General features: G+C 66.5%; 40 protein-coding genes and 3 riboswitches (2 of these 43 cut by a window edge). Of the genes, 16 read left to right on the top strand and 24 right to left on the bottom strand.

What is annotated here, in order from left to right:
* On the top strand, positions 1-511 hold the 3' portion of the coding sequence (locus AC1RUR_RS06330; RefSeq protein ID WP_492842231.1) for a GntR family transcriptional regulator. The gene continues 197 nt to the left of window position 1, outside the view; only the last 511 of its 708 coding nucleotides appear in the window; its start codon lies beyond the left edge, outside the window; the stop codon is at positions 509-511.
* A 2-nt stretch (positions 512-513) separates the two neighbouring features.
* Entirely contained in the window at positions 514-1,263 is a 750-nt protein-coding gene (locus AC1RUR_RS06325) for an aspartate/glutamate racemase family protein (protein ID WP_492842401.1), read from the top strand.
* Here the strand turns inward: AC1RUR_RS06325 and AC1RUR_RS06320 are convergent, their stop codons facing one another.
* A complete protein-coding gene (locus AC1RUR_RS06320) occupies positions 1,264-2,643 on the bottom strand; it encodes an amidase (RefSeq protein WP_492842230.1) in 1,380 nt (459 codons plus the stop codon). It lies immediately after the preceding gene.
* A gap of 325 nt (positions 2,644-2,968) precedes the next feature.
* Here AC1RUR_RS06320 and AC1RUR_RS06315 point away from each other — a divergent pair, with 325 nt between their 5' ends.
* The 4 genes from AC1RUR_RS06315 (at position 2,969) to AC1RUR_RS06300 (ending at position 7,050) form a co-directional block, all read left to right on the top strand.
* Positions 2,969-4,063, top strand: a complete 1,095-nt coding sequence (locus tag AC1RUR_RS06315) for an ABC transporter ATP-binding protein (RefSeq protein WP_492842229.1) — start codon at positions 2,969-2,971, stop codon at positions 4,061-4,063.
* Positions 4,064-4,087: 24 nt separating this feature from the next.
* Complete coding sequence (locus AC1RUR_RS06310) at positions 4,088-5,134, top strand: ABC transporter substrate-binding protein (RefSeq protein WP_007608710.1); 1,047 nt, start codon at positions 4,088-4,090, stop codon at positions 5,132-5,134.
* Between the two features lie 237 nt (positions 5,135-5,371).
* A complete protein-coding gene (locus tag AC1RUR_RS06305; RefSeq protein ID WP_492842228.1) occupies positions 5,372-6,235 on the top strand; it encodes an ABC transporter permease in 864 nt (287 codons plus the stop codon).
* Complete coding sequence (locus AC1RUR_RS06300) at positions 6,235-7,050, top strand: ABC transporter permease (protein ID WP_492842227.1); 816 nt, start codon at positions 6,235-6,237, stop codon at positions 7,048-7,050. Before AC1RUR_RS06305 ends, AC1RUR_RS06300 begins: the two co-directional genes overlap by 1 nt.
* Positions 7,051-7,314: 264 nt before the next feature.
* On the opposite strand, the gene AC1RUR_RS06295 is transcribed toward AC1RUR_RS06300, so the two are convergent.
* Positions 7,315-7,650: a hydroxyisourate hydrolase gene (locus tag AC1RUR_RS06295; RefSeq protein WP_492842226.1), complete on the bottom strand. Its 336-nt coding sequence runs from the start codon at positions 7,648-7,650 to the stop codon at positions 7,315-7,317.
* 29 nt (positions 7,651-7,679) lie between these two features.
* Between AC1RUR_RS06295 and AC1RUR_RS06290 the strand changes: the two genes are divergently transcribed.
* Both AC1RUR_RS06290 and AC1RUR_RS06285 read left to right on the top strand, forming a co-directional pair.
* Entirely contained in the window at positions 7,680-8,876 is a 1,197-nt protein-coding gene (locus AC1RUR_RS06290; RefSeq protein ID WP_492842225.1) for an MFS transporter, read from the top strand.
* Positions 8,857-10,224 (top strand): amidase, encoded by a 1,368-nt coding sequence (locus AC1RUR_RS06285; RefSeq protein ID WP_492842224.1) that lies wholly within the window; start codon positions 8,857-8,859, stop codon positions 10,222-10,224. Before AC1RUR_RS06290 ends, AC1RUR_RS06285 begins: the two co-directional genes overlap by 20 nt.
* A gap of 134 nt (positions 10,225-10,358) precedes the next feature.
* Here the strand turns inward: AC1RUR_RS06285 and AC1RUR_RS06280 are convergent, their stop codons facing one another.
* Together AC1RUR_RS06280 and AC1RUR_RS06275 are read right to left on the bottom strand one after the other, a co-directional pair.
* A complete protein-coding gene (locus AC1RUR_RS06280) occupies positions 10,359-11,789 on the bottom strand; it encodes a PepSY domain-containing protein (RefSeq protein ID WP_492842223.1) in 1,431 nt (476 codons plus the stop codon).
* Positions 11,790-11,801: 12 nt separating this feature from the next.
* Positions 11,802-14,150: a TonB-dependent receptor gene (locus AC1RUR_RS06275; protein WP_492842222.1), complete on the bottom strand. Its 2,349-nt coding sequence runs from the start codon at positions 14,148-14,150 to the stop codon at positions 11,802-11,804.
* 113 nt (positions 14,151-14,263) lie between these two features.
* Positions 14,264-14,465, bottom strand: a riboswitch (cobalamin riboswitch).
* Positions 14,466-14,537: 72 nt separating this feature from the next.
* Between AC1RUR_RS06275 and AC1RUR_RS06270 the strand changes: the two genes are divergently transcribed.
* The gene (locus AC1RUR_RS06270; RefSeq protein WP_492842221.1) at positions 14,538-15,110 is read left to right on the top strand and encodes a histidine phosphatase family protein; all 573 of its coding nucleotides are present in this window, start codon (positions 14,538-14,540) and stop codon (positions 15,108-15,110) included.
* A 6-nt stretch (positions 15,111-15,116) separates the two neighbouring features.
* Here the strand turns inward: AC1RUR_RS06270 and cobT are convergent, their stop codons facing one another.
* The 8 genes from cobT to cbiE form a co-directional block, all read right to left on the bottom strand.
* Positions 15,117-16,169 carry a nicotinate-nucleotide--dimethylbenzimidazole phosphoribosyltransferase gene (gene cobT, locus AC1RUR_RS06265; protein ID WP_492842220.1) on the bottom strand — a complete coding sequence of 351 codons (1,053 nt, stop codon included), beginning with the start codon at positions 16,167-16,169 and terminating at the stop codon, positions 15,117-15,119.
* Positions 16,170-16,179: 10 nt separating this feature from the next.
* Positions 16,180-16,929 (bottom strand): precorrin-6A synthase (deacetylating), encoded by a 750-nt coding sequence (gene cobF, locus AC1RUR_RS06260; RefSeq protein WP_492842219.1) that lies wholly within the window; start codon positions 16,927-16,929, stop codon positions 16,180-16,182.
* Between the two features lie 46 nt (positions 16,930-16,975).
* Entirely contained in the window at positions 16,976-17,653 is a 678-nt protein-coding gene (locus AC1RUR_RS06255) for an energy-coupling factor ABC transporter permease (protein ID WP_492842218.1), read from the bottom strand.
* A 37-nt stretch (positions 17,654-17,690) separates the two neighbouring features.
* Positions 17,691-17,910: riboswitch (cobalamin riboswitch) on the bottom strand.
* Positions 17,911-17,955: 45 nt separating this feature from the next.
* The gene (gene cobA, locus AC1RUR_RS06250) at positions 17,956-18,687 is read right to left on the bottom strand and encodes a uroporphyrinogen-III C-methyltransferase (RefSeq protein ID WP_492842217.1); all 732 of its coding nucleotides are present in this window, start codon (positions 18,685-18,687) and stop codon (positions 17,956-17,958) included.
* Entirely contained in the window at positions 18,684-19,994 is a 1,311-nt protein-coding gene (locus tag AC1RUR_RS06245; protein ID WP_492842216.1) for a cobyrinic acid a,c-diamide synthase CobB, read from the bottom strand. Before AC1RUR_RS06245 ends, cobA begins: the two co-directional genes overlap by 4 nt.
* On the bottom strand, positions 19,994-20,776 hold the full coding sequence (gene cobM / locus AC1RUR_RS06240) for a precorrin-4 C(11)-methyltransferase (protein ID WP_492842215.1): 783 nt from the start codon (positions 20,774-20,776) through the stop codon (positions 19,994-19,996). Before cobM ends, AC1RUR_RS06245 begins: the two co-directional genes overlap by 1 nt.
* Positions 20,773-21,141 (bottom strand): cobalamin biosynthesis protein, encoded by a 369-nt coding sequence (locus tag AC1RUR_RS06235; protein ID WP_492842214.1) that lies wholly within the window; start codon positions 21,139-21,141, stop codon positions 20,773-20,775. Before AC1RUR_RS06235 ends, cobM begins: the two co-directional genes overlap by 4 nt.
* On the bottom strand, positions 21,138-22,319 hold the full coding sequence (gene cbiE, locus AC1RUR_RS06230; RefSeq protein WP_492842213.1) for a precorrin-6y C5,15-methyltransferase (decarboxylating) subunit CbiE: 1,182 nt from the start codon (positions 22,317-22,319) through the stop codon (positions 21,138-21,140). Before cbiE ends, AC1RUR_RS06235 begins: the two co-directional genes overlap by 4 nt.
* Here cbiE and AC1RUR_RS06225 point away from each other — a divergent pair.
* Positions 22,318-23,064, top strand: a complete 747-nt coding sequence (locus tag AC1RUR_RS06225; RefSeq protein ID WP_492842212.1) for a cobalt-precorrin-6A reductase — start codon at positions 22,318-22,320, stop codon at positions 23,062-23,064. The genes cbiE and AC1RUR_RS06225 overlap by 2 nt on opposite strands.
* On the opposite strand, the gene cobJ is transcribed toward AC1RUR_RS06225, so the two are convergent.
* The 7 genes from cobJ to AC1RUR_RS06190 are packed head-to-tail and all read right to left on the bottom strand — an operon-like array spanning position 23,040 to position 30,947.
* Complete coding sequence (gene cobJ, locus AC1RUR_RS06220; RefSeq protein WP_492842211.1) at positions 23,040-23,774, bottom strand: precorrin-3B C(17)-methyltransferase; 735 nt, start codon at positions 23,772-23,774, stop codon at positions 23,040-23,042. The genes AC1RUR_RS06225 and cobJ overlap by 25 nt on opposite strands.
* Positions 23,771-24,502, bottom strand: coding sequence for a precorrin-2 C(20)-methyltransferase (locus AC1RUR_RS06215; RefSeq protein ID WP_492842210.1), 732 nt, complete (start codon positions 24,500-24,502; stop codon positions 23,771-23,773). The genes cobJ and AC1RUR_RS06215 overlap by 4 nt, the downstream gene beginning before the upstream one ends.
* 2 nt (positions 24,503-24,504) lie before the next feature.
* Positions 24,505-25,134, bottom strand: a complete 630-nt coding sequence (locus AC1RUR_RS06210) for a precorrin-8X methylmutase (protein ID WP_492842209.1) — start codon at positions 25,132-25,134, stop codon at positions 24,505-24,507.
* Complete coding sequence (gene cobG / locus AC1RUR_RS06205; RefSeq protein ID WP_492842208.1) at positions 25,134-26,297, bottom strand: precorrin-3B synthase; 1,164 nt, start codon at positions 26,295-26,297, stop codon at positions 25,134-25,136. Before cobG ends, AC1RUR_RS06210 begins: the two co-directional genes overlap by 1 nt.
* Positions 26,294-29,542, bottom strand: coding sequence for a cobaltochelatase subunit CobN (cobN, locus tag AC1RUR_RS06200; RefSeq protein ID WP_492842207.1), 3,249 nt, complete (start codon positions 29,540-29,542; stop codon positions 26,294-26,296). The genes cobG and cobN overlap by 4 nt, the downstream gene beginning before the upstream one ends.
* Positions 29,542-30,576: a cobalamin biosynthesis protein CobW gene (gene cobW, locus AC1RUR_RS06195; protein WP_492842206.1), complete on the bottom strand. Its 1,035-nt coding sequence runs from the start codon at positions 30,574-30,576 to the stop codon at positions 29,542-29,544. The genes cobN and cobW overlap by 1 nt, the downstream gene beginning before the upstream one ends.
* Complete coding sequence (locus tag AC1RUR_RS06190) at positions 30,573-30,947, bottom strand: DUF1636 family protein (RefSeq protein ID WP_492842205.1); 375 nt, start codon at positions 30,945-30,947, stop codon at positions 30,573-30,575. The genes cobW and AC1RUR_RS06190 overlap by 4 nt, the downstream gene beginning before the upstream one ends.
* A gap of 95 nt (positions 30,948-31,042) precedes the next feature.
* Positions 31,043-31,263: riboswitch (cobalamin riboswitch) on the bottom strand.
* 40 nt (positions 31,264-31,303) lie between these two features.
* Here AC1RUR_RS06190 and cobO point away from each other — a divergent pair.
* Together cobO and AC1RUR_RS06180 are read left to right on the top strand one after the other, a co-directional pair.
* Positions 31,304-31,939 carry a cob(I)yrinic acid a,c-diamide adenosyltransferase gene (gene cobO / locus AC1RUR_RS06185; RefSeq protein WP_492842204.1) on the top strand — a complete coding sequence of 212 codons (636 nt, stop codon included), beginning with the start codon at positions 31,304-31,306 and terminating at the stop codon, positions 31,937-31,939.
* Between the two features lie 11 nt (positions 31,940-31,950).
* Entirely contained in the window at positions 31,951-33,399 is a 1,449-nt protein-coding gene (locus tag AC1RUR_RS06180; protein WP_492842203.1) for a cobyric acid synthase, read from the top strand.
* Here the strand turns inward: AC1RUR_RS06180 and cobD are convergent.
* Both cobD and cbiB read right to left on the bottom strand, forming a co-directional pair.
* The gene (gene cobD / locus AC1RUR_RS06175) at positions 33,388-34,353 is read right to left on the bottom strand and encodes a threonine-phosphate decarboxylase CobD (protein WP_492842202.1); all 966 of its coding nucleotides are present in this window, start codon (positions 34,351-34,353) and stop codon (positions 33,388-33,390) included. The genes AC1RUR_RS06180 and cobD overlap by 12 nt on opposite strands.
* Positions 34,354-34,364: 11 nt before the next feature.
* Positions 34,365-35,306 carry an adenosylcobinamide-phosphate synthase CbiB gene (gene cbiB, locus AC1RUR_RS06170; protein ID WP_492842201.1) on the bottom strand — a complete coding sequence of 314 codons (942 nt, stop codon included), beginning with the start codon at positions 35,304-35,306 and terminating at the stop codon, positions 34,365-34,367.
* Positions 35,307-35,433: 127 nt separating this feature from the next.
* On the opposite strand from cbiB, the gene cobU reads away from it, so the two are divergent.
* The 3 genes from cobU to bluB are packed head-to-tail and all read left to right on the top strand — an operon-like array spanning position 35,434 to position 37,353.
* Positions 35,434-35,937 (top strand): bifunctional adenosylcobinamide kinase/adenosylcobinamide-phosphate guanylyltransferase, encoded by a 504-nt coding sequence (gene cobU / locus AC1RUR_RS06165; protein ID WP_492842200.1) that lies wholly within the window; start codon positions 35,434-35,436, stop codon positions 35,935-35,937.
* Positions 35,934-36,716 carry an adenosylcobinamide-GDP ribazoletransferase gene (gene cobS, locus AC1RUR_RS06160; RefSeq protein ID WP_492842199.1) on the top strand — a complete coding sequence of 261 codons (783 nt, stop codon included), beginning with the start codon at positions 35,934-35,936 and terminating at the stop codon, positions 36,714-36,716. Before cobU ends, cobS begins: the two co-directional genes overlap by 4 nt.
* A gap of 4 nt (positions 36,717-36,720) precedes the next feature.
* Positions 36,721-37,353 carry a 5,6-dimethylbenzimidazole synthase gene (gene bluB / locus AC1RUR_RS06155; RefSeq protein ID WP_492842198.1) on the top strand — a complete coding sequence of 211 codons (633 nt, stop codon included), beginning with the start codon at positions 36,721-36,723 and terminating at the stop codon, positions 37,351-37,353.
* A gap of 18 nt (positions 37,354-37,371) precedes the next feature.
* Here bluB and AC1RUR_RS06150 read toward each other — a convergent pair whose 3' ends face one another.
* The 3 genes from AC1RUR_RS06150 to AC1RUR_RS06140 form a co-directional block, all read right to left on the bottom strand.
* Positions 37,372-39,060 (bottom strand): ShlB/FhaC/HecB family hemolysin secretion/activation protein, encoded by a 1,689-nt coding sequence (locus tag AC1RUR_RS06150; RefSeq protein ID WP_492842197.1) that lies wholly within the window; start codon positions 39,058-39,060, stop codon positions 37,372-37,374.
* A gap of 4 nt (positions 39,061-39,064) precedes the next feature.
* Positions 39,065-55,744 (bottom strand): leukotoxin LktA family filamentous adhesin, encoded by a 16,680-nt coding sequence (locus AC1RUR_RS06145; RefSeq protein ID WP_492842196.1) that lies wholly within the window; start codon positions 55,742-55,744, stop codon positions 39,065-39,067.
* Between the two features lie 71 nt (positions 55,745-55,815).
* Complete coding sequence (locus AC1RUR_RS06140) at positions 55,816-56,565, bottom strand: hypothetical protein (protein ID WP_492842195.1); 750 nt, start codon at positions 56,563-56,565, stop codon at positions 55,816-55,818.
* Positions 56,566-56,858: 293 nt separating this feature from the next.
* Here AC1RUR_RS06140 and AC1RUR_RS06135 point away from each other — a divergent pair, with 293 nt between their 5' ends.
* A protein-coding gene (locus tag AC1RUR_RS06135) for an ABC transporter substrate-binding protein (RefSeq protein WP_492842194.1) crosses the window boundary here: on the top strand, positions 56,859-57,671 show its 5' portion. Its footprint extends 219 nt past the window's final position; the window shows 813 of its 1,032 coding nt (coding positions 1-813); the start codon lies at positions 56,859-56,861; its stop codon lies off the right edge, out of view.

Below are 57,671 nucleotides of genomic sequence, written 5' to 3'. Positions count from 1 at the left end.
GCTCGCCGCGGAAGGATTGATCGAGCTCCGCCCGAACCGCAGCCCGCGCATCGCGGGCCTCGCGGTCGACGGCATCTCGGAATTGTTCGAGGCGCTCGCCGGCATCGAGCGGCTGGCCGCAGAGCTTGCCGCGGAGCGTGCCACCGAGCGCGATCTTGCCCGCTTGCGCACGCTTCAGACCCGCATGGAAGGTCACCACCGCAACGGTAAGCTCGACGATTACTTCGCCATCAATGGCGAGATCCACAACACCATTGTCCGCATGGCCCGCAACACGCCGCTGCGGGAGGCGCACGAGACGCTGATCTCCCGCGCCGAACGCGCGCGCTACCTCGCGCTCGGTGCCGACCGGCGCTGGAGCAATTCCGTCGACGAGCACGCCGGCATCCTCGCCGCCCTCGAGGCGCGTGACAGTGAAGCCGCCGGACGCCTGCTCGGCGCCCATGTCCGCCAGACCGGCACGGCGCTGCTCGAAACCCTCGCCCCCAAACCCAAGCTGACGGCGGCGTGACCATGAAGCTGCTGCTGCTCAACCCCAACACCAGCACCGCAGTCACCCAGTTGATGACGGATGTCGGGCAGCGCGCGGCCTCATCAGGCACCGAGATCATCCCCTGCACCGCGACCAGCGGGGTGCCCTATATCTCGACCCGCACCGAGGCACAGATCGGCGGCGCCATTGCGCTGGAGATGCTGGCCGAGCAGCACCGGAACGTCGACGCCGCAATCATTGCCGCCTTCGGCGATCCCGGCCTGTTCGCCGCGCGCGAAACCTTCGACATTCCCGTGGTCGGCATGGCGGAAGCCGCGATGCTGACGGCCTGCATGGCCGGGCGCCGCTTTGCCATCGTCACCTTCGCCCAGGCGCTTGGGCCCTGGTATGAAGAATGCGTTCGCGACCACGGGCTGCGGGAGCGCTGCGCCGGCATCCGCATGCTCGATACGCCGTTTCAGGCCATCTCCGAGGTCGGCACCGAGAAGGAGGATGTGCTGGTCGAGCTCGCCCAGCGTGCGATCATCGAGGATGACGCCGACGTGCTGATTTTTGCGGGCGCGCCGCTTTCGGGCCTGGCCGAACGCGTCGCCGACCGGATCCCCGTCCCCGTCGTCGACCAGGTTGTCGCCGCGGTGAAGCAGGCCGAGGCGCTGGTGGCACTGCGTCTGCGCAAGGCGACCGCGGGCACGTTCCGCCGGCCCGCCGCCAAGCCCACCCTTGGTCTTGCCGGCGCGCTCGCCGCCCGGCTCGAGCATCGCGACAGCTGATCAGAGAGGCGGCCGGCGATGCGAAAAACCCAATTCATTCTCGATGGTACGGCCGAAGGCGAACAGGCGGGATTCGCAGCCCGGCGGCGCGACGATCTGGATGCCGAACGGCAGCTCGTTCGCGCCTCGCCGTGCCGGCAGGGTCAGGACCGGAAACCCGACCAGCGACACGATGAAGGTGACGGCGAGATAGTCGATCGGCGTTTCCAGCGCCGTGCCGTCGATCGCGGTGACATCGCTGATCTCGTTCGGCCAGGGGAAGACCGACGCCGCCGGCGCAACCAGGAAATCGGCGCGCGTGAACAGTTCGCGGAAGCTGCGGTAGATCGCGGTGCGGCGGCGCTCGGCATTGAGATAATCTTCCGCAGTGAGCTTTGCGCCCGCCTCGATGTTCCAGATCACGGTGTTCGTGAGCTCGGCGCGGCGTGTCCTCAAGAGGTCACCATAGCCGTTCGCGATGTGCGCGGCGCGCAGCGTACGGAAGGTTTCGATCGCACCACTACAATCGGGCGAGGATGGCGCGACGTCGGCAACGCGCGCGAGCGCCTCGCAGGCAGTGGCAAAACGCGCACGCACCTCGCGGGCAACCGGCGCAACACCGAAATCGGGCGTCACGGCGATCCGGGGACGTCCCACGACCGGCCGATCGTCATTGATGACGCCGGTCGAGAGCGGGTCCTGCACATCGCCTCCCCCACAGACCGACAGCACGAGTTCGAGATCGTCTACGCCGCGAGCGAGGAAGCCGTGCGTGGCCAGCATGTCCCAGCCGAGCGGACGGCGCGGCGACGGGATGCGGCCGGGCGTCGGCCGGATCGAGGCGACGTCGCAGAAGCTTGCAGGCGTGCGCACCGAGCCGCCGAAATCGGTGCCGTGCGCCAGCGGTACCATGCCCGCCGCAACCGCGACGGCGGAGCCGCCGGACGATCCGCCCGAGGTCAGCGCGGGATCGAAGGGATTGCGCGTCGGCCCGCACAACCGGTTGCTGCAGACCGCACCGAAACCGAATTCTGGCGTGTTGGTCTTTCCCAGAATGACCGCCCCGGCGCGCCGCAGCCGCGCGACCACGAGATCGTCCGCGACCGGAACGTGATCGCGGAACAGAGCCGATCCGTGGGTGGTCGTAAGTCCTGCAGTGTCGGTGAGGTCCTTGATCCCGACGGGCACGCCATGCAGCACGCCGATCGGCGCAGACGCGGCATCGCAGATGTCAGCTGCGCGGCGGGCGCCCTCCGCATCGACCGTCACGAACGCCGCCAATTGCACGTCACTGTGCGCAATCCGCATCAGATGCGCCTCGACGGCCTCACGCGAGGACAGCTCGCCGCGGGCAATAGCGCGCGCAAGGGTTGTGGCGGAGAGATCGCAAATCGATGTCATCGCCCCACAATGCCAAACCTCGCATCGAAAGGCGAGCGCGGCGGGCACGAGACTTGCTTTGTGTCCCGGCAAAGGGAGAGAGCTATCGCATTTGAGTCGGTTTCTCCGTGGCGCATCCTTCGAGACGCCCGCCTTTGGCGGGCCCTCAGGATGAGGGCAGAGTACGTTGCTGCAGTTTCAACGGGCGCCGAGGTAGCTGAGCCTCATCCTGAGGAGACCGCGAAGCGGTCGTCTCGAAGGACGAGGCGCTTGCTCGATCGTCGGTTGCGCGGTCGTTGCCAGCAATCAACTGAGATAGGCCTGCGGCAAACGAGGAGGCAACACCATGGCTGAAGCGCAAGGCGGCCGATCGCTCGTCGTCGACGCGGTCACCCACCGCTATCCGAGCGGCGCACTCGCGGTCGAGAACATCAATCTCGACATCAAGGGCGGCGAGATCATCGCGCTGCTTGGCCCCTCCGGCTGCGGCAAGACCACCCTGCTGCGGATCATCGCCGGCTTCATCGCGCAGACGCAGGGGCGGATCATCATCGGCGACGACATCGTCGATGCGCTGCCGCCGAACCGCCGCGCGGTCGGCATCGTGTTCCAGAACTATGCGCTGTTCCCGCACCTGTCGATCAGCGAGAACGTCGGCTACGGCCTCGCCGCCCGCGGCATCGACAAGGCGACGCGGCAGCGCGAGGCGCAGCGGCTGCTGGAGCTGGTTCAACTGCCGACCATGAGCGAGCGGCTGCCGCGGCAGCTCTCCGGCGGCCAGCAGCAGCGCGTGGCGCTGGCGCGCGCGCTGGCGATCAAGCCGTCGATCCTGCTGCTCGACGAGCCGTTTGCCGCGCTGGACAAGAATCTGCGGCTCGACATGCAGATCGAGGTCAAGCGGCTGCAACGCGTCTCCGGCATCACCACGCTGATCGTGACGCACGACCAGGAAGAAGCACTGTCGATGGCCGACCGCGTCGCGGTGCTCAGCCATGGCAAGCTCGAGCAGTTCGGATCGCCGTCCGACGTCTACGATCGTCCGCAGACGCTGTTCGTCAACACCTTCGTCGGCTCCAGCAACCGCATGCCCGGCGTCGTCGTCTCGGCGGATCGCACCGCCGCGAAAGTCCGCCTCGATGCCGGCGCGGAGATCATTGCGCGGCCCGCGGGCGGCGCGCTCAGCGAGGGCGGCCGCGTCACCGTCTGCATCCGGCCCGAGCATCTGCAATTCGTCGGCGACGAGACCGGCTTTGCCGGCGTGGTCGGCATGTCGCTGCCGCTGGGGGCCACCGTCGTCCACGAGGTCACGACCGCCGACGGCTCCGGCGTCAAGATCTCCCAGGCGCGTATCGGCGAGACCCGCGCGCTGGAGAGCGGCGCTGCGGTGCGGCTCGCTCCGCTCGCCCCGTCGCTCGCCAACGCCTTTCCTGCAACGCTATAGATCCAGTCCAGAGGGAGTTCGAATATGATCATGAATCGCCGAAGCCTGATGACGACCGCACTCACACTCGGCGCCATGAAGGCGTTTCCAGGCCTGAGCTACGCCCAGGCCCGCCCGCTGGTATTTGCGACCTTCACCGGAAGCTGGGAGGAAGCGCACAAGGCCGTGCTGGTGCCGGCGTTCCGCAAGGCCAACGCGGACGCCGCGATGGTGCTCGACCCCATGCTCTCGGTCGACCAGATCGCGAAGGTGAACGCCGCCAAAGCCAATCCGCCGATCGACGTCATGCTGCACGATCCCGGCCCCGCCCTCGTCGCGATCGGCCAGGACCTGGTCGAGCCCTATCCGGTCGAGAAGAGCGCCTACTACAAGGACCTGATCGCCGAAGCGCAGGAGCCGATGGGCCCTGCCCCGTTCTTCCAGGTCGTCGGCCTCACCTACAATCCCGAAGCCGTCAAGACGCCGCCGACCTCCTGGGCCGATCTGTGGAAGCCCGAGTTCAAGGGCCGCGTCGGCATCACCAACCTTAACTCGACGCTCGGCACCGGCTGGCTGGTCGAGATCGCCAAGATGCGCGGCGGCTCGGAGGCCAATGTCGATCCCGGCTTCAAGGCGATCGAGGAGCTCAAGCCCAATCTCGCGGCGGTCGCCGCCAATCCCGGCGCGCTCGCCACCCTGTTCCAGCAGGGCCAGATCGACATCTCGCCCGGCAATTTCAACGCCATCCAGATCCTGAAAGCCCGCGGCGTACCGGTCGAGTTCGTGGCGCCGAAGGAAGGCGCCATCGCCTTCAAGACCACGATCCACATCGTCAAGAACTCGCCGAACCGCGAACTCGCCTTCAAGCTGATCGAAGCGTCGTTGACTCCGGAGGTGCAGACCACGCTGATGAACCCGCCCTATCTGATCGTGCCGACCAATTCCAAGGTAGCGATGGGCGGCGAGATCGCGCGCGTGCTCGCCAAGGACACCGCCGAGCTGAAGCAGAAGTTCGTGTTCCAGGACTGGAAGAAGATCAACGAGCAGCGCTCGGCCTGGATCGAGCGCTTCAACCGCGAGATCAAGATCTAGAGCGGAAAGGCATTCGGATGAATCGGAAGAGCAGCCACGGGCTCGCCCAACCTCTCCCGCTTGCGGGGGAGGTCGGCGCGAAGCGCCGGGTGGGGGCTCTCTCCACACTGGGGCTGTCGCCCAGCGGAAATACCCCCACCCCAGCCCTCCCCCGCAAGCGGGAGAGGGAGCACATCTCCCTCGCGGCAGCCATCAAGCCTAATCCCATCATTCTCTAGGACCTCGAAGGCTCAAGCCATGGGCACAGCACCAGCATCACGGGACGTCACGTCGTACGGGATGGGATTGGCAGCGCCGCTGGCGCTGTTCTTCCTGGTCTTCTTCGTGGCGCCGCTGCTGCAACTGCTCTGGCTCTCGCTGCACAACGACACGGCCGCGCTCCATTGGGGGCTCGGCCAGTACCTGCACTTCCTCACCGACCCCTTCAGCCTCAGCGTGCTCGGCTCCACCCTGCTGCTGGGGGCCGAGGTGACGGCCGTCTGCCTCGTGCTCGGCTTTCCCATCGCCTGGCTCTATCAGCGGGTCGGACCAAAGCTCCAGACCATCATCATCCTGATCGTGCTGCTGCCGCTCCTGACCAGCGTCGTGGTGCGCACCTTCGCCTGGATCGTCATCCTGGGCCGCCAGGGTATCATCAACGCGACGCTGCAATCCCTGGGCATCATCAATACGCCCTTGAAGCTGCTCTACACCCAGTTCGGCGTCGTGATTGCGCTGGCGCAGGTGCAAATGCCGCTGATGACATTGCCGCTGATCACGGCGCTCGGCCGTATCGATCCCAATCTCGACGATGCCTCCTGCTCGCTCGGCGCCGGAAGCTGGCGCACCTTCTTCAGGGTCGTGCTGCCGCTGTCGCTCCCCGGCGTGATCGCCGGCTGCACGCTGACCTATGCCGCCGCCATCACCGCCTTCATCACGCAGTCGCTGATCGGCGGCGGGCAGATGTTGTTCATGCCGATGTATCTCTATCAGCAGGCCTCCACACTGCAAAACTGGCCGTTCGCCTCGGCGATCTCGATCATCTTCCTGCTCGCCGTGCTCGCGGTCGTCTCCGTCTTCACCACGCTCGGCCGCCTGTCGCGCGGCTATGGAGGCGCGTGATGAGCGGGCGCAAGCGCACCCTGGAGGCCATCAGCTTCGAGCTCGTGATGACCGTGATCGCGGTCATCGCGCTGGTCATCATCATCGCGCCCTCGCTGGTGGTTCTGATCGTCTCCTTCACCAGCGGCTTCTCGCTGCGCTTCCCTCCGCCGGGCTATTCGCTGCGCTGGTACGCCGAGCTGTGGGACGCCTGGCAGCTGCACTTCGCGGCCAAGAACAGCCTTATCGTCGCGCTGTGGGCGACGGGCCTGTCCGTCGTGCTCGGCGTCGCGGCGGCCCTTGCGATCTCGCGCTCGCCGACGCTGTCGGCTCGGCTGCTCGATTCCCTCTTCATGTCGCCGCTGGTCCTGCCGGCGCTGGCCTTTGGTTTGGCTGCGCTGATGCTGTTCTCGCTGGTCGGCCTGCCGGTGTCGCCGCTGACGCTGGTGATCGGCCACACCGTGGTCTGCGTGCCCTATGTCGTGCGCAACACGGTTGCGGCGCTCGCCCAGCTCGAGCCGACCCTGCTCGAAAGCTCGGCCGTGCTCGGCGCCAGCCGCCTCTATACGTTTCGCCGCATCGTGCTGCCGCTGATCCGGCCGGGCATCATCGCCGGCGCCTTCATCGCCTTCATGTCGTCCTTCGACAACGTGCCGGTCTCGCTGTTCCTGCGCGATGCCGCCACCGACATGCTGCCGATCCGGATGTGGCAGGACCTCGAGGGCAAGCTCGACGTCACCATCGCAGCGCTATCGGGCGTGCTGATCATTGCGACCGTCGCACTGGTCGCGGTGATGGAGCGCGTCACGGGCCTGTCGCGGCGGCTGACCAACTGAGGTTGATGGGATGAGCCTCGCCTGGCTCCGCAATGAAGCTGCGTTCCGTCTCCCTTTGCGGGGCAGGGCTATCGCATACGAGTGGGTAAGGCCTGAGCAAGCGCCTCGTCCTTCGAGACGACCGCTGCGCGGTCTCCTCAGGATGAGGCTGAGCGGCAGTCTTGCCTGCCGAATCACCGGCGCTTGCTCCGTCCTCATCCTGAGGGCCCGCCGGAGGCGGGCGTCTCGAAGGATGGCCCCACGCAAGCTTCCCGTCACGTTGTCCTAGGCGCCGCGGAACAGCGAAAAGCCCCAGCGCGTGAATTTCAGCGGCAGATGAAAATGCTCGTTGACATCCTTGATGCGAAAGCGGAACGGCGTCACCGTGAGAAAACCGTCGCGCTCGCCAAAGAACTCGCCGAGATGAAACAGGACCTCGTACTCGCCTGCCGTCACGCCAGCGCCCTGGGCAATGGGATGATCGAGCACGCCATTGGCACCAAGTCGTCCGTCTGCGATACGCGAAGAATCCGGATCGATCCGCCAGATCTCGACGCGCAGCCCCTGCGCGGGTCGTCCGCTTGCCACATCGACCGCGTGAATGGAAATGCCGCCTGCCACCTTGCTGTCCCTCCCCTAAGCGCGCCGCCATGTTAGACGGAAACACGGCCATTCGGCCAGCGCCCGCGCTGCTGCCGGCCCTGGCGGCGATGACCTCGCTTCAGGCCATCGTCGCCCTGGCTATGTTCGCGCCCGGCGTGGTGGCGCCGCGTGCCCATATCGAGGTTTGGCAGCTCTCGATGTTCTCCTGTGCGATATTCGCGGTCGGCATCCCCGCCTCGTTCTGGGGCGGCGGCTTCATCGCCCGGCTCGGCTCGCTGCGGATCGCAACCCTGTGCGCAGCCGCCATCGTCGCCAGCATGGCACTGGCCTCGCTCGGATCGAGCGCCGCGCTGCTGGCAGCGGGCCTCTGCCTTGGTCTTGCCATGGGGCCGGAGACGCCGGCGAGTGCGGCGCTGCTGGCGCGGCTCGTGACCGCCGAGCGGCGCGCCTTCGTGTTCTCGGTGCGCCAGACCGGCAATCAGATCGGCGCGGTCTGCGGCTCGCTGGCCCTGCCCGCCATCGCAATCTGGCTCGGGCCGGCCTGGTGCTATGCGGCGGTCGGTGCCTGCGCGCTGCTCGCGATCGTACTGTTCGAACGGCTGCGGCCGGCCTATGCCATCAAGATCGTGCCGTCGCCGAAACTCGATCTGCGTGCGCGGCTGGCGCTGGTAACCGCCGACCGGCGGATCGCGATGCTGGCGCTCGCCTCGATGCCGTTCAGTGCGATGCAGGTGTCGCTCAACACCGTCTTCGTCACGCTCGGCACCCGCGAACTGGGGCTCAGCCACATCGAGGCCGGCCTGGCGCTGGCCTGCGCACAAGCCGGCGGCCTGGTCGGCCGTCTCGGCTGGGGCTATCTCGCCATGCGCCTCGACGCCTCCCGCGCCGTGCTCGTCGTCATCGGCCTCGGCATGGCCTTCTGCGCCGCGCTGCTCGGCCTCGATGGCGCATCGCTCGGTCGCACCGGGCAATTCGTCGTTGCCGCATTGTTCGGCTTGACGGCCTCGGGTTGGAACGGCGTCTTCGTCGCCGAGATCGCCCGCCTCGCCCCGCAGGACCGGATCGGCGAGACCACGGGCGCGGTGCTGACGGCGTCCTATATGGGCCTGCTGGCCGCGCCGGCGCTGGTGTCGATCCTCGATGGCGCAGCCAGCCTCGGCGCGGCGTTCTTTACCCTGGCCTGCCTCGCGCTCGCAGGCACAATAGCGCTGGTGTGGGGAGGCCATGACAAAGCGAAAAAATAGCGCACGCGAGATCGCGGCCGACGTCACGGCCGGGCGAACGAGCGCCGTCGAGACGGCGAAGGCCGCCCTCGACCGCATAGCCGTCGCCAGGTCTTTGAACGCAGTGGTTACGGTCGATCCCGCACGCACGCTCGCCGATGCCGCCGCGGTCGACGATCGCCTGCGCTCCGGTGAGATACTTCCGCTCGCCGGCGTCCCCGTCATCGTCAAGGACAACGTCTGGGTTGGCGGCTGGCGCATCACGCAAGGCTCGCGATTGTTCAGTGATTTCGTCGCACCGCGCGATGCGATCGCGATCGAGCGCCTGCGCAACGCCGGCGCGGTCGTCGTCGGCATTGGTGCAACATCCGAATTCGCCAGCAAGGGCGTCACCACCTCTCAGCTGTATGGGCCCACGCGGCATCCGCTCGATCCCGCGCTGACCCCGGGCGGCTCATCCGGCGGCCCCGCCGCCGCAGTTGCAGCCGGCCTCGTGCCGCTCGCGATCGGCACCGATGCGGGCGGCTCCAGCCGCAGGCCGCCGGCCCATGTCGGCGTCGCCGGCTTCAAGCCGTCCTACGGCGCAATCCCCTATGGGCCCGGCTTTGCCGAGCCGTTCTTCGGCCTCTCCGTCATCGCGCCGATCGCGACCGATGTTGCCGATATCGCGCTGGCATTCGAGACGATGGCCGGCATCGATCCACGCGATCCGGATTCGGCCAGCATTGCGCAAGAGGCCCAGGACATCGCGGACTTGCGCATCGCCTTCTCGCCGCGGCTCGGCCTCGACGTTGCGGTCGATGATGTCGTCGCCAATGGACTGGTTTCCGCCATCGCGCGGCTCGCCGCCGCAGGCTTGCCTATTTCGCAACGCGATCCCGTCTGGCCGCCCGGCGCGACGGAAGATGCCATCATGCCGCTTCAGCACGCCGGCCTTGCCGCTCTCCATGGCGAGAGCTTTCGCAAGGATCCGGCCGTTTTCGACCCTGACATCGCCAGGCAGATCGAGCGCGGGCTGTCCTGGTCGGGCACCGACGTCGCCGGTGCTTTGATCGCGAGCAGCGCGATCGCCAACGCGTTCGCCGCCTTCTTCACCGGAGTCGACCTGCTGCTGGCGCCGACAGTGCCCTGCGTTGCCTGGCCATTCACCCAGCTCGGACCCGACATGATCGGCGGCCGTCCCGCCAGCCCGCGCGGGCATGCCGTGTTCACGCCGTTCGTCAATCACGCCCGGTTGCCGGCGATCTCGATTCCGTGCGGGGTGGACGCAAGCGGACTTCCCTTCGGCCTTCAGCTGATCGCCCGGCGCGGCCAGGACCGCACGCTGCTGCGCGCCGCGCGGCGGATCGAGGCGCAGTTGCAGGCCTAGCGACGACTTCGGAATAGTCGCAATATACCCCTGTTTTGCCCGACGGGTCAACTCGCGGCAAAGCCCCGCGTAAGCCCTTGATTCCACTATCCCCGGCTACTGTGCATGGGGTTGTTTTCGAACTTTGTGTTTGATCAGGCGTCCTGGCCGGCGAAAGACAGACGCAGCCGCCGCCAGCCGATGACGATGCCGGTGATGGAAAACACCAGCCCGAACGCACAGAGGCCCACGATCAGGACATCGCGCAGCCGCGGATGCGCCATGAGCATTGGAAAGTCGAGCGTGTGGAGTGCGCCGTAGACCCAGCGATAGGCCCGCCGCGAGGCATCGAGCCTCTGCACCACGCTGCCATCGGCACTGTCGATATCGAACCAGAGGTCGCCGCATCGGGAACGGTAGACGGGCGCACCCGCGACGATGGATTGCGCGGGATAGTCGTCGTTACCCGCGAGGATGGACGGCGCGTCGCAACCCGTCGCAAGGCGCCTCACCAAGCTCTCGACCTCTTGCGCGCTGAGCGCGCCTGCTTCTCGGCCATCCGGCCGAACCAGGACCTGCTTGTCGAGACCAATCCGCTCGCGCCGATAGACCGCGCCGTTGAAGGCAAACCATTCGACTTCGCGAGCCGAGGACGATATCGGCTTCCGATCGAGCGCGGCGGCTGTCGTCCAGTCCGGCAAGGCGTTCGTCACGCCGGCCTCAGCGGCGGTCAACTGCCCGCGCGAGAACAGCCGGCCATGGTCCATCGAGAGCCAGCCGCTGAAGATCCAGGTCAGCACGAACGTTGTCGCGATGAGACCGATGATATGATGCAGGGCGTGCCAGCCACGATAGGGTGAGGAGATCTGGCCTCCCCGCATCTTGACCCGCACGATCCCAAGCACCGCACCCAGCACCGCCGCGATCAAGGCCAGCAGCGATAGCGTCCAGACCACACCGTCCCACAGCGCCCAGTTGCTCCGCAGAACCGTCGGGTAGATCCAGTGCAGCACGCTGCCGACGAGGTTCCAGCCGCGCTCGCGCCGCGTCGTATCCAGCACGACCTCGCCGGTCAGCGCCGAGACGTAAGCCTCCGTTCCCGCGGCATCGCCAAGTGCGATACGGAACAACGGCCGGTGGCGATCAAAGCCGTTCGGCACGCTCCATTGGTCGTAATCCGCATGTGCAACGACAGCCGCGCGTGCCGCATCGAGCCCGCGCCGGCGCGCATGCGCCTGCGCGATGGCGAGCGCGACCTCCGCCGACGACACCGACGCGTCCTGCCCGTCGGTCGCGCCGACCGCGCGCGAACGCGAGGGCCCCGACACGACGTAGACCGGTCCGTCGCTCCGCTCGATCAGGCGTACGCGCGTGGCGTCCGCGATCCCGCTCGCAGCCACGGCATCGGCAACCGCCATGGTCATCTGGGCGCGCTCGACCGGAACAAGGCCGGCAAAACGTTCCGCTTCCGTCAGCGACGGAAACGGAACGAAATGCATCACCATCCCGGTCGCGAACCACATCGCGAACAGCAGGCAGAACGCGATCCCCAGCCAGCGATGCGAGAGGACGATCGCGCCCATCATGCGCTCAGTGCCCTACCATTTGAACGCCGCCGAGAGCTCATAGGTGCGGGGCGCGCCGAGCAGGATCTGGTCGGGATAGAACGGATCGCCCCAGATCGCATAGCGCTTGTCGGCGATGTTGCGCACACGGAAGGTCAGGCGAGCCTGGTCGACTGCGTTGAACACCGTCTTGGGGATATCGACGAAGGCGTAGACGTCGGCCACCGTGTAGGCCTTCAGCGTCACCGTGTTGGCGTCGGTGTTGTAGCGATCACCGACATGGCGGCCGGTGACGCCGACTTCCACGGGCCACGGCGTGAAGAACCGATACGACGCACCGGCATTGGCCACGATGCGCGGCACGTTCGGCGGCGTGTTGCCGGAGAACGAGCCACCGGCGAAATTGTAGTCGGCGTAGCGCGCATCGACATAGGCGATGTTGCCCCAGACGCGTAGCGGCTCGATCGGCCGCACCGAAGTGGCGAGCTCGACGCCCTTCGACTCCTGCCGTCCGGCAATGTTGAGCGCCTGCCCGCCGGCTGCCGCGTAGACGTTCTTGCGCAGGATGTCGTAGGCCGAGAATGACCACTCCGCCCGGTTGTCCCAGAACACGTGCTTGACGCCGGTCTCATAGGTGCGCGCGGTCGTCAGGTCGAGCGGCTGGGTCGGCAGGAGCAGGAAGATGTTATTGGCCGAGACGTCGGCGCCGGTCGCGTACTGGCTGAAGAAGGTCAGGCCCGGTACGGCCTCCCAGGTGTAGCCGATGCGGCCCGTCACCGGCGCCCAGTCCTTGGTGTACGGAAAGCCCGCCTTCTCCAATCCGTTCTTGTCGGTCGAGTTGCGGTCGAGCCCGATATGCTCGACGCGCAAGCCGCCGATCAGCGCGAAGGTGCGCGTCAGCTTCAACCGGTCCTCGAACGACAGCGCCTCGTTGTCGATGCGCGCGGTCTGCTGCTGGGTCGTCAGCAGGCCGTAATAGCCGCGGTCGGGATTGACCAGCGAAACGGAGTCACCGGGGAAATTTGCGGCGCCCGGCCGGACAAAATCGAGATAGCTCGAGGACAGCGTCGTGACCAGGCGGTTGTCAAAGCCCGCGATATTCGCGTCCCAGGTCAGGTCGGTGATGTTGCCGACAAGGCGCTGGCTGTGCGCCACATAGAAGCGCTCGCGGTCCACCATGTTCGTGGTGGAATTGAACGCCTCGACCTCGTTGTTGAACCAGGTCCGCTCCGCACCATAGCCATAGACCTGGCTCTTCAGCGTCAGATCGGGCGCGAGCTTCAACTCGAAGCCGCCGCGCAGCCAGACTTCTTGCGCGACATTGCGATTGTCGAGAACGTTGTAGTTGGTGTTGAACGTGCGGTCGTCGATGGTGATCGCGCCGAGATTGGTTCCGTTGTAGTTCGAGACGTAATTCCCGGAAACGATGCCGCTCGTCGCATGCGAGCCGCTGAAGGCAATCGGCACCAGCGGCGCGCCCCAATAGGCTTTCGCGCGGTCTTCCCGATACTCGATCGCACCCCAGACCTTGAGGCTGTCGGAGATGCGGTAGTTGAGCTGGCCGGAGACGTCGAGCGTCTTGGTGTTGGTGTCATCGGCAAAGCCGTTGAGCGAGGAGCGGCTGATGTCGAAGCGGTAGTCCAGCCCCTGGACGTTGGTGCTGCCGCCGGAGCCGTAATGGGCGCGGAAGGAGTTCCGAGAGTCATACGAGAAGTCTGCCTCGTTGCGGATCGGGCCGGTGTGCGGCTGCTTCGTCACGAAGTTGATCGCGCCGCCGGCGGCGCCCTCACCTGACATCAGTGACGCCGGACCTTTCAGGAATTCCACGGCCTCCAGATTGGCCGTGTCCATGATCCGCGAGGTCATGTTCTGCGGGCCGATCTTGATGCCGTTGTAGAGCGTGTTGATCTGGCTGTTGGTGAAGCCGCGCATCGAGAAGGCCGATGGCTCGGCCGGATTGTCGCCGGAGGTGACGCCAACGGCTCCCTGCGCGACGTCGGACACGGTGCGATAGCCCTGCTCGCGCATGGTCTCGGCCGAGATCACCTCGACGGTCGCGGGCGTCTCGCGCACGGTCAGGCCGAGACGCGAAGCACTTTCGGCGACCGCGTTGCTGTTGAGCGGCGTTGGCGCCGCTGCGGCGGGCTTGGGCGCTGCCGATGCGGTCACCGGCCTGCGCGCTACTGCGCGGCGCGCGCTCTGCGTGTCCCTGGCCGCCGGCCTGGCCGGCTTGCGGGATTGAGGCGGTGATACCTCGACCGGCGGTAACGGTTCGCGGGCCTGCTGCGCGAACGCGGCGGGCAGATCAAGAACCGCAAAGGATGTCAGTGCTGCGGAAGCGAGCAGGAAACGGCGCGATCGTACAATACGGATAGAAGACACGGCGGGACCTCGGTATGACGTCAGTGGCACGTCACAGCGAACGAGGTCTCACCTTGGGCTTGTCAGCCGTCCGATGAAGCCGAATGTCTGTACTCCCCGACCGACATCTTCGCGTGTGACCACGGCTGACGGCAGGTCTCCTGGCTCGCGGGTCGTCACCACCTCGTCGCCTTCCCGGGACCGAGGACCCAGTGGCATCTGACGAAGGATTATCCGCTTACAGTTGCGGGGGCAGCCGCGGCATTGGGGAAACATCCCCGCACCGCATTCCCTTTTCATCCCCTCTCGGGGGAAACCGTCGCAAGCATCTAGGATTACGATCAAGACAGAGTCAATGTGCAAGCTGCGGCGTTATTGCCACAGCGACCAACTTCCTTGGAGATGAGCATGGAAGGCGAGACCTTCCTCTGGCTGATACGGCATGCGCCCGTCGACGGCGTCAAAGGGACGATTCACGCCGCCGACGCGCCCGCGGATCTGACCGACCGCGCACAACTGGAAGCGCTGCTGCGGCATTTGCCGCGGGATTGCGCGAGCTATGCCAGCCCGTCGCGTCGCACGGTCGAGACGGCCCGCGCGCTCGAGCTCGATCCGGTGTTGGTCACCGAGTTCGGTGAGCAGGATTTCGGTGGCTGGACCGGCCGCAGGCATGACGAGCTTGCCGCAACGGGTGGCGACGCCTACGCGCAATTCTGGAGCGAGCCGGCTCATACACGACCACCGGGCGGCGAAAGTTTTGAGGATCAGGTCGCGCGCGTCCGGCTGGGACTCTCGAAGATCGAAGCTGGGCCGGCAACGCTGGTCGTGCATTCCGGCACGATCCGCGCTGCGCTGTGCATCGCACTGGACCTCGCGCCGCAAGCGGCCCTGCGCTTCGTGATCGATCCGCTGTCACTCACCAGGATCGACCGGCTGGCGACCGGCTGGCGCATCGTGTCGGTCAATCAGCGCGTGGCGTGAGCCGGATCAGGCCGGGCGATCCGGCACATTGGCCTGCGCGAAGGTCGCCATGCCGTTGTGAAGCGCGCAAGCCGATCGCACCAGCGGCAGCGCGATGGCGGCGCCCGATCCCTCGCCGAGCCTGAGATCGAGGCTGATCAGCGGCTGCACGTTCAGGGCGCGAAGCACCAGCCGATGCCCCTGCTCCGCCGATTGATGCGAGGCGAGCTGGAACGGCTGGCACGACGGATTGAGGCGCGCGGCTGCCAGCGCTGCAACCGAGACGATGAAGCCGTCAATCAGCACGGGGATGCGGGCTTGCGCAGCCGCAATGATGGCGCCGCAAATCGCCGCAATTTCGAGGCCGCCGACGGCGCACAGGATCTTTTCGGGCGACGCACCCGCAACGCCGTGACGCGCAATCGCGGCATCGATCACGCGCGCCTTGTGCGCACGGCCGGCGGCATCGACGCCGGTGCCGCTGCCCGCGATTTCCTCGGCGCTCACACCGAGCAGACTCGCCGCGATCGCTGCCGACGTCGTGGTGTTGCCGATGCCCATCTCGCCGAAGATCAGAAGATCGGGCTGGCTAGCCGCCGCGCGCGCGACCGCGCGCTGGCCAGCTTCGAAAGCAAACGCCAGCTCCGCGGGCGTAAGCGCAGCCTCGACGCTGAAATCGCGGGTGCCATTGCGCGGCTTGTCGGTGATGATGCCCGGCATCGCCTCCTGTGCCAGCGTGCCGGCATCGACGACTTCGAGCCTGGAGCCGAGCTCACGCGCCAACACCGAGATCGCGGCACCGCCGGAGGCAAAATTCGCCATCATCGCGATGGTCACTTCCTGCGGATAGGCCGATACGCCCTGCGCGACAATGCCGTGATCGCCGGCGAAGATGATGATCGGCACGCGCGCCGCGCGGGGCTGCTCGGTCGCTTGCAGGCCGGCGAGCTCGATCGCGAGCTGCTCGAGCCGGCCGAGTGCGCCAGTCGGCTTTGTCAGTTGCGCCTGCCGCACGATCGCCGCCTCGCGATGGACGACGGATATCTCGGCGCACTTTGTGGTGACCCATTCGGGGAGCATGCTGCCTCGCTTACGGCCTGCGCTTGAGAATGTAGCTGTCCATGATCCAGCCATTCCGCTCGCGCGCCTCCTGCCGGAGGGCGACAATGTGCGGGCCAACTTCAGTAAGGACGCCGGACATGATGATCTGATCGGGCATGCCGAGATAGGCGCCCCACCAGATATGAAGCCCGGCGGGATCGAGCGACTGGAATGCGGTGCCGCCGTCGAGCATCACCACCACGGTATCGACACCCTGCGGCCACCCGCCTTCCCGCAAGCGGCGGCCTGTCGTAACCAGAAAGGGCTCGCCGATGTCGTTGAGCGGCAGCGCATGCGCCGCGCACAGCGTCTGGATCGAGGTGATGCCGGGCACGACCTCGATATCAGGCAAGGGATCGAGCCGCCGCGCGATGCGCAGCGAGGAATCGTAGAGCGAGGGATCGCCCCAGATCAGCAGCGCGACCCTGCCGTCACCTTCGAGATGGCTTGCGATCGTCTGCGACCAGGTCGCGGCGACCGCATCATGCCAATCGTCCACACCCTTGCGGTAGTCCGCCTCGCCCGCGTCGCGCACGGGAAGATCGAACTCGGCGATGCGCGTGGTGTCGCTGGTCAGCACATCCGCGCAGATCGTCCGTCGCAAATCTGCCAGATCGGACTTCGTCGTCCCCTTGCGAGGGATCAGGACGAGATCAGCCGCATTGATTGCGCTAATCGCGGCGCGCGTGAGCTGCTCGGGATCGCCGCAACCGATGCCTATCAGGGAGAGCGTGAGCATCGTGAGCGCGAAGGGCGGCCATCACGGCCGCCCGTTCGCTTGTCTCTCAGGCCGCGTTATGCAAACGCGGGGTGACGAGGCCGGGCGCGGTGACGCCGCGCAGCGACTTCGCCAGCGCCAGCACGCCGAGGTCGGCCAGCGGCTCGATCACGATGACGAGCGCATAAGAGGCCGCGAAGGTCGCGATGTTGACGAGGTTGGTCGCACCGAAGCCGGAGCCATAGAGCGCCCAGAACGCAACCCAGGCGATGACGCCGGCCTGGTAGGTCGTCGACAGCGCCAGCGCCTGGCGATAGCTCAGATCGACATAGGCGGTGTTGCGGGCAATGATCCGCGTGGCAATCGCCTGGATCCCGAACAGCGGCACCAGCAGCGTCGTGACGTTCATGCCGAATTGCGGCAGATCGGGCGGCTCGAAGAAGATGCCCTGGAACAGCAGTCCGAATGCAAGGCCGAAGGCCGTGGGCGCAGCGCCGAACAGCAGGAACAAGGTCGAGCCGAGGATGAAGTGCACCTCGGAGACGCCGACCGGGAAGTGCGGCAGGATCTCGAAGAAGACGAACACGAGGCCCGTGGTGGCGAGCGTCCGCGCCGCGAACGACGTGATGCCCTGCTCGCGCACGGTCTCGACCGCGAGCTTCAACGCAACGCCGCCGACGGCGATGCCGGTTGCGTAACTCAATACGAGCTTGGCGCCCGATACGACGCCGGGTTCGATATGCATGGTTCAGTTCCTTCCTGCCGTCACACCCGACGGCCTTGGCCTCAAAACACGCACGGCCGGTCTCCTGGCTCGCGGTTCACTGGGGATCTCCGGCCTTCCCGGACCTTGCGGCCCAGTGGCTGATTGGAGCCCCTCACCGCTTACAGTCGCGGGGGCGGCTGGGGTTTTGGGCGCCACAACTGGGTCCGCCCATCCCCATTCCCGATTATGCTCCGGCGCTTTGCGCCACCTCGAGCACCATGCCCGTCCTGTGTGCCCCTTTCGCCAGCCGGGCGTCAAGGGCCGAACGGCGGAGGTGGCCGTCATGACGGATAGTCCCCCGCCAGTGCGCCAAACAGGATCACGGCGGCCGTCGAGGCCGCCCCGCCCCGCGCAAGCTGCTCGGCAAGCTCGACAATGGTGGTGCGGACCAGCCGCTCGTCGGGCCGGCCGAGGGATTCGGCGAACAGCGCCGGGGTCGTAGGCGCGAGGCCGTGCGCAATCAATTTTGCGGCAAGCGCCGGAAAGGTACGCCGGCCCATATAGACCACGGTCGTCGCCTCCGGATCGGCCAGCGCCGCCCAGTTCAGGTTCTGCGGCAGCTCGCCGGTGACGTCGGCCCCGGTCACGAACTGCACCCGGCGCGAGGTGTGGCGCCGGGTCAGGGGGATGCCGGCTTGCGCAGCGGCCACGCAGGCCGAGGTGACGCCGGGCACGATTTCGTAGCCGATGCCGGCTTCGCGCAGCGTCGCGAGCTCCTCCTCGAGCCGGCCGAAGATGCCGGCATCGCCCGACTTCAGCCGCACCACGCGCGCGCCAGTCGCGGCATAGTCGACCAGCAGGCGGTTGACGTGATGCTGCTTGGTCGAGGGCCGCCCGGCCCGCTTCCCGACCGCTACGAGATTGGCGCCGGGCCGGGCGAGGTCGAGGATCGCGCCGGAGGCGAGGTCGTCATAGAGCACGACGTCGGCCTCGCGCAGCCGCGCGGCGCCCTTCACCGTGAGGAGCTCGGGATCGCCGGGACCGGCGGAGATGAAGGAGACAAAACCGCTCACCGGTCCTCCGCGATCAGATGGAAGAACGTGCCGGTGGCATTGCCCCGGCGCGAACCGGTCTCGGCGATGACCGTACCGGTCGCGTCGTGCACGACCGCGAGCGGCGTATCGGGCTGGGCCAGAATGGTCGAATAGTGGAACTCATGGCCGCGCAGGCGCGCGCCGGGGTGATGTCCCGGCATTGGCTCTGCGAGCGCGGCCAGACGATAGCCCAGGTGCATGCGGCGTTTGGCGAAGCTCGTCTCCAGGCCGAGCAGGCCAGCCATTTCGTGACGAACGCCATCAGCGTCGGTGAGGCCTGCGCCCAGCACCATATACCCTCCGCATTCGCCATGCACCGGTCGCGCCTCGGCGAAGGCACGCAAGCCGCTGCAAAAGTGCGCATTCGCCGCGATCTTGCCCGCGTGAAGTTCGGGATACCCGCCCGGCAGCCAGCAGACATCGGCGCGCGCGTCGGGCGCTTCATCGGCGAGCGGCGAGAACGAAACGATCTCGGCGCCCGCCGCGCGCCAGGCTTCCAGCATATGCGGATAGACGAAGGAGAACGCGGCATCACGGGCAAGCGCAATACGCTGGCCCGGCGGCGTCACATTAAGACTGTTCGCGGCAGGTTGCGGCGACCAGCTGGCAGCCGATCGCAGCACCGCGTCGAGATCGACATGCTCGGCGACGAAGCGCGCGGCCTCGTCGATCAGCTTGCCGATCTCGGCCTGCTCCTCGGCCTGTACCAGGCCAAGATGCCGCTTCGGCAGGTTGATCTCGGCATGACGCGGCAGCGCGCCGAACACGGCGATGCCGGCATCAACAAGCGCGCGCCGCACGAGATCTTCATGGCGCGGGCTGGCGACGCGGTTGAGCACGACACCAGCGAGGCGCACGCCGGGGCGATAGTCGCGAAGACCCGCCGCGATTGCCGCCGCCGTCTGCGCCTGTCCGGAGGGATCGATCACCAAAACCACCGGCCAGCCCAGCGTCTCCGCGATATCGGCGGTGGCACCGGTGCCCGAGACACCGCGCGCGGCGACGCCGTCGAACAGGCCCATCGAGCCCTCGGCGAGCACGACATCGGCATCCGCACCGCGGCTGACGAGATGCGCGATTCCACCGCGATCCATCGCCCAACTATCGACGTTCACGGAAGCGCGGCCCGTCGCTGCGGCATGGAATGCAGGATCGATATAGTCGGGCCCGCTCTTGAAGCACTGCACATTCAAGCCGCGATTGCGCCAGGCGCGGGCGAGCGCCAGCGTCAGCGTCGTCTTGCCGACGCCGGAGGCCGGCGCAGAGATGACGAGGCTTGCGGGCATCACGCCCCCTCCGGAAAGCGCGGCTCGGCGCCAACAGGCCGATAGCGGCGGTCGTAATCGGCAGCATAGAGGCGGCTCTCGTCAAAATGAGCCGAACCCAGCGTCTTGCCGATCAGAATGAGCGCGGCGCGCTCCATCTCGGTGCCGACAGCCGCATCGAGCGTTGCCAGCGTGGCGCGGACGATACGCTGGTCCGGCCAGCTCGCGCGCCAGACGATCGCGACTGGGCAGTCCGCGCCGTAGTGCGGCATCAGCTCGGCGATGACCTTGTCGAGCAGATGGATCGACAGATGGATCGCGAGCACTGCGCCAGTCGCAGCGAAGGCGGCGAGCTTCTCGCCCTCGGGCATCGCGCTGGCGCGGCCCGGCGTGCGCGTCAGCACCACGGTCTGGGCCAGACCGGGCAGCGTTAGCTCCGCCTCCAGCGCGGCCGCAGCAGCGGCGAAAGACGGCACGCCCGGCGTCACCGCATAGGGAATGCCGAGCGCGCGGAGACGACGGAGCTGCTCGCCCATCGCCGACCAGATCGAGAGGTCACCGGAATGCAGCCGCGCAACGTCCTTGCCATCCGCATGCGCAGCGGCGATCTCCGCGATGATCTCATCAAGTGACAACGGCGCGGTGTTGACGATGCGCGCGCCCGGCGGGCAATGCGCCAGCACGCCCTCGGGCACCAACGAACCTGCATAGAGGCAGACCGGGCAGGCCGCGATCAGGTCGCGCCCGCGCAACGTCAGCAGATCGGGGGCGCCAGGCCCGGCGCCGATGAAATGCACCGTCATGCGCCGTCTCCTTCCGCGATTGCCGCGGTCGCGGTACGATCCTGCGAGACCGCCCGAGTCGCAATCAACCGCGCATGCGGCCCCGCCGCTGCGAGTGCGGCCGCTTCGGCGACCGATCCCGTGCCGAACTTCTCCGTAACTAGCTTCGACTGCGTCGGCGTATCGATGCTAGACAGCACGTCGGCCGGAACAGCCTTGATCGGCACACCACATTCGCGCGCGAGCTGTTGTAGCGCTTCCGCGTCGGCCTTGTCGCTGATAGTCGCCACCGCGCCGAGGCCTGCGGGACCGCCGGCCGCCACGAGCGCCTCACGCAGCGAAGCCAGCGTGACATCCTTCTTGAATCCGAGCCCGGCGACCTTCATCGGACCGCACTCCACTGCACCACGGGCCGCGCCGCCTCCCAGGATCGATAGCGGCCGAGCGGGCCGGCATGGGCGATCTCGACCCGCATCAATTCGCCACCATGACGCTGGTGCAGCTCGCCGAGCAGCGCTTCCGTTTCCAGCGTGACTGAATGAGCAACCAGCCGCGCACCCCGCGGAAGCAGCGACCAGATGGCATCGAACATCGCGCCATCGAGACCACCGCCGATGAAGACGGCGTCCGGCGACTCCAGCCCCGCAAGAGCTTCGGGTGCCCTCGCTGTGACAGCAGTAATCCGATGCGTCAGCCCGAACGCCGCTGCATTGCGGCGCACGTTATCCGCGCGATCCTCGCGCGCCTCGATTGCGGTCGCGGTCCCGCCGCACAGCGCCCACTCGATCGAGATCGAGCCAGAGCCGGCTCCGATGTCCCACAGCCGCTCACCCGGGCGCGGCGCCAGCGCCGAGAGCGCGAGCGCGCGCACCGGCCGCTTGGTGATCTGGCCATCGTGGACAAAGAGATCGTCTGAAAGTCCCGAGCTGCGGTGAATGCCCTGAGCTCCCCTCGCCTGCAATGCCACCGCAATCAGCTTTTCAGTGAGATCATTGACAAAGTGGTCGGCGCGATGCTGGTCGATGCTCTCGCGCGGACCGCCAAGCGCAGCGAGAGTCCACAAGAGTGAAGGCCCCCATCCGCGGTCGGTCAGCCATTTCGCGAGATCACTGACCGCCGTTGCGTCACGCACCAGACAGATGATGCGCGCGTTTTTCGCCAGATGCGGCACCAACCGTTCGAATGGTGCGGCATGAAGTCCAAGGCACGCGACCGATTCGAGACGCCAGCCAAGCCGCGCAGCAACGAGCGAGAATGTCGAGGGAGCCGGATACGCAATCCATTCGTCACCATAGAGCCTCTCGGCCAAGCTTGCGCCAGCGCCATGCCAGAACGGATCGCCGGAGGCCAGCACCACGGTCGGCCGGCCGCGGCAACTCATCACGATGTCTACGTCAAACGGCACCGGCCACGGGCGGCCGCGACCATCCACTTCGGCAAGCGCAAGATGACGCTCGCCGCCGAAGACAGTTTCTGCCTTGGCGAGCGCCTTTCGGCTTGCCTCCGACAGCCCGGCAAGGCCATCTTCGCCGATACCGATGATGGTCAGCCAGGGATCAACCATGAATCGCGCCCTCATTCTGGGCGGAACAGCCGATGCGAGCTTGCTCGCAGCGGCGATCGCGCGTGCAGGGCTTGAGGCCGTCTATTCCTATGGCGGTCGCACCCGCGCGCCCGCCGATCAGCCGCTGCCGACCCGCATCGGCGGCTTCGGCGGCGCGAGCGGGCTTGCGGACTATATCCGCCAAGAAGGCATCACGCACGTGATCGACGCGACGCATCCCTTCGCCGCCGAGATGAGCCGCAATGCGGTTGAAGCGTGCGTGCAGACCGCCACGCCTTTGATCGCGCTGGAACGCGCGCCCTGGACGAGGACGCCCGTCGACCAATGGATCGAAGTTGCCGACGTCAACGCTGCGGCGACCGCGCTTCCGGAAAGCCCGGCAAACGTATTCCTCGCCATCGGCCGCCAGCATATCGCACCGTTTGCGGCCGAACCGCAGCACGCCTACACATTGCGCTTCGTCGATCCGCCCGAAGCGCCGCTGCCCTTCCCTGCTGACGTCATCGTGTCGCGCGGACCGTTCACGATCGACGGCGAGCTTGAGATGCTCCGCACGCGCGGCATCACATGGATCGTCGCCCGCAATTCCGGCGGCGATGGCGCACGCGCCAAGATCGACGCGGCCCGCATGCTGGGCCTTCCCGTGATCATGATCGCGCGGCCGGAGTTGCCCGGGCGCCAGCGGGTCGAGAGCGTGGCCGAGATCATGCGGTGGCTCGGTCATCGCACCTGCCTCGGCGCATAGACCCAGCGGCCGACGCGGCGCGTCTGCGAATTGCCGACGATCACCAGCGTGCGCATGTCGGCCATCTCGGGTGTCGCCTTGTTCAGCGCCACGGTCTCGATCATCTCGTCGGATGCGCTGATCGCGCGCGCAAAGATCACGAGCCGATCGCCACAACCGGCCTCCGTCAGCACCGCGAGCGCGCGGCCAAATCCTTCCGGCCGGCTCGCCGAACGCGGATTGTACAGCGCGATGGCAAAATCAGCGTCCGCCGCCAGTCGCAAGCGCTTCTCGATCAGCGCCCACGGCTTGAGATTGTCGGAAAGGTTGATCGCGCAGAAATCATGCCCGAGGGGTGCGCCGGCGCGCGCGGCCGCCGCCAGCATCGCGGTGATGCCGGGCAGCACGCGGATCGGCAGCGCCTGATATTGCGGCGCCTGTTCGAGCGCCTCGAACACGGCCGATGCCATGGCAAAGACGCCTGGATCGCCGGAGGAGACGATGACGACCTGACCGCCTTCAGCCGCAAGCCGCAGGGCCTCGCGCGCGCGTTGCAGTTCCTCGCGGTTATCCGATGAATGCAGCGTGAGTCCCGGTCGCGGCAGCACGCGCGCGACATAGGGCGCATAGCCCAGGATGTCGGTTGCGGAAGCCAGCGCGGCGGAGACCTCTGGCGTCACCAGCGCGTCGCTGCCCGGGCCGAGGCCCGCGATCGTCAGCGTGCCCGTCATTCGGCGGCGTCCGGATGCCGGCCCTTGCCGTGCACGAGCACGATCGCGAAATAGGGGCAGTCAGCGACATCGATCTCGGCGAGCCGCGCGATGCGCTCGCCCGGCATGGTGCCGCGCTCGACCAGCCAGGCATCGCCCAGCCGGCCGGCGGACGCGAGTGCGCGGCGTACCTTCGCCAGATTACGGCCGGTCTTCATGATGACCAGCGCATCGGAGTCTCGCATGCGGCGTTCCAGCTCGTCTTCGGCAAGCGTGCCCATCAGCACCGTCGTCACGTCGTCGCCGAGCGCGATCGGCTGGCCGACGCCGTTCCAGCAGCCGACCATGCCGGGGATGCCCGCGATCACCTCGATCTCGACGCGGCCCTGCAAGCGCGTGTGCAGATGCATGAAGGAGCCGTAAAAATAGGGATCGCCCTCACAGAGCACGACCACGTCGACCGCGCGTGAGAGCCGCGCCAGGCGCTCGGCCCATTCGTCGTAGAAGCCGGCGAGCAGCTGGACATATTCCGCACTGTCGAAAGCGATCTCGGTCGTCACAGGATATTCCATGGGATATTCGATGACGTCGGCAGCGAGCATTCCTTCGACGATGCGCCGCGCCTGGCCCGGCCTGCCCTTCTTGCGGAAATAGGCGACATGCTGCGCGCTGCGCACGGTGCGATCGGCGCGCACGCTCATCATGTCAGGATCACCGGGGCCGAGACCGCAGCAGATGATGCGTCCCATCGTCATTCGCTCCGGCTCGCCAGCGCGTTCACGGCGGCAACGGTGATCGCGGAACCACCGAGGCGGCCTTCGACCGTCAGCGCCGGCACCGGTAGATCGGCCATCAGCGCCGCCTTGGATTCGGCAGCACCAACGAAGCCGACGGGGCAACCGATGATCGCCGCGGGCCGCGGGCAATCACGGTCCTCGAGCATGTTGAGGAGATGAAACAGCGCGGTCGGCGCGTTGCCGATCGCGACGATCGCGCCATCCAGATGCGGCCGCCACAGCTCGAGCGCCGCAGCCGAGCGCGTGTTGCGCATGGACTGCGCCAGCGCCGGAACGGCGGCGTCGCCGAGGGTGCAGATGACGGCATTGGCAGCGGGAAGCCGCGCGCGCGTAATTCCCTCGGAGACCATGCGCGCATCGCACAGGATCGGCGCGCCCTTCTGCAACGCCCCGCGCGCGGCACTCGCCATGCCCGATGTGAAGCGGATATGCGCTTCCAGGCCCACCATGCCGGCGGCATGGATCATCCGCACCACGACCTGCTCCTCATCGGGCGTGAAGCGGGCAAGATCGGCTTCGGCTCGGATGGTCGCAAAGGATTGCCGGTAGATCGCCGCGCCGTCGGTTTCGTAAGTGTGCGGCATCAGTGCCCTCCCATCAGGATGGAGGGATTGCCGACGATGTCGTCGCGATCCAGGCCGCGCAGGATGGGCTCGTCGCGCGTCGAACCGCCGCGGACGAGATCGAAGCCCGCGCCGGTCGCGACCAGCGTGATCGCAGCCGCGCCGGAATGAGCGCAGCCCTTGGCACAGCCGGAGACGTGAAGCCGCGCGGCCGCGCCGATGTTCGGCGCAAGGGCCGCCGCCAGCGCGCGGGTGTCGGCATGCGCTTCACGGCAGCGCGGCGCGCCGCTACAGGCGATGACGCGCAGCGCCGGATCGTAAGCCTCGGTGATGAGACCGGCCGTAGATGGCATCGTCCGCTTGTCTTCGCTTAAGACCATCCGCCACGGCGTCATGCGCAGCGCATGTCCGCAGCCGGCGAACTGTTTGAGCGTCGCATGCGGCATCTGCCCGAATGCGACGCCGACCATCGCGCCTTGCGGATAGAGGCCAGGGCGCGCCGCAGCCATGATCGGCACCGGCTCGGCCTCGCCGCGTAGCGCGTCGGGCAGGGCTGCGCCAGCGGCAAGATGCGCGGCCATCCGCCCTCGCCCGTCCCTGGCACCGCCTGACGTCACGAACCAATTTGCGAGCGTGAGCGCGGCGGTCACAGCCTCGCCGCGTTGGACGGAACGGCCGAGGCTGGCGCCATTGGCCCGCACCAGCAGTCCACCGGCGCGATCGCGCTCGATCCGCACATCCGCGGAATCGCCGGCGAGCACGCGCGAAGTGCCGTCATCGATGGCAAAGCCGAATTTCGTCGGAAGCGCGAGCACACTGTTCTCCAGCGCCTCCTCGAGCTCGGCGGCGAGCGCCTGCGTCTCGTCGCCCGCGCGCCAGAACGGCGTCACCAGGATGTTGCGCCGGGACTCGGTGTTGGCATCGGGATCGAGCAGCGCCAGCTGCGAAAGACCGTCGAGCAGCAGCCGGTGGCTGCTTTCGCTGACACCTCTGATCTGGAGATTGGCGCGGCTGGTGACGTCGATCAGGCCGTTGCCGTGGCGTTCGGCCAGACGCGCCAGTCCGGAGATCTGCGCCGCGTCGAGTCGGCCGCCGAACGGGCGCACGCGCACCACGAGCCCGTCGCCCGATTGCATCGGGCGCAGCGCGCCGGGACACCAGCCCTTGACCCTGGCCGCACTCATGACGCCTCCTTGAGCGCCGCCGCGATCGAATTGCGACGCGTTCGCCAGAGTGAAGCCTCATGCAGACGGGTGAAGCACGTCTCCATCGCGGCGAGCGCCGCAGGATTTTCGCGGGCCATGAAGGCGCGGACGTCGTCGTTGCCGAGCGTCGCATCATAGTACAGATCGAACAGATGCGGCGGCACGGCACCGGCGAGATGGGCGAAGGCGGCCATGTGTTCGAGCGTCGCCGTGATCTCGGCGGCGCCGCGAAAGCCATGGCGCATCATGCCGGCGATCCAGGCCGGATTGGCCGCGCGCGCGCGGACCACGCGCGAGATTTCTTCCGTCAGCGTCCGCGCCTGCGGCCGGTCGGGACGCGTCGCGTCGAGATGATAGAGCGACGGCGCAATTGCACCGAGATGTGCGGCTGCCGCGGCGACGCCGGCTTCATGCGCGGCATAGTCGGCCGCGAGCAGAAGATCGGTTTCCGGCAAGTCCTGGACGTGAACGAAGGCATCGGCCGATGCGAGCCGCTGTTCGATACCGGCGCGATCGGGCTTGATCTCGCCATCGGCTGAGAACGCCCATGACGAGGCCGACAGCCAGGCTTCGCCCGCGGCGTCACGCGTTTCAGGCGTGAAGGCATCGGGAATCGCGGAGAGGCCGACGCCGTAGTGCCCGGGGCGGGGCGCGAACACGCGGGACGCACGGTGGCGATATGGGTTCTCGTCGCCCTCCTCCTCGCGTGCGGCGAGCGCTTCGGCCGCCGCCTCGAACAACTGAGCGAGGCCGGAGAAGACATCGCGAAACAGGCCCGACACCCGCAGCGTGACGTCGATGCGGGGCCGCCCCAGCTCGGCCGGCGCGATGATGTCATAGCCGGTCACACGGCCGGAGGCGTGATCCCAGCGCGGCGCAAGCCCCGCCAGATGCAGCGCCATCGCGAATTCCTCGCCGGCGGTGCGCATCGTCGCCGAGCCCCACAGATCGACCACGAGGCCGTTTGGCCAGTCGCCGTGATCCTGCAAGTGGCGGCGAAGCAGCTCTTCCGCGAGCTTGATACCATGCGCATGCGCCGACGGCGTCGGCACTGCGCGCGGATCGACGGCAAAGAGATTGCGCCCGGTCGGCAGCACGTCCTGGCGCCCGCGATAGGGCGAGCCCGATGGCCCCGGCGCGACACGTCGGCCCGCAAGCGCGGCGCGCAACGCGTCCCGCTCTGCGTCGCCGCAGGCGCCGCGGCCGAACACGTGCAGGCCGTCGCCGAACTGGCTTTCCTTGAGATCGCAGACGAAGCGATCGATCCGCGGGATCGCCTCGGCTGGCGCTGCCGATGCATCGAGACCGAGATCGTCTTCGAGACCGGCCCCGCGCGCCTCGTCGCGGATCGCAGCGATCAGCCGATGGCGCCGGGCGGGATCGAGACCGTCAGCGGTCGAATATTCGTCGAGGAGCTGTTCGAGCCGACGCAGGCCCTCGGGGACAGCGGATGCCGCAAGCGGCGGCGGCAGATGGCCGATGGTGACGGCGCCGATGCGCCGCTTGGCCTGCGCGGCTTCGCCGGGGTCGTTGACGATGAAGGGATAGATGACAGGGAGATCGCCGATCAGGGCTTCCGGCCAGCAGCTCGACGACAGCGCCACGGATTTTCCGGGCAGCCATTCCAGCGTGCCGTGCGCACCCATGTGTACGACGGCATCGACGCCCTGCCCCCGGAGCCAGAGATAGAACGCGACATAGGCATGGCGCGGCGTGCGGGCGAGATCGTGATAGTCGGCCTCGCGCGCGGCCGTATCGCCACGCTCGGGTTGAACTGCGATGATCGACTGTCCGCATTGGATCGCGGCGAAGTGGAATGCGCCGTCACGACAGCCCGGATCGCTCTCAGGCGTGCCCCAGGCTCGCGCGAGATCATGCTGCAAGGTTTGCGGCAGGCGTGAGAGCGCGGCGCAGTAGTCGGCAACACTCCAGATCAAATTCTGCCTGAGCAGCGTCTCGCCGAGTGCATGCACCGGCGCGACATCGAAGCCGGCCTCGGCAAGATCAGACACCAACGCTTCGACCGAAGCCAGCGCATCGAGACCAACCGCATGCGCTATCTGGTGCGGACGGCCCGGATAATTGGAGAGCACGATCGCCAGCCGCTTCTCATTAGCCGGCTTCTCTGCAAGCCGTCGCCAGGCGGCGACACGCGCAGCAACGGCCTTCACGCGCTCTTCATCCGCGCGATGGGCAAGATACGAAAATTGCAGATCGGGATCACGTTCCGCGGCCGATTTGAAACTCACGACGCCCGCGAACAGGCGGCCATCGACCTCGGGCAGCACCACATGCATGGCGAGGTCGCCGGGCGACAGGCCGCGCAGCGATTCCACCCAGTCCTCGCGCCGCGCCGTGGAGAGCGCGACCTGGAACGCCGGGCACGGCGCAGCGTCGAACGGTGTCGTGCCATCATCGCCCATCGCCGAGAACGCCGTCGCATTGACGATCGCGGCCGGCGGATTTTTCGCAAGATGGTCTCGGAGCCAATCTGCAACGCCCGTAGCCTTCAGCGAGGTGACGAACACGCCGTACGTGTCAAATCCCCGCTCGCGCAGCGTGGCAATCAGCGCGTCGACCGGGCCGGTGTCCGCGGCGGTGAGGTACGAGCGATAGAAGGTCACCAGCGCGCGCGGCCTGCCCTCGCCGTCCGGGATCGCAGCGATGACGCCGCGCGCGGGATCATAGAAGCCCATTTCCGGCACGGTCATCTCGCCGACGACCGGCCCGGCATAAAGACCCGATGCCAGCGCAAGCTGCGCGATCGCCGCTTGTGCCGCGACCGGACCACCGGTGTCGCAGAGCACCTTGAGCCGCCGCAGCGTCGAGACCGGCAGTGTCGAATACGCATCGAGCCGCGTGTCGTCACGGCCATCGGCCGGCAGCACCGCGAGCACGATGCCGCGCGCCTTCGCAAGTTGCTGGAGCGCAGCGAGGCCGTAGGGCCAATAGGACTCACCGCCGATCAGGCGAACCAGGATGCCGCGCGCCTGCGAAAGCGTGCGCTCGATATAGGTGTCGACCGAGAGCGGATGGCGCAGTTCCGCCAGATTAGCCAGCCGCAGCGACGGCAGGTTGCTCTGGCCTCGCCGCCAGCCGGCCGCAAACGCGGCAAGATCGGAATCCGAGTACGAGAGCACCACGAGATCGGCCGGGTCCTGGCCGATGTCCCTTGGCGTCGCGGTCTCCTCGAGACCGCGGCTCTCGCGGAAGACGACGTGCATCAGACACCAAGTCCCGCTTTGATCGCGGCTTCGTCGATATCGCCGTGCTCGCCGATCACGACGAGCTTTGACTGCCGCGCGATCGCGCCCCAGGGCTTGTCGAACTGGTGACGCACGCGTTCGCCGACCGCCTGAAGCAGCAGGCGCATCGGCTTGCCTTCGACCGCGATATAGCCCTTGACGCGCAGCACGTTCTGCTCGCGCGAAAGACGCTGCACCGATGCAACCAGCGCGTCGATGTCGGCAACCTCAGGAAGATCGATCACGACGGAGGCGAAATCGTCGTGCTCGTGGTCCTCCTCGCCATCGTGGTGCGAGGGGCGCGCGGCAAGATCGTTTTCGGCGGCAGCGCCGAGGCCAAGGATGACGCGCGCATCGATCGCACCATCGGTGACTGACAGCATCGGCACGCGACGCGGCATCTCGGCGGTGATCACCGCCTTCGCTGCTTCGAGGCCTGCCGCGCCGGCAAGATCAGCCTTGGTCAGCAGCACGATGTCGGCGCAGGCGATCTGGTCCTCGAACACTTCCGACAGCGGCGTCTCGTGATCGAGATTCTCGTCCGCCGCACGCTGCGCTTCCACCGCGGCCGGATCCGGCGCGAAGCGGCCGGCGGCGACGGCCTCGGCATCGGCCAGCGCGATCACGCCGTCCACCGTGATGCGCGAGCGGATCTCCGGCCAGTCGAACGCCTTCAGCAGCGGCTTGGGCAACGCCAGCCCCGAGGTCTCGATCAGGATGTGATCGGGCCGGACCGGCCGCGCCAGCAGCTTTTCCATGGTCGGAATGAAATCGTCGGCGACGGTGCAGCAGATGCAACCGTTGGCGAGTTCGATGATGTTCTCTTCCGGGCAATTGGCATCGGCACAGGACTTCAGGATTTCGCCGTCGACACCCTCGCTGCCGAATTCGTTGACGAGCACGGCGAGCTTCTTGCCGTTGGGATTGGCGAGCAGATGCTGGATCAGCGTCGTCTTGCCGGACCCGAGAAAGCCGGTCACCACGGTCACCGGGACTTTTGCGAGCGAGTTCATTCGGCGGCCTCCGGCAACGCGGCAATAGGGGGAATGCGCGCAAGCGACTGCTTGCGGAAGATCTCGGGGCGGCTGCGCCAGGGCACGAGGCCGTCGGGCGCGGCCGCATAGGCCGCGGCGCCCGCGATCACGTCGCGCGCGTTGGCATCCGACAGGCGACCATAGACATAGGACCAGCGACCGGGCGCGCTGAGCGCAACCGAGCAGCCCTGGCTGCAGGCCGACAGGCATTCGACGGGAACCACATTGACGCCATCAGGCACGCCAGCCTCGACGATCGCGCCGTGAAGGCGCTTGCCCGGCGTGACTTCGCCCTCGCCTGGCGTCTCGCCGGCACGGCAGGTAATGCAGACGTGAAGTGTGACGGTCATCGCCTCTTCCAAAATAAACAGCGGGAGGCGAAGAGGCCCACGAACCGGTCTTGCGAGGGTCCGTTTCCCCGTCGCGGAACACCCCGTCCGCCGGTCCAAAATCGTCCGCGCTGGCAGGTCTCCCGGCTTGCGGAGCAGGGCTTGCGCCCTTCGATCCCCGCCTTCCCGACCCCCTGGGGGATCAGTGGCTTCGGGCATCTCTCCGGTCACGGTCGCGGGGGCGGCTGCATTTTGGATCCAAATCTTGCCGATTCGGACCCTATCGCATTCCCTCTTCGCCTGTCATAGGACAGGAACCAACGCCAGGTCACCATTTGCCCCTGGCCGCCTCTTGTCAAGCCGAAGGACCGGGACCGATGACGCCTGAACCGGATACCCAAACGGGCGAGGAAACCGACGCCCGCCACGCCCAGAAAATGGCGAAGAAGAAGGCCGCCCGCGACAAGATCATGGCGACCAAGAGTGGCGAAAAGGGCCTCATCATCGTCCACACCGGCGCCGGCAAGGGCAAGTCCTCCTCCGCCTTCGGCATGATCGTCCGCTGCGTCGCCCATGGCTTCCCCTGCGCGGTGGTGCAGTTCATCAAGGGCGCCTGGGATACGGGCGAGCGGCGCCTGCTCACCGGCCATTTCGGCGATCTCTGCCAGTTCCACGCCATGGGCGAAGGCTTTACCTGGGAAACACAGGACCGCACCCGCGACATCGCGGCCGCGCGCGCTGGCTGGGAGAAGGCGAAGCAGCTGATCCTCGACCCGGATTTGCGCATGGTCGTGCTCGACGAGATCAACATCGCGCTGCGCTACGACTATCTCGATATCGCCGAGGTGGTCGAATTCCTGACGACCTCGAAGCCGCCGATGACGCATGTCGTGCTCACCGGGCGTAACGCCAAGGACGAGCTGATCGAGATCGCCGACCTCGTCACCGAGATGACCCTGGTCAAGCATCCGTTCCGCTCCGGCATCAAGGCGCAAGCCGGGGTCGAGTTCTGAAGATATTCGCGATGGCGCGTGCATTGATGATCCAGGGGGCCGGCTCGGACGTGGGCAAATCGCTCATCGTCGCCGGTCTCGCGCGCGCCTTCACGCGGCGCGGCTTGCGCGTGCTTCCCTTCAAGCCGCAGAACATGTCGAACAATGCGGCCGTGACCGTCGATGGCGGCGAGATCGGCCGCGCACAAGCGCTGCAAGCCCTCGCCGCCGGCGTCGAGCCGCACACCGACATGAACCCGGTGCTGCTCAAGCCCGAGACCGATATCGGCGCGCAGGTGATCGTCCACGGCAAACGCATCGCGACCGCGCGTGCGCGCGACTATGCGGCGATGAAGCCATCGCTGATGGGCGCGGTGCTTGAGAGCTTCGAGCGGCTGAAGGCGCGCGCTGATCTCGTGCTGGTCGAAGGCGCCGGCAGCCCGGCCGAGGTCAATTTGCGCAAGGCCGACATCGCCAATATGGGCTTTGCGCGCAAGGCCGACGTCCCCGTCGTGCTGGTCGGCGACATCGACCGCGGCGGTGTCATTGCCCAGCTCGTCGGCATCAAGACGGTGATCGACCCTGACGATGCTGCGATGATCCAGGGTTTTGTCATCAACAAGTTCCGCGGCGATCCCACGCTGTTCGACGACGGCTACAAGCTGATCGAGCAGAAAACGTCCTGGCGCGGCTTTGGCGTGCTGCCCTGGTTTGCACGCGCCGGCGAACTGCCGGCCGAGGACGCGCTGGGCCTCAGCGATGCGCGCAAGCCGGGCCAATGCAAGATCGCCTGTCTCGCGCTGTCGCGGGTCGCCAATTTCGACGATCTCGATCCGCTCAAGCTCGAGCCCGGCATCGATCTCGTGATGGTGCGTCCGGGCGAAGCCATTCCCGGCGACGTGAGGCTCGTCATCATCCCCGGCTCCAAATCCACCCGCGGCGACCTCGCCTTCCTGCGTGCGCAGGGTTGGGACATCGATCTCCTGGCGCATTATCGCCGCGGCGGCCACATCCTCGGCCTCTGCGGCGGCTATCAGATGCTCGGCCGCAGTGTCGCCGACCCCGACGGCATCGAAGGCCCTGCCGGCGAGACGGCGGGCCTCGGGCTTCTGGACGTGGAGACGGTGATGAGCCCGCAAAAAACGCTGACGCGTGTCGCGGCTATGCATGCCGCCACAGACCAGCCAATCGAGGCTTACGAAATCCACATCGGCCGCACAGACGGGCCGGATCGCGTGCGCCCGTTCGCGACACTGAACGGCGAGCCGGAAGGCGCGATCTCAAGCGATGGACGCGTGCAGGGCAGCTATCTGCACGGCCTCTTCACGTCGGACGATTTCCGCAAGGCGTATCTGGCGAAGCTCGACATTCCCGCGGGCGAAGAGCCCTATCACGCCAGGGTCGAGAGCGCGCTCGATGCCCTCGCCGATCACATCGAAAAGCATCTCGACCTCGAAGGCCTGCTCGCGCTAGCGCGCTAGCACCTCGGCAAGGCGTGTCCATTCGGCTTCGCTGCCGGGGAGCCCGAGCCGCAGCCATGTCGGCTCCTTCGCGAACACGCGCGACCAGATGTGGCCATGCGCCAGCTTCTTCTGCGCAGCCAGCGCGTCAGGGGTTTCGTAGAGACGAAATAACGATGCGCCACCAACGAGCGCCCAGCCCTGCCCTCGCACCATCTCATCGAGACGCAAACAATCGCGCGCAAGTCGCGTTGAGGTGGCCTCGCCCCAGGCATCGTCACGCAAGGCGCGGGCGCCGATCGCGATCGCCGCGCCCGAGACCGGCCATGGACCCGCCGCAGCCGCGAGCTTTGCGATGTCGGCCGTATCGCCGATTGCAAATCCAAGCCGCAGACCGGCAAGGCCATAAAACTTTCCGAACGAACGCAGGATCAGCAGCCCCGGCCGATCCGCTTCCGGCGCGAGCGACAGCTGCGGAACAGCATCGGCAAAGCTCTCGTCGATGACGAGACGGCCGACGCGTGGCAGCTGTGCGAGTAGGTCCGTCGGCGCATGGCAACGGCCATCGGGGTTGTTGGGATTGACGACGATGGCGAGGTCCGCTCCTGCGAGGGCGTCAAGATCCCCGACCTCCTGGACATCCCAACCGGCAGCCGACAGGACGCCGGCATATTCGTTGTAGGTCGGCGCGAGGATGCGGGCGCGGCCACGCGCCCCAAGTTGCGGCAGCAGTTGAATAGCGGCCTGCGCGCCGCCCATCGCAACGAGCGGCGCAGTTGTGCGGTAGGCGTGCCGCGCCGCCTGATGCAGGGCATCGATTTCGGCACGTGACGGCAGCGCGCTCCACGCGCGCGAACTCACCTCGCCCACCGGATAAGGCAGCCGGTTGATCCCCGTCGACAGATCGATCCAGTCCTCGGCGCGCCCGCCGAAATGCTGCTGGGCCAGATCGAGATTTCCACCGTGCTCGCGCATGTCCTGTTCTTTCACGCGAAGCTGAGGATCGCAAGGAGGCCTGCGAGCAGCAGCATGGCGCGGCGATAGACCGTCAATCCCCGAGTGATATCGGCGGCGAGCGGATCGCGCCCAGCTTCATTCAGCCAGGGCTCGTTCGAGATGCTGCCGTGATAGATGCGGGGGCCGCTGAGCCGCACGCCGAGCGCGCCGGCCATCGCGGCTTCCGGCCAGCCGGCATTGGGCGAGCGGTGACGGCGCGCATCGCGCGTCATGCACGACAGTGCCTCGGAGCGTTTTGGTGCCAGCAGCACGAAAAAGAATCCAGTCAGCCGCGCCGGAATGAAGTTGGCGACATCGTCGATCCGCGCCGCCGCCCAGCCAAAGGCTTCGTACCGTTCGCTGCGGTGCCCGATCATGGAGTCGAGCGTGTTGATGGCCTTGTAACCCAAAATGCCGGGCAGACCGAACAGCGCGCCCCAGAACACGGGCGCGACGATACCGTCGGAGGCGTTTTCCGCAAGACTCTCGATCGCCGCGCGCGTGATGCCGGCTTCATCGAGCGCGGCGGGATCACGGCCGACGATGCGCGCGACTGCCTCGCGTGCGCCGGCGATGTCGCCGGCCTGCAAGGGTCTCGCGACAGCCGCGACATGATCATGCAGCGAGCGCAGCGCGACCAGCGGCCAGGACAGGACACCCACCAGCACGATCTCGATCCAGCCCGAGGGAAGCAGGGACTGAAGCGCCCAGCCGAGCACGACCGAGACCGCAATCACAAGGAACGTTCCGGCAATGCCCGCGGCGCGGCGACGGGCCGGCGGATCGGACGCGCGATTCCAGGCGGTGTCGATGCCCGTGATCAGCCGTCCGAGCCAGGTCACGGGATGGCCGATCCGCGCGAATAGCCATGACGGCCAGCCCAACAGGGCATCCACCGCCATCGCCACCACCATCGCCCCCGCAAAACCCACATAAATCTCCCGTCTCGCTCCGCCCCTGTTGCGCAAGACGGCGGCCGAGTGCAAGCCCCTGCCCGCCTGATTTCGGCTTTGTCTTTGGCCCCGTTTGGTGATTAGTGCTGGCCGACAGGAGACTTTGATGGCCGTCATCTTGATCACGGGCGGAGCGCGATCGGGCAAGAGCCGGCGTGCGGAGACGCGGGCGCAGACCTTTCCGGGGCCGCCCGTCTATATCGCCACGGCCGAGGCGCTCGACGCCGAAATGGAGGATCGCATCGCAAAGCATCGCGCGCGACGCGGAGCCGACTGGATCGAGCGCGAGGCGCCGCTCGACCTGGTGCAGGCGCTGGTCGAAACCGAGGGCGGCGGCGCAAGACTGGTCGATTGCCTGACGCTCTGGCTGTCCAACCTGCTGCATTCCGAACGCGACTGGTCGCGCGAGGTGACGCACCTCGCCGAGGTCCTGCCTCGCTTGCGCAGTCCGGTCATCATGGTCACCAACGAGGTCGGCCTCGGAATCGTGCCCGACAACGCGCTGGCGCGCGCCTATCGCGATGCTGCCGGGATCATGAACCAGACGTTCGCCGGCGTTGCCGACGAGGTCGAGTTCGTGGTCGCGGGTCTGCCGATGAAGCTGAAATGATGCCGCGCGCTGAACTTCTGCGAGACATCGTCGCGGATCTCAGGATCGCGGCCTCGTTCGTCACGCTCCTGCCGGTCGGATCGTCAACGTCAGCCGGTGATGGCGCGATCGCGCGCGCGACCTGGGCCCTGCCCGTCGCCGGACTGCTGGTCGGCCTTGCCGGCGCGTTCGTCTACAAGATCGCCAGCCGGTTCGGACTGACGCCGAACCTTGCCGCCCTGCTCGCACTGGCCACGACCGCCCTCATCACCGGGGCGTTGCACGAGGACGGCCTCGCGGACACCGCCGACGGGCTCGGCGGTGGCCGCACGCGCGAGCGCAAGCTCGAGATCATGCGCGACAGCCGGATCGGCACCTATGGCGTCTGTGCGTTGATCCTGTCGTTCGGGCTGCGCTGGAGCGCGCTCGCGACGATCGCCAATCCCTGGGCCGTCACGCTGGCGCTATGCGCTGCGCATGCTGCAGCCCGGGCGGGCGTGCCGGCTTTCATGTCGCTGGTGCCACCGGCACGACCTGATGGCCTGTCGGCAAGTGCCGGAGCGCCGCCAGGCCGCAGCGTCGCCATTGCCTTCGCGGTTGGAACTCTCGCGCTCGCCCTCGCACTTGGACCGGGCAAGGCGCTGGTCGGCCTGATCCTGCTGTCGCTCGCCGGCTTGATGCTGGCGCAGCTTGCCGTCCGCCAGATCGGCGGGCAGACCGGCGACATTCTCGGCGCCTTCGAGCAGCTGGGCGAGATCGCGATCCTGCTGGTTGCCGCGGCCTTCCAGATGGGACACTGACCCCATGGTCGAGTTCGACGACACCTTCCGCCGCCACTTGCGCGAGCTGTTCGTGTGGCGCCGTGACGTGCGCCGCTTTCGCACCGATCCTTTGCCTGACGGCGCGGTGGAACGTCTGATCGAAACCGCCTGCCTCTCGCCCTCGGTCGGCCTCAGCCAGCCCTGGCGCTTCGTCACCGTCGATGACGCCGCGCGGCGGCGCGCCGTCATCGACGACTTCAGGGCGTGCAACAGAGACGCGCTGAACTGCTATTCGGGCGAGCGCGCAGCGCGCTATGCGACGCTGAAATTATCGGGCCTCGAACAGTCCCCCGGCCACCTCGCCGTGTTCGCGGACAAGGCCAGCGACATCGGGCACGGACTCGGCCGCGCGACCATGCCGGAGACGACGGAATATTCAGTCGTCGCCGCGATCACCGCGATGTGGCTCGCCGCGCGCGCCGAGGGCATCGGCCTCGGCTGGGTATCGATCCTGAATCCGGACCGCATCCACGCCATTCTCGACGTGCCACAATCCTGGAAATTCATCGCTTATCTCTGCATCGGCTATCCGGAAGTCGAATACGACCAGCCCGAGCTGGAGCAGGCGAAATGGGAACACCGGCGCGGCGCGGACGAATTCACGCTGCGGCGCTAAGGAGGCAGCAAATGCGCCCTACGACTTGCTCTTGCCGGCAACCGCCGCCATCGGCGCCGGGCTTTCCTGCTTCTGGAACATCAACAGCGGCCGGAAGATGATGCGGCCATAGGCCTCGTAGTGGTTCTGGGTCGAGACGGCCATCTTCAGCGGCGTCGCGTAATTGGCCTCGAATGTCATGAATGGCGCGTAGGTCCAGGAGAAGCCGACGCCGACCGAGCCCAGTTCGGTGACCCCGGGGAATGTCGAATACACTGCGCCCCAGTCGGTGAAGATGTAGGTGTCGAAGCCTTTGAGCCACGACGACCAGTTGTAGTGCAGTTCGGCGTTGAAATAATAGCCGCTGTCGCCGGACGCCGCGTTGGAGGGATAGCCCCGCACGGTGGTCGGGCCGCCGATCGAGAAGATCTGGTCGCCCGGCAGCAGTTTTTCCTGCGTGTACTGCCAGCTCGCCAGCACATTCGCGCTGAAATTCTGAGGCCCTGCGGCGCTGGTCGCAATCAGGGAGCCGGTATAGGTGTTGAACGCGCGGTTGTTGCCGAGCACATAGTCATGCCAGGTGATGTAGTTCACCGCCGGCGAGACCGTGACCGAATAGGTGTTGCCCGACTTCGTCACCGAAACGCCAGCCGTCGCCTTGTTGTAGTGGTCGTTGGTGACGTCGACGGTGGCGAAGCGGCTGACCGTCTTGCCTTCGGTCTCGGCGGCATTGAACAGCACCAGCCAGTCCTGCGTCACCCAGAGCGGTTGGCTGAAATTGACCGCGGCCTGGCTCGAACGTCCGGTGACGTCGAGCGCGACGAACGGTCCCTGGATGATCTTGATCTTGCCTTCGGTGTAGCTGACGCCGGCGCGGCCGCCCCAGGGATTGACCGGGATGCTGTAGGCGACGTTGCCGTTGAGATTGCCGTCGGAGCGCACACCGTAGAAGGTCAGGCGGTCGTCGACGCCGAACAGGCCGTGGCGCTTGTAGAAGGCTCCGCCCTCCCAGCGCCCGGTGTTCTCGACCCCCTGGTTGTCGGTAAAGAGCTGCAAGGTGTCGATCGGCGGCTCGATCACCGCGAACTGGAGATCGGTGAGGCCGAAGCTCGTGCCGGGCTGGAGCAGCGCCTTGATCTGCACGTCGTTGGTCCGGTTGAACCAGATCACGTCGCGGTTGAGTTTTGGAACGTCGAGAATCTCTCCTTCCGGCTCCTTCACCCGCTGAAGGATGTAATCGGTGCGAGTCTGCTTGTTGCCCTCGATGGTCGTCTTCTGGAGCCGGCCCTCGGTCAGCTTGATCTTGACTACACCGCCCTTGGCATCCTGCTCCGGCAGCGTCGCGATGCCCGTGACGATGCCGCGCGCGGTGTAGACGGCGTTGATGTCGGCGACGAGCTGCAACAGCGAAGCGATATCGACATTCTTGCCGACATACTTCTTGGCAATCTCATCCAGCTCCGCCGGTGTGATGAATTTCGAAGAGTCAAACTCGACCTTGCGCAGGCGGAATTTTGGTCCGCCCGGCTTGAGGAGCTGGGATTTTTCCCGCTCTCCGCCGGTCACCGCCGGCCCGTTGAGCTTGGGCGGCGCGCTCTGCTGTTCGAGCTGGCGGCGCTGCCGGTCGATGTCGTTCTGGATCACGCCGGGATTGATCGACTGTGCGCGCGCGGACGCGATACAGCAAGCCGCAAGCCCGACTCCCAATGCTGCCGCCCAAACCCGCATCCCGTTACCACGCCTCCGCAAGACGGCCCAGGGCCGGTGTCGCCGCCTGGACGGCCGCGTCCTTCCAGCCTGTGCGCCCTGTGCGCTGCCCTTGACGGCGCAGCTTGCGCGCGTCGCTCAGCCCCTCGATGTTGACGGCGGGACCGGAGCCGATGGTCTCGACCGGCCGCGGCGTCAGCAGCGCGTCGAGCCGCGCCTTGCCGGAGAGGCCGAGCAGGTAGAACGTCCCTCCGTCCTTCTTCGCAAGCCAGCTCTCGATGGTTTCGTTGCCCTCGCCATCGACCGAGATGTTGCGGGCCATGCTGGCGCCCGTGAAGGCGTTGCAGCAGTTGTGGGACGGCCCGTAATTGGTGACGGTGGCCGAGACGTCGCCGGTGTAGAACACCACATAGGCGTTGCTGACATTGGCGTTGCCGACCTGGCTCATCGTGAACACGCCGCCCGGCTGGTAGAGCTGGAGCGTCGGCCAGTTGGACGGCGCCGGCGTGCGGTTGTTGAGCAGCACCTGCTGCGTGGCGGTGGTCAGCATGAGCTGGCCCGGGATATAGCCGTTCAGAATCGAGACAGCCGGCGCATCCGTCCAGAAGGTCGCGTCCACCACCCTGAACTGGTTGATGATGATGCTGTCTGGATCGATCGAGATGTTGGCGGACTTCGCGACGCCGCCGTTGTAGCCGGTGATGTTCATGATCAGCGGGACCGGCGGTGTGGAGCGGATCTGCTCGCCCTTGACGTTGATCGTGTCGGCCGCAAGGTCGAGCTCCCTCACGACGCTGACCCAGCCGATCGTCAGGTCACCCGACGAGGTCATCCTGACGATGTTGCCGCTGATCCGATCGAACGAGACCCCACCGGCTGAATTGAAGCGCGTGTCGCCGTTCGCGGAGATCGATCCGCCGCGGATCACCCCCGTATCGGAGCGCAGGTCGATCTCGCCGGCATCGCCTGGGATACCCGTCGTGGTCAGCTGGCTGAAGACGATGTCGTCCACGGCATGCAGGGTCTGCGTGCCGCCGCTGATGGCGGTGCCGACGGTGATCCCTCCGGTCGTCGCGGTGACGTCGAGCGTGCCGCCCACGTTGAGATTATCCCAGCGAACGACCGTTCCGCTCAAGACTGCGTTGCCGGTCGAGGTCGTGAGGTTATGACCGGTGTTGGTGCCCGCCGCGATCAGCCGCGCCGAACCGTGGGCCGAGACCGAGCCGAGCGTCGGAACGCCGCCTGAGGTCACCGTCTGCGCCAGGATGAAGCCATTGTCGGCGTCGACGTTGATGTTGCCGGCATCGCCATTGATGCCCGTGGTCGTCAGCGCATTGAACGTCACGTTGTCATGGGCGTGGATGGTCTGCGTGCCCCCGCTCTGTGCGGTCTGGAAGGCGATGCTGCCCTGGCCTGCGGTCGCGCCCAGCGTCGTGCCGACGTTGAGGGCGTTCCAGTTGATCGGGCCGCCGGCGGTCAGCAGCCCCGAGCCGGTCGTGGCGGCAAGCCTGTTGCCCGTGATGGTCGTGGCGGCCTGCAGCGTCGCCGAACCGTGGGCCGAGACCGAACCGAGCGTGGTCAGGCCGCTTGATGTCACGGTCTGCGCCAGGATGAAGCCATGGTCGGCGGTGACGTTGATGTTGCCGGCGTCGCCGGCATTTCCGGTCGTCGTGAGCGACTTGAACGTCACGTTCTGGCTGGCACGGACCGTCTGCGAGCCGCTGCTGTCGGCGGTGCCGATGACGACGCTGCCGTTGTTTGCAACAGCACTGAAGCTGCCGCTGGCGCCGGTCGCCGTGCCTGCCAGCACCTGGTCGAGCGTCAGGCCGCCGGTGCCGATGATGTCCACGCTGCCCTTCACTGCGGACAGCAAGCTGGCTTCGGCATCGGTCAACGCCTTCAGATAGATGCTGCCGGCGCTCGCGCTGGCCGACAGCCGCGTGGCGTTGGTGGTGAACCGGCTCGCCGCGCTGCCGATGCCGTTCGATGCACTCAGCGACACTTCGGCGCCGGCACCGGACAGGAGGAACTTGGTCCGGCCGTCGCCATTGTCGATGATCGCGCCGAGTGAGGCGACCCCGCCGGCCGTGACGACGATCGACGGGGTGTTCGAGGCGGCCGCGTAGGACAGCGACGAATTCAGCTGGCCGACCGTCGCATCGCCCGTGGTGGTGACCGAGATCAACCCGGCCGCGTTGATGGCCGAATAGGCGCCCATCGACAGCGTCGCCGCGACCATCGTCACGCCATTGGAGGTGCTGGTTGCAACCACCGGCGCCGCGCTGGTGCCGGCCGCGAAGGTCATGCCGCGGTTGGCAAGCAGCTGCATCAGGCCGTCGCTGGTGACGTTGGCATTGACGGTGAGCGCGCCGCGCGCAGCGTTCAGCGTCAGCGCGCCACCGGCCGTCAGCGTCCCATAGGTGCCGCTGGTGCCGACCATGAGATCACCGGTGACGGCAAGCAGGCTGAGGTTGCCGACCGCCGAGCCGGTCACCGCGCCGGAGATGTTCACCTGCAGCGGCTGGAAGGTCGAGCCGTTGAAGCCGATGCTGCCGCCCGCGCGCAGGTCGAGGTCGGTGCCCAGGATATGGATCGCCGAACGGTCGGTGAAGTCGGCTTCGGCATAGATGCTGCCGGTCGCGGCGAGCTGGATCGCATTGCCGGCGGCAATGTTGCCGAGGATGAGATCGCCGGTGGTCTGCTTCACATAGATGCCCTGCGCCGACGAGACCTGGTCGAGCTGGTCGTTGGCAGGGTCCGCGAAAGCGATCTGGATCGCGTTGGTATTGGTCGCGGGATTGCTTCCGGCGGTTCCCGAGGGCGCGCCGACATTGCCGTGCTCGGCGATCAGGGTCAGGTTGGCGATATCACCCGAAATCACGGCGCCGCCCGCATTGTTGGAGATACTGTTGACGGCGTCGAGTTTGACGTCGCCGCGGCCGGTCACCTGGATGCCGTTGGCCTGTGCGGCCGAGATCGGGCCGTAATTCGCGGTGACGCCGCCGAGCGCGAGGCTGTTCTTGCTGCCGAGATAGATATTCGTCAGCGCCTTGGCCGAGATCGCGATCGGATTGTCGACGACGACGAGGTTCTGCTGCGACAGGCTGACCGTATAGGTCGTGACATGGGTCGTCGGGTCCGTGACCGCGCCGACGGTGAGCTGGCCGGGACCGGCGGTGGCAAGCAATCCCCTCTGCTCCGGCGTCAGCGACGAGGAATCGACGCTGGTGAAGGTGAAGGTCTGGGGCGCAGCCGAATTGCCGACCGAGCCGCGCGGCGCGTACAGCATGATCTGGTTGGCGCTGACATTGGCCACGACGTTCTCGTCGATCGGCGGCGGTGCCGCGCCGACGGCCGACGACGACACCGTGTAGGCGAGCTGGCTCTGCGTCCATTGCGAGCCCGCGGTAATGATGCTGTAGACCCGCTCGGTCGACGCAAGCGTGTAGCTGTAATTCGCATTGTAGGTGTTGAGCGCCGTTTGCAGCGCCGTGTTGCTCGGCATCCGCTGGTTGGCGGTCGCCACGCCATCGAACAGTTTCGTGAACAGCGTCGTCGAAAGCGATGTGCCGAACACTGTCCCCAGCGGATCCGCCGGCGCGGTGCCGAGCAATGTCGTCAGCGAGGTCTTGAGCTGGTCGGTGGTGATCTTGCCGAGCAGGAACTGGTCCCGCAGGAACCGCGTCGTGGCCTCGACCTGCATCTGCGTGGTCGTGACATTGGCGGGATCGACGATGCCGAGCTTGGCAGCCACCTGCGCCCGCAGCACCGTCAGCCCCACCGACGTCGGATTGTAGGTGCTACCGTCCTGGAACGCGATGTTCTTGAGCTGGAAGTAGTCGTTGTAGGCCGACGTCACCATCGACTGGTAGCTGTTGACGGCATTGGTGGCGGCGTTGCCGCTGAGCAGGTCGAGGCTCGCCCAGACGTCCTGGAGATGCTGGCTCTGCGCCTGGGTGAGGCCGACCGCCGCCCGGCCATTCAGGATGTTGGCCGGGTTGTTGTCGGAGCCCGCCGCCTCCAGGAAGACCGGGCCGCCGGTCGACTGGACCGTGCCGAGGCGCAAATCACCCTTGGACTGGATGATATAGGTGCCCGTGGCCGATGCGCTGTCGAGAACGCCGCCATCGACGGCGCCGCTCGCCTGTGTCGTGCCCGTCGCCTGGATCACCAGCGGATTGATGTTGGTCAGGGTGGACGCGCCGTTGACGACGGCGCTCGTCGCGCCGATCGCACCCGAGGTGGAGTTGATCTCTATGTTCTTGCCGATCACGACGGGATTGGCGACGTTGTAGGCGGACGCCGAGTTGATGTCGCCGGTCGCCGAGAGGAAGACGCTGCCCTGCGGCGTCGCGCCTGCCGAGTTCACCTTCACCTGGTTGATCGACAGCGCGCCGATGGCCGAGATCGCGATGTCGCGGTCGATCGAGCTCGCGGTCAGGCTGCCGCCATAGAGCTGCACCTGGACGGGCGCCTTGGTGGTGCCGAGCGTGCCGATACCGCCGTCACCCCGAAGCGTCACGCTCGTCCCCGAGATCACCGGGTTGTTGGCATTGGCGCCGACGGTGATCGACGAGTTGGTGCCGGTGGCGGCAAGCGTCGTCGTGCCCTGCTGGTTGTTGATCGACCCGTTGATGACGATGCCCGAGGTCGAATTGACCACGACGTCGCTGCTACTGCCGCCGATGAACTTGATGTTGATCGGGTTCGACGCCTTGACCGTGTTGGTCAGCGTGAGCGTCAGGTGATCATAGATCGCCTGGTACCAGTTGTACTGGGCGTCCGCGCCGCAGCACGCGTTGGAATGGGTGTTGAGTCCAACGGGGCTCCCATCCGGATTCACGCCTCCCGCCCAGTGATAGCTGCCTGTGGCGGTGGTGACTTTCTGATAGTTGCTGCTCTGCGTGCCTGAAACCAGGCTGGTCGAGCGGGTCCAGTTCTCGCCGGTGACCTGATTGGGCGTGAAGCTCCAGCCATAGTCGAACTGCGTGCTGGTGGGTAGACGATCCAGCGTCGCGGTGTCGACCCATTGATAGAGCATGTTCTCCTGCGTCCGGTACTGGACGCCCGCCGTACCGGTCCTGGCCGTAAGCATCGACGGGTCGATCGCGGCCGCAGTGACACTGTTGGTCTCGTACCGCGACACCTGCTGACTGCTTGCAGCCTTGGGATCGTAAACCCACCACGTCGTCTTCCCCTTGAGCTGGTCGACGATCTCGACCACGCTCTGGGCAGTGACGCTGGTATTGATGGTGTTGGTGACCAGCTGGAGCCCGCTGGTGTTGTTGACGGTGACCGTGCCGGCGCCGCCTTTGATCTCGATGTTGCCCTGGGTCTGGGTGCTGTCGGTCGAGGTCGAGATGATCTTGCCGTTGAGATAGACGTAGCCGCCGGCGCCCTGCGCCACGCCATTCAGGATGAGCTGGTCGGTGAGAGCGTTGTACCTGACCCCGATCTTGGCGTCACCGCTCGCCGACGCCGTCACGGAGCCTGAGATGTCGTAATAGACGCCGTTCCGCGCATTGGCCTGGGCCGCGGCAAAGTCCGCGCCGCCGTTGCGGTTCTTGAGGCCGTTGCTGCCATAGATGGCATCGTACGCCGCAGCGCCGATGTCGACCGAGTAGTTGCTGCTCGAGCCGGCCTGGATGGTGCCGTTGATGTTGATCACCGACGCCGAGATGATGACCGCCTGGCCGCTGATCGTCCGGGTGGCAGTCGCGGTGGCCGGCGCATCCGCGGTCTTCGGCGTGATCGCATCCGGCTGGATGTTGATCACCTGGAAGAAGCCCGAGCTGTCGCAGGCTGACGCACAGTTGAACGGCGTCTTGTACGGACCGCTATCGGTGTAGACGTTGCGGCCGTCATAAGTCGTTTTCTTCCACTGCGCGAGCACGACATTGGACGAGTCCTGCGACTGCCCCTCGATGATCTTGAGGGTCGCGATGTCAGGCACGCTGCCGGCATCGGGAGTGCTGGTGTTCCCAGGCGTACCCCTGCCCACCGGCAGGAAGATCGATGAATAGAGCGAGGTGCCGTCGTAATACGTCATCAGCATGCGCGCGGTGAAGATCGTGCTGGCGTCGGCGTTGCCGACGGGTTGATACACGCCGTGGCTGCCGTCGGTGCAGCAGTAATAGAAATAGGGGTGATCGGTTCCCGAAGCGATATGCGGAGCGGTATAGTAGTCGCCGTAGGCGCCGAGATAGGTCGCCGCCGTCATCACCGCCGTCAGCGTGTCCTCCGGCCTGTTTTCGGTGGTGGCCCATTGCGAGGTGACTGCGCTGCCGCTGTCGTAGAAGCTCCCGATCCCGCCGAGGAAGGTGAACGTGCCTTTGGGCACCACGATCTGGACGGTCGCGGCGCTAAGCGACTGCGATGCGACGACGCTGCCGAGATTGTTGATGATCTTGAGCAGGCCGTTCGCGTTGTTGACGGCGCCATTGAAATAGATGTCGGGCGTGCGGGTCAGCAGGTTGCCGTTCTGGTCGATGCCCTGGCCGCTGTCGGGATCCAGACGGTTGTAGGTGGCGGAGACGTCGATGACCGGCGTCGCGCTCGGCATCGCGGTGAAGGTCACATTGGAATGCGAATCCGGGTCGACATGGTCGATCTGGCGATAGGTGATGTTACCTCCGGTCACATCGGTGACCGTGAGGTTGCCCAGGCTCATGAAGTCGAGGCCCTTGTTCTCGATCTTGATCAAGGGCGAGCTGCGCGCGATGACCGCGGGCGGGGCGGGATTCGTGCCGCTGTTTCCGGTCAGCTTCTGGGCCAGGATCGAGACGTTGCCGGCGGACACCAGGATGTCGCCGAATGCGAAGGCGTTGCCGGGCGCGTCGGAGGTGAACGGCGCCTGCTTGATCAACGTGTCGATCTGGCGCTGGATGTCGCCGGTCGGATCGGTGCCGGACGGCGTCATGCTGGCGGGCGCCGTGGGCGTCGCCGCCGCGAGCTGCGAGCGGACCTGCGTCGCAGTCAGACCGGTGAGCCTCGCCAGTTGGTCGACCACCAGCTGGTAGGGATTGAAGTTGCCGACGATGGCGTACTGGACCGTCTGGTGGTTCCAGCTCATCACCGGGCTGAAATGATTGGCGTCTGAGACCAGTTCGAGGACCGACGAAGAGCCGTTTGTCAGCAGGGAATACGGACTGGTCGTGCTCAGTGTCGGCGCGGTCGCACCGAGGTCGATCGCGATCGTCAGATCGTTGTTGACGCCAGCCACCACCAGGCCATTGAGCGCGACATCGCCGGTTCCGCTGGTGTGGCTGTGGTTGTCGCTGTTCTTGGCGCTGAAGATGTCCAGATATGGGTTGTAGTTGCTGCCGTTGCCGGCCGCCGTGACCTGCCCCTGGGTTGCGCCCAGGTAGATGTCGCGCGCACCGAGCAAGCTCGAGGTGGGCGCCAGCGTCAGGCTCGTGGTGTCGTCGGCGTTGGCCGTGCCGCGATAGAGCGCGGAGATCGGAATAGCGGTGTTGTTGTAGACGACCGTCGTGGCCGTCGCCTGCACGCTGCTGAAGACGCTGCCGTCACCGGCGAGGCCCGCATAGATGGTGATGTCACGCCAGGCCGCGATCTTCGCGTTGTCGCCGACATTGACGGACTGGTTGGCGTGGACCCAGCTGTTGGTGCTGGCGCCGACGCCTGCGATCGCGCCGTAGAGGCTGGCATTGGCGTTGTTCGCCGCCGCCATCTTCGCGGCCGTGCCGATATAGATCTTGCCGACGCTGAACAGCTCGCGGGCATTGATGTTGACCGCGAGCGTGGCGTTCGCCGTCATGTTGGATTCGGCGCCACCGCCGGCAAAGAAGCTGGCCGTGGCGAGGCTCGCCGTATCGTTGGTGTTCAGCGTGTTGTAGGCCTCGATATTGATATACGCCGCCGACGTCTGCGGATCGCCATTGAGGCTCAGCACCGTGCCGGCGCCGATATTGGTGTTGACGGTCTGGGTGACGGTCGAGGTGCTGAGCGCGGCAGCACCCGAGAACGAGCCGCCGGAGCCCGAACGCGCGCCGCCGCCGCCCTGGTTGACGATGTCGTTGGCGATGACAACCATGTTGCCGCCCGCCGAATTGATGATCAGGTGCGTTCCGATCTCGGCAGTGGTGGTGGAATCGACGTCGTTCTGCGCCTTGCCGGCCGAAACGCCGGCGGTGGACGCCTGATAGGCATCGCCGCTCGCGGCATAATTCGTAGTGTGGATGGCATTGATGCGGAGACCACCGAAATAAAGCGTGTCATCGCTCGTGCCGCCGTCGAACCGCGCATTGGTCACGGCCGTCGAGCTGGTGGTGGCGACCGCCGCCGCGCCGGCATAGGTGCCGCCCGCGCCGACCGTCGCGTTGGAGACGTTGGTATCCGTGCCGGTCGCCGTGATGCGGAGGATACCCGTGTAGCTCCCATGGTTTAGAATATCCATGTCCGCGGGCGCGCCCAGATAGGCATAGGTGTGCGCGCTCGACGACGTCTGCGCGACGGTAGCACCCAGCGCCAGGAAGCCGCTCGAAAGACCCGTCCCCTCGGCATATTGGGCACTGTCGTTTTCGGCCGCGATGGTCACGTTGGCGTTGGGCAGCCTGATCCCCGTTCCGCCGTATGCGCTGACCGTGGCGTTCTCGGACGCCTGGGCCAGGCTGCCCTGCGCGCCGATCAGCGAGCCGCCGCCACCGGCGAGCGCCTTGGCCCAGGTCGTCGTGCCGCTAACTGGAACCAGCGCCATGGCGGTCACAGCGAGCGCTCCGCCCGCGAAGGTGACGTTGTCGCCGACATCGGCCGTCACCGTGGCGCCGACCGTGGACTTGGCGATGGCGATGCCGACGGCACCGCCGCCGACCGAAACGCCGATCGCCTCGCTCGAAAGATCGGGTGTGATCGACGCCGACACCAGCGTGCCGACGCCGGACGCGGACGTCGTGATCGAGGCACCGGAGCCGATCTCCGCCAGCACGGACGAGTTCTCGTGGGCTTCCGCATCCGCACCGACGCCCGCGACGATGCCGCCGCCGAGCGCGGTGGCCGTGGTGGACAAGGTGCCGGCGCCGCTGGCGCCAACCGCCAGATTCGTGACGTTGACGGTGGAGCCGTCCAGAACCCGTGCCGCGACCGAGCTCGTCCGGCTTGCCATTGCGACCGAAGCGCCGACAGCCGCGGCGCCGGCGGTGACGCCACCGGTGAAGACCACCTGGGTCGTTGAATCCATCGCCATGATGGTGGCGCCAGTGCCGGTGCCGCCCGCGCCGGTGATCTGGCCACCAAGCATCGCCACCACGGAGTTGGTGACATTGCCGACCGCGACAGCCGCATCGGCGCCGAAGTAAAGCGCGGCACCGCCGGCGATCGCCTCGGTATCGATGGTCTTGCCGGAATAAGGTCCGGTGGTCGCGTCCTGGACGACCGCCACAACGGTGACAACCGGTGCCGAGACGGCCAAAGGCGTATCTGCGGCGACAAGCACGCCGGAGCCGTTGCGTCCATAGTCGCTCAAATTGGCGAGCACGGTGCTGTTGACGCTGGTGTAGCCAATGCCGGCCCCGATGCCGACATTCTTCGCAAAGCCGGCGCCGAGAAGATACATCTTGGCCGCATTGGCGCTGGTGGCCGTGACGTTGACCTGCGTGCCCGTGACGTTGCCACCCGCGATCTGCGCGACGACGGCGTCGTTGCCTCCGCTCAGCACGCTGCTGACATCGTAGGTCGAGCTGACATTGGCGCTGTTCGGATTGCCGGCCGTGCCGCTGGCGACCGCGTTGCTGCCATGCGCATTGTTGGTGCCGCTGTTCACGGACGCGATGGTGCCGTTGTTGCCCTGATTGAGCTGACCGGTCTGCTGGCCCTGGGTGTCGGCATCGGCGGTGTTGGTGCCGATCATGATGACGCCGACGGTCGCGCCGATGCCGACGCTGCCGCCGATGCCGGCGGTGACCGCGTAGGACAGCACCTCCTTGGTGCTGAGCGCGTTGACGTTGATCGCGCCTGACGAGTTCAGGTTGCTGTTCCAGCTCTCCGCGACGGTCCGGCTCTTGAAACTGATGATGTTGGCTGCGGCGCCGACGCCGACGCCTCCCCCGCTCGCGCCGACGGCGAGCGCACCTGCGATCTCCTTGATCGCGACGTCCTCGTTGGCGTTGATGGTGACCGCGCCGGCCGCACCGCCCGTCACCGATTGCAAATTGGTGTCATAGACGCCGGCGATGGTGGTGTTGTTGGCGATCTCGATGTTCGCCATGCCGGCGATCGCGGCCGTGCCGGTCGAGAGCGCACCGCCGATCGCATAGGCCTCGAAGCGGTTCTTGGTGTTGGCCTCGACGTCGAGCGCACCGCTCAGATTGAGCGCGGTCGTATGCGCTGCGCCATTGCCCTGATAGCGGAATTCGTCGCCGACATAGGCCTCGGTCCGGTTCGAGGAGACCTGGACCAGGAATGCCGCGCCGATCGCAGCCTGGCTGCCATAGGCGCCGGAGCCGTTCGCGGAGAAGATGCCGGTGTTGTTGTTGGCGTTCACCGTCAGTGACGCCGCTGTCAGCGCGCCGCCGTCGACATAGGCTTCCGTCGTCGCCTGGAACACGTTCAGCCCGACCGAACCGGTGTTGAAGCCGATCGCGATCGAGGACGCGTCCTGCTCGGCATTGGCCTTCACGGTCACGGCGCCGACCGTCTCGCTCGTCGACTGGACGCCGCCGACCGTGGCATTGGTGATATAGGCGAAGGTCCCGCGCGACATCGTCGTCGAGACGATCGTCGCCCCACCGCCGCCGCTGCTGCCGTAGGCGATGCCGGCGCCAAACGCGCCGGAATAGGAGAAGCTCGACGCGGCCACCTCGATCTGCGGCTTGAGCGTCGACGAGGTCAGGCGCGTGTCGATGGCCGCGCTGTCGATATAGGCCCGCGTCGCCCCGCTCATCACATTGGTGATCGGGTTGATCATGATCGAGATGCCGCTGCTCGCAGCGACCGAAGCGACGTTGGTCACGACCGCCTGGTGCGAACTCGCGACCACGGCAAGACCGCGCACGCTGTCCTGATTCTCGGAGAGATCGGGCGTCGTGTCGGTCGGCGCATGGGCGGTGCCAAGATCGAACGCGTGGACGAGCGTGCCGTTGTTGACCGACAGCGTATCGGTGGTGCTGGTCCCGAGCGCATCGACCTTGGTATTCGCGCCGCTGATATAGGCCGCAGTGGTTCCCGTGATCTGGCTGGTGACCAGCGAGCCCGCGCCGCCAGCCGCCCCCTTGCTGATCGACACGGCGCCGGCGAACACCGCCGCCTTGTCATTGTTGCCGGCGACCACGCCGACATTGTTGGTGGCGGTGACGTCGGCGCCGTTGATTCCGTTGGTGCCGGCAGCGGTGATGCTGGCGGTGACGTTGGTTCCCATCAGATTGGTGGCGACCGAGCCGGCCAGCCCAACCTGCGAGGACATCGCGATGCCGACGGCAACAGTCGAGATGTTGGCGTTCGAGTTCGCACCGACCGCGACATTGCCCGAGGCGGTCAGCTTGGAGCCGGTGACGCCGGCGCTGACATTGTTGGCGATGCTGCTGTAGACCAGCGCCAGGCCCGCGGCGCTGCCTTGGGTCGAGGCGCCGGCGACGGCGGCGGTTCCGGTGATGCTGGAATTGTCGGTCGCGCTGACGGAAATGTTCTTGGCCGTGACGGACGATTGCGTCGTGCTGGACTGGCTGTTGCCGATCGCCGCCGAAACGGTGTTGGCGATGCTGCTGATCGTGGTGCCGCCGACGCCGGCAAACTGGCTGGTCGCAAGACCAAAGCCGATCGTGACCGCCTGGATCTTCGAGGAGTCGACCGCGCTCACGCTGACGGTGCCGTTGCTGCCGGCCGTCAGCAGCACGTTCGCGATATAGGCCGAATGCGTGGTGGCAATGGTGTTGTAGACGATCGAGGCGCCGACATTGTTCTTGCCGGCCTGGATCAGGCCCGCAACGGAGACGATGCTGGCCCCTGGACCGTTGCCCGTGCCACCGTTGAGCGCGGCCGCCCTGAAGTCGATGCAGTTCTGCCCGCCCGTGCCGCCGGCGACCGTGCAGGTGTCCTCGGCGAGATGATTGTTGTTCGACTTCTTGACGAGGTTGCCGAGCGCCGTATCCAGCGCCGAGACAGCGCCGCTGTCCGCCAGCACCGTCACGCCGCCGACGTTGATGTTCACCGTCGCGCCGCTGTTGATGTAGGCCGTCGTTGTGGGCGTGATCTCGCTGACGACGATCGCGCCGGCAAGTCCGTTCAACCCCGCCCCGCCCGAGGCCGCGCCGGCTGCAATCACGCTGGCGCTGTCGGCCATCACCAGCAGGGTGTCGTAGTTCGAGATCGACGTGCTGCGGATGTGCGCGTCGGTGGCGTTGCCGCCGGTGGGATCGGCAATCGAGGCATAGGTCAGCCCGATGCCGACGCCGGCCTGGCCGCCCGAAATATAGAGCGAGCCGCCGCCGATCGCGATGTTCGTGGTCTGGTAGGCGTCGACCTCGAGCGCGCGATTGACGCCGGAGGACTGGCCCGTAATCGTCGAGCTCTCGATATAGGCGTTGGCGCTGTCGGTGATGATGCCGACCGAGGCCGACAGCGACGCCGCATTGGATTTCGATCCCGCCACGCCGAGGGCAACGACGGTTTCCGAGCCGCCATTGAGCGCCTGCACCGTCACCGAACTCTGGTTGTTCATGGTGGTGCCGTAAATATAGGCGAGCGTCGCATTGTTGGACATCGCCGCCGCGATCGCGCCGCCGATCGCAGCCCCCGTGGCGGACCCTCCGGCCAGATTGAGCGCCGCCGAGCCCGAACCATTGTTGAGCATGGTGTCGTTGAGCGCCTGAACGATCGTATTGGTCAGCACGGCGCCGGTCGTGGTGTACTTATTGACCGTCGTGTTCCTGATATAGGCGCTGGTGCCGAGCGAGACGTCGCTCACCGACGAACTGCCGGCAAGGTCGAGGCTGAAGCCGCTGGTGCTCGATCCGGAAGTCGAACCGATCTGGCTCGCAGCCGTCGTCACGCCGGCAGTTCCTCCGGTCGCGGCGGCGCCGGCAGCGCCTGCCTTGTCGGAGAAACTCGACGACGCCGGATCGGAGATCGCTGCCGCGACGGCGGCCGCGGTGATGCGCCCCGAAGTGGTCGCGCTGAGCGTGAGGTTGTCGACATTGACCGCCCCGCTTCCGCCGCTGGTGCCGGCGAACGGATCGTTGGCGCTGAACACGCCGGGCCGGATATCGGAATGGTTGTCGCCGATATAGGCGGAGGTGTCGGTATGTGCGCCCAGATAGGCGACCGACAAGCCGACCGCCGAACCGCCGCTCCCGTTATAGCTCATCGCGCCGGACAGCGTCACGACCGACAGATCCTGTTGCGCCAGGATGCCGACGGTCGGGGCATAGATGGTGGCCTGGCTCGATATCGACGCGTGCGTCGTGTTGTTCAGGAAACCGAGCGAAGTGATGCCGTTCAGCGCCAGCGTGCCGGCAGCCTTGCCGGACGACGGTGCGACAGCGACGAACTGGTCGGAAGTGATCGCGTTGACGGCGATGTCGTCCGCCGCACGCAGCGTCGCGCGGTCCGAAACGCCGGCGATGGTATTGGTGTTGAACTGGACGAGATTGAGCGCGCCGCCGACGGAAGAGCCGCCCGAGGTGTTGCCGAACAGGAAGCCGAGTGTGCCGACATTGCCGGCCGCGTCGATCGACGCCATGGTCGTGGTGGCGGCGATCTGGAGGCTGGCGTTGTAGGTGTGGACGTCGCCATTATCCATCCCGGCCGACCAGCTGCTGCCGCATGTCGCGGTCGTGCAGGTCGCGGTCAGACTGGCGCTGCCGGCCACCCACGCCGTCGTGTTGTTGTTCACGACGAAATGGTTCAGCGAACCGGCGATGCCGATGGTGTCACCGGCGTCCGCCGTGGCATTGGCGTAGCTGGTCAGGATGTTGCCGCCGACGCCGAGATTGCCGTTGAGGTGACTCAGAACCGCACCCAGCCCGTCCCATTTGAGCCAGGTATTGGTGATCGGCTGTTCGGTGGTGGCGTCGACGGCGATGTTCGCCGCGTTGATCAGCGTGCCATTACCGACATAGACGTTCGAATTGTGGGTGAAATTGCCCCAGGCGACGGCCGCGCTGATCGCGGTCCCCTCGCCCGTCGTCACATCCTTCGTGATCGCGCTGGAGGTCGCATTGCTGCGGACGCCGCGATCGATGACGTTGCTGGCGACGGCGACATTGCCGCTGGCATAGATGCTTGGCGCGCCGCCGCTCGGGCTCGGCGCGATCGCGGCGGTCGCGCTCTGCGTGCTGTTGGCCAGCGAGAGCGCGCCTGCGACCTTGAAATCGAAGCTCAGCGGCACCAGCGAGGTCATGTGGTCCATGACGAAGTGCGTCGGCGAAGCGACGTTCGAGACCGCGAATTCCTGAATCGCCGCGACCAGCGCGGGAAGACCGGCGATGGACGAGGCCATCGTGGAATTGCTCGTGGTGTCCGACGTCGCCTCGACCAGAACGGAGCCGTTCATCCGGTCGCCGGCACTGGTTCCGAGCGATGCACCGAGCGTCGCGGTCGCAGACGTCGTGACGTCGCTGATGGCGACCGCGGCGCCGACGGCGCCGCTCGCATTCGGCCCGCTCGCCGCAACCGAAGTTGCGCTGGTCGAGAACGAATTGTTGTTGATCGCGCGGACCTTCAGGGTGCTGCCGCTCGTGTTGACCGTGCCCGCCGCGATATGCGCGCCGGTCTCGACATTGGCGGTCGTCGTCACCGATCCCGTCGAATAGGCCACCGTCGGGACGATCTGCGCGCTGGTCGACGCCGCGACGGCGGAGACGGCGATGGTCGCATCGTTAAGCGCCTTGACCTCGAGGTTGCCGCCGGCGTTGACCGTCGCGCCCGAGGCCACGTTGGTCGTGGCCGTGCCTTCGATCTTGCCGACGACCACACCGGCCGCGACGGGCGTGAGGCTGCCGAGCAAGGTGGAGGCGACGGCCGGATCGGACACGGTCTCCGTGGCATGTGCCGAAATGGTGACGTCGCCGCGCCCGTTGATGTCGGCGTGGCTGTTGATGTTGATGGTCGCCGTGGCGCTTGCGGCGAGATAGCCGCCATTGAGCCCAAGCACCGAGGCGGCAAGCGTCGAACCGACCAGCGCGAAATCACCGGCCACCGAACCGTTCAGGAAGCTCGACACGGCCGTCGAGGTCGCGGCGATCGAGACGATGCCGCCGGCGATCTTGCCGTCCACCGTGATCGACGTCGCGGCGGTGGCCTGGCCGGACAGCTTGATGTCGCTCGCCGTGGCCGTCAGCGTGACGTTGCCGTCGGCGTAGGTGGTCCCTCCGAAATTGACAGCCTGGGCCAGGATCTGCGCACCGTTCTTGATGTCGATATTCGGCGCGTCGATGGTGATGTGGTTGGCATTGCCCGTCGAATGGCCATTGGCGTCGAGATGGCGGCTATCGACCACCGCGTGCGCCGCCAGGGTGATCGAGTTGCTCGCCTGGATCAGGTAGGTGGCGCTGGAGCCACCGGTGATTCCGCTGATGGTGTTTGCGATCGAGGTGTTCGACAGCGTCACGCCGGTGTCGCCCTGGCTTGCATCACCGACAACCACATCGGTCGGGTCCATCAGAAGCGTGCCCGCCTTGCCGTTCGGCGCGGCCAGGTTGATGCTGACACCGCTGCCGACGTCGATGATGCCGTTCGCGCTGAACTCGACGAGACCTGCATTGCCGGTCTTCGCGCTCGCGTCGAACTTGGCCCCTCCAGCCACGGTCAGATTCGCCGCGGCCTTGAGACGGATGTCGCCGGCGTCGCCCGTCCTGCTGGCGGTGCTGAGCCTGGCGTTCTTGCCGATGTCGATGTTCTTGCCCGCATCGACGGTGATGTTGCTCGGCGTCGTGGTCTGGCTCTTCGCCGTCAGGCGCCCGTTGACCCTGGCGTTGTTGACCGCGCCGATATGGATCGAGCCGTTGCTGACAGTGATCGAGCTGGCGCTGCGCAGGCCCCTGGAGTTGACGGAGGCTGCGAACTTGGCGGCGTGATCGAGATTGGCGATATCGCGCTGGCTGGCGCCGCCGACATAGACGTTCTGCCCGGTCAGGCGCACGCCGTCCTGGGCGTTGACCCGGCCATAGATGCGGATGTTGCCGTCGGGCGAGACCGGGAACGAGCCGGCCATGAGATTGCCGACCGCCGACTGGTTGATCTGCCCGTTCGCGCCGATCAGGCTGTCGGTGAACTCGCGCGTCGGCGTCGAGACGTTGAGGCTGCCGACATTCACGGTGCCGGACCGGCCGACCACGAAGCCCTTGGGATCGGCGAAATAGACGTTACCGCCGATCGCACCATTCATGTAGGAGTTCAGCGTGCCGTTGACGTAGACCGGCGCGTCGCGAACGATGTTGACGAGATTCTGCGTGCCGGTCGGCAGTTGCAAATTGACGGTGTTGCCCCGGCCGACGCTGAACTGCGAGAACGAGTTGAAGGCGTTGTTGCCTGATATCGTCGACGTCGTCACGTTGGTGACGCCGCCCGAGGTTTGCAGGCTCGTGCCCGTGCGGCCATCCGGAACGATGACGTTCGCTGTCTGCGCCTGGAGGCGGACGCTGAACACCGGCAGGAAGACCATCTGCATCGCGCAGAGCAGCGACATCGAGCGGAAGCGCGCAAGCCCGCGCAGCGTCAGCTCGTCATTGGTTCGCGTCGCAGAAGGTCCGCGCATTTCAGATCCTCGTCATCGGCGTTGGCGCCGATCCACAACCGAGTGGGAGAATGTCGTGACGTCGCCCGACCTCAGAACTGGCCGGGCGGCAGCTTGAAGATATCGGGGCTCTTGGCGTCGGCCACGTAGAACAGCAGCAGGCTGGTGGGGGTCAGCACACGCTGGTTGTTCTCCTTGTTCTCGAACGTGCCCTGCAGCAGCAGGATCACCGAGCGGTCCTTGGCGTCGCTGCCGCGGAACATCACGATGCCGCCGGCAACCGGCATGTTGACTGCGATGGAGTCAGGCTTGAAGCCCTCTCCCATGAAATGGGCGCGCAGGATGTTGGCGTTAGAGAACAGCTTCTCCGGCGTCATCGCCGCGTCGGTCCCCTTCGACCAGACCGCGCCGACCTGGATCAGCGACTTGGACTTGTAGCCGAACACATAGGAGAGCTCGGCCGTGCCGCCGTTGGGCAGCAGTTCCGGCACCGAAAGCAGCAGGCTTCGCGTCAGTTCGGATGCGTTGTCCTGGATCCTGATGGCGTCGGGCTTGGCGCTGAAGTCCTTGGTCGTCGCCGCACGGACGTCGGCCTCGCTCATGCCGAACTTGGCGGAGCGGAAGCCGTCGATCACCTTGGTCTGGTCGTCGGCGCCGGTGGCCGGCGTCTCGGACGCGGCGGCCATTGGCGCCGCTGCCGCCGGAGCCGCGCCGGTGGCGGCGGCCGCCTTCGGAGTCTGCGCGGCCTTCTGCTTTGGAACGGCGCCCTGCGCCGCCAAAGGGCCGGAAACAACAATGGTGAGCAGGCCGGCGAGCACCGGAACGAGATAGATTCTGCGCATCAGAAACCTTCGAAACAACTTGCAAAGAACACTTCAAAAATCGGCCGCTACGAAATGGACTTCTCCGAACCGCCATCGACCGAGACGGAAAATATTGCAATGCCGCAAGGCGTTACATAACTTCACGGAGCAGACAGAGTTCGAAACAGCGATTCCTCAGCGACGTAGGAATACGGTATCGGGCTGCGCATGGCTGCGAATGAACATTCACAAGCGTATTTTTTCGTCAATTGTGGATGCGGGCCGTTCGCGGTAAGCCAGCACGAGGGGCAAGCCATCATGCAAAGAGTTTCATGACCGAACGGCGTTCCGCTTTCGCGGTCGATCGCCGCCGCTTCATTCGGCTTTCCGGCGCAACCGCCGCGGGATGGCTCGCACTCGGCGCAACGACTGATCGCATGCGAATCGTCGCCTCGCTGACGGCATTGCCGCTCGACGACGAGCTGACCAGAAGGAGCATGATCGACAGCCCGACATCGCGCCTCGGCGGTCTCATCGCCGGCCTCAGGCAGCGGGGCTGGGTCGAAGGCGTCAACTTTCGCCTCGAGCTCCGGTCGAGCTTCGGCCCGCCGGACAAGCTGAACGCAGCGGTCCAGGAGTTGCTGGAGCTCAAGCCGGACGTGATCCTGACGGGATCGACGATCGAAACCGCGGCGGTCCTTGCCGCCACCAAGACCATTCCCATCGTGTTCGCGACCGCCAACGATCCCGTCGGCAATGGCTTCGTCGAAAGCCTCGCGCATCCCGGTGGCAACGTCACCGGCTTCACCAGCAGCACCGCCGAGATGGGCGGCAAATGGCTTCAGCTCATCCGCGAGGCCGTGTCGGACATCGCGCGCGTCGGCATCCTGTTCAACCCGGCGACCACGCCGCGCGCGGGGCGCTTCTTCCTCGATTCGATCGAGCAGGAAGCCGCCGCATCCGGCGTGTCCGTCGTCCCCGCTCCCGTCGGCGCGCCGACGGAGATCGACGAAGCCGTCAGGCGCTTCTCCGAGCCGCCCAAGGCGGCGATGATCGCCCTCGTCGACAGCTTCCTCGTGGTCAACCGCCAGACGATCGTCGCGGCAGCCGCGAAATATCGCGTGCCCATGATCTACCCGTTCCAC

The organism is Bradyrhizobium sp. GW821-FHT12B03 (genome assembly GCF_058807535.1).
This window is presented reverse-complemented; position numbering and strand designations above follow the sequence as displayed.

Excerpts from the sequence above, each read along its gene's own strand:
- cobW (WP_492842206.1), bottom strand. The coding sequence starts at position 30,576 with ATGAACTCGCTCGCAAAAGTCCCGGTGACCGTGGTGACCGGCTTTCTC.
- cobD (WP_492842202.1), bottom strand. The coding sequence starts at position 34,353 with ATGCGCGAGCACGGTGGAAATCTCGATCTGGCCCAGCAGCATTTCGGC.
- AC1RUR_RS06140 (WP_492842195.1), bottom strand. The coding sequence starts at position 56,565 with ATGCGCAGAATCTATCTCGTTCCGGTGCTCGCCGGCCTGCTCACCATT.
- AC1RUR_RS06320 (WP_492842230.1), bottom strand. The coding sequence starts at position 2,643 with ATGACATCGATTTGCGATCTCTCCGCCACAACCCTTGCGCGCGCTATT.
- AC1RUR_RS06270 (WP_492842221.1), top strand. The coding sequence starts at position 14,538 with ATGGAAGGCGAGACCTTCCTCTGGCTGATACGGCATGCGCCCGTCGAC.
- AC1RUR_RS06180 (WP_492842203.1), top strand. The coding sequence starts at position 31,951 with ATGGCGCGTGCATTGATGATCCAGGGGGCCGGCTCGGACGTGGGCAAA.
- AC1RUR_RS06325 (WP_492842401.1), top strand. The coding sequence starts at position 514 with ATGAAGCTGCTGCTGCTCAACCCCAACACCAGCACCGCAGTCACCCAG.
- AC1RUR_RS06300 (WP_492842227.1), top strand. The coding sequence starts at position 6,235 with ATGAGCGGGCGCAAGCGCACCCTGGAGGCCATCAGCTTCGAGCTCGTG.
- cobJ (WP_492842211.1), bottom strand. The coding sequence starts at position 23,774 with ATGACGGGCACGCTGACGATCGCGGGCCTCGGCCCGGGCAGCGACGCG.
- cobN (WP_492842207.1), bottom strand. The coding sequence starts at position 29,542 with ATGCACGTCGTCTTCCGCGAGAGCCGCGGTCTCGAGGAGACCGCGACG.
- cobT (WP_492842220.1), bottom strand. The coding sequence starts at position 16,169 with ATGCTCCCCGAATGGGTCACCACAAAGTGCGCCGAGATATCCGTCGTC.
- AC1RUR_RS06190 (WP_492842205.1), bottom strand. The coding sequence starts at position 30,947 with ATGACCGTCACACTTCACGTCTGCATTACCTGCCGTGCCGGCGAGACG.
- cobG (WP_492842208.1), bottom strand. The coding sequence starts at position 26,297 with ATGAGTGCGGCCAGGGTCAAGGGCTGGTGTCCCGGCGCGCTGCGCCCG.
- cobM (WP_492842215.1), bottom strand. The coding sequence starts at position 20,776 with ATGACGGTGCATTTCATCGGCGCCGGGCCTGGCGCCCCCGATCTGCTG.
- AC1RUR_RS06315 (WP_492842229.1), top strand. The coding sequence starts at position 2,969 with ATGGCTGAAGCGCAAGGCGGCCGATCGCTCGTCGTCGACGCGGTCACC.
- bluB (WP_492842198.1), top strand. The coding sequence starts at position 36,721 with ATGGTCGAGTTCGACGACACCTTCCGCCGCCACTTGCGCGAGCTGTTC.
- cbiE (WP_492842213.1), bottom strand. The coding sequence starts at position 22,319 with ATGGTTGATCCCTGGCTGACCATCATCGGTATCGGCGAAGATGGCCTT.
- AC1RUR_RS06285 (WP_492842224.1), top strand. The coding sequence starts at position 8,857 with ATGACAAAGCGAAAAAATAGCGCACGCGAGATCGCGGCCGACGTCACG.
- AC1RUR_RS06310 (WP_007608710.1), top strand. The coding sequence starts at position 4,088 with ATGATCATGAATCGCCGAAGCCTGATGACGACCGCACTCACACTCGGC.
- AC1RUR_RS06255 (WP_492842218.1), bottom strand. The coding sequence starts at position 17,653 with ATGCATATCGAACCCGGCGTCGTATCGGGCGCCAAGCTCGTATTGAGT.
- AC1RUR_RS06210 (WP_492842209.1), bottom strand. The coding sequence starts at position 25,134 with ATGCCGCACACTTACGAAACCGACGGCGCGGCGATCTACCGGCAATCC.
- AC1RUR_RS06150 (WP_492842197.1), bottom strand. The coding sequence starts at position 39,060 with ATGCGGGTTTGGGCGGCAGCATTGGGAGTCGGGCTTGCGGCTTGCTGT.
- AC1RUR_RS06235 (WP_492842214.1), bottom strand. The coding sequence starts at position 21,141 with ATGAAGGTCGCCGGGCTCGGATTCAAGAAGGATGTCACGCTGGCTTCG.
- cobO (WP_492842204.1), top strand. The coding sequence starts at position 31,304 with ATGACGCCTGAACCGGATACCCAAACGGGCGAGGAAACCGACGCCCGC.
- AC1RUR_RS06245 (WP_492842216.1), bottom strand. The coding sequence starts at position 19,994 with ATGCCCGCAAGCCTCGTCATCTCTGCGCCGGCCTCCGGCGTCGGCAAG.
- AC1RUR_RS06145 (WP_492842196.1), bottom strand. The coding sequence starts at position 55,744 with ATGCGCGGACCTTCTGCGACGCGAACCAATGACGAGCTGACGCTGCGC.
- AC1RUR_RS06225 (WP_492842212.1), top strand. The coding sequence starts at position 22,318 with ATGAATCGCGCCCTCATTCTGGGCGGAACAGCCGATGCGAGCTTGCTC.
- AC1RUR_RS06290 (WP_492842225.1), top strand. The coding sequence starts at position 7,680 with ATGTTAGACGGAAACACGGCCATTCGGCCAGCGCCCGCGCTGCTGCCG.
- AC1RUR_RS06280 (WP_492842223.1), bottom strand. The coding sequence starts at position 11,789 with ATGATGGGCGCGATCGTCCTCTCGCATCGCTGGCTGGGGATCGCGTTC.
- cobF (WP_492842219.1), bottom strand. The coding sequence starts at position 16,929 with ATGCTCACGCTCTCCCTGATAGGCATCGGTTGCGGCGATCCCGAGCAG.
- AC1RUR_RS06305 (WP_492842228.1), top strand. The coding sequence starts at position 5,372 with ATGGGCACAGCACCAGCATCACGGGACGTCACGTCGTACGGGATGGGA.
- AC1RUR_RS06215 (WP_492842210.1), bottom strand. The coding sequence starts at position 24,502 with ATGGGACGCATCATCTGCTGCGGTCTCGGCCCCGGTGATCCTGACATG.
- cobU (WP_492842200.1), top strand. The coding sequence starts at position 35,434 with ATGGCCGTCATCTTGATCACGGGCGGAGCGCGATCGGGCAAGAGCCGG.
- cobS (WP_492842199.1), top strand. The coding sequence starts at position 35,934 with ATGATGCCGCGCGCTGAACTTCTGCGAGACATCGTCGCGGATCTCAGG.